The 57671-nt window shown below is 43.8% G+C and carries 36 protein-coding genes and 3 pseudogenes (2 of these 39 cut by a window edge); 24 read left to right on the top strand and 15 right to left on the bottom strand.

Features of this window, described 5'->3' with window-relative positions:
• Window positions 1–1146, top strand: partial view of a transcription termination/antitermination protein NusA gene (nusA, locus tag IPJ86_02845; GenBank protein ID MBK7886261.1) — the 3' portion only. Its footprint begins 90 nt before the window's first position; the window shows 1146 of its 1236 coding nt (coding positions 91–1236); its start codon lies off the left edge, out of view; it ends in the stop codon at window positions 1144–1146.
• Between the two features lie 192 nt (window positions 1147–1338).
• On the top strand, window positions 1339–4500 hold the full coding sequence (gene infB / locus IPJ86_02840; protein ID MBK7886260.1) for a translation initiation factor IF-2: 3162 nt from the start codon (window positions 1339–1341) through the stop codon (window positions 4498–4500).
• Between the two features lie 180 nt (window positions 4501–4680).
• Here the strand turns inward: infB and IPJ86_02835 are convergent.
• The 3 genes and pseudogenes from IPJ86_02835 to IPJ86_02825 all read right to left on the bottom strand — a co-directional run bounded on the left by IPJ86_02835 (window position 4681) and on the right by IPJ86_02825 (window position 6921).
• Window positions 4681–5094, bottom strand: a pseudogene (locus IPJ86_02835) (transcriptional regulator).
• 343 nt (window positions 5095–5437) lie between these two features.
• The gene (locus IPJ86_02830) at window positions 5438–5701 is read right to left on the bottom strand and encodes a hypothetical protein (GenBank protein MBK7886259.1); all 264 of its coding nucleotides are present in this window, start codon (window positions 5699–5701) and stop codon (window positions 5438–5440) included.
• A gap of 776 nt (window positions 5702–6477) precedes the next feature.
• Window positions 6478–6921, bottom strand: a complete 444-nt coding sequence (locus IPJ86_02825) for a four helix bundle protein (GenBank protein ID MBK7886258.1) — start codon at window positions 6919–6921, stop codon at window positions 6478–6480.
• A 391-nt stretch (window positions 6922–7312) separates the two neighbouring features.
• On the opposite strand from IPJ86_02825, the gene IPJ86_02820 reads away from it, so the two are divergent.
• The 3 genes from IPJ86_02820 (at window position 7313) to IPJ86_02810 (ending at window position 11961) form a co-directional block, all read left to right on the top strand.
• Window positions 7313–8575 (top strand): NupC/NupG family nucleoside CNT transporter, encoded by a 1263-nt coding sequence (locus IPJ86_02820; protein MBK7886257.1) that lies wholly within the window; start codon window positions 7313–7315, stop codon window positions 8573–8575.
• Window positions 8576–8951: 376 nt separating this feature from the next.
• On the top strand, window positions 8952–11126 hold the full coding sequence (locus tag IPJ86_02815; GenBank protein MBK7886256.1) for a S46 family peptidase: 2175 nt from the start codon (window positions 8952–8954) through the stop codon (window positions 11124–11126).
• Window positions 11127–11319: 193 nt separating this feature from the next.
• Complete coding sequence (locus tag IPJ86_02810; GenBank protein MBK7886255.1) at window positions 11320–11961, top strand: carbonic anhydrase; 642 nt, start codon at window positions 11320–11322, stop codon at window positions 11959–11961.
• Window positions 11962–12150: 189 nt separating this feature from the next.
• Here IPJ86_02810 and IPJ86_02805 read toward each other — a convergent pair whose 3' ends face one another.
• The 4 genes from IPJ86_02805 to IPJ86_02790 form a co-directional block, all read right to left on the bottom strand.
• A complete protein-coding gene (locus IPJ86_02805; GenBank protein MBK7886254.1) occupies window positions 12151–15225 on the bottom strand; it encodes a DUF4397 domain-containing protein in 3075 nt (1024 codons plus the stop codon).
• A gap of 354 nt (window positions 15226–15579) precedes the next feature.
• Window positions 15580–17064, bottom strand: a complete 1485-nt coding sequence (locus IPJ86_02800; protein ID MBK7886253.1) for a cryptochrome/photolyase family protein — start codon at window positions 17062–17064, stop codon at window positions 15580–15582.
• Between the two features lie 134 nt (window positions 17065–17198).
• A complete protein-coding gene (locus IPJ86_02795) occupies window positions 17199–18857 on the bottom strand; it encodes a T9SS type A sorting domain-containing protein (protein ID MBK7886252.1) in 1659 nt (552 codons plus the stop codon).
• Window positions 18858–19054: 197 nt separating this feature from the next.
• The gene (locus IPJ86_02790; protein MBK7886251.1) at window positions 19055–19450 is read right to left on the bottom strand and encodes an SPOR domain-containing protein; all 396 of its coding nucleotides are present in this window, start codon (window positions 19448–19450) and stop codon (window positions 19055–19057) included.
• A 417-nt stretch (window positions 19451–19867) separates the two neighbouring features.
• On the opposite strand from IPJ86_02790, the gene IPJ86_02785 reads away from it, so the two are divergent.
• From IPJ86_02785 to IPJ86_02730, 12 genes and pseudogenes are all read left to right on the top strand, one after another.
• Window positions 19868–21112, top strand: a complete 1245-nt coding sequence (locus tag IPJ86_02785) for a c-type cytochrome (GenBank protein ID MBK7886250.1) — start codon at window positions 19868–19870, stop codon at window positions 21110–21112.
• A 72-nt stretch (window positions 21113–21184) separates the two neighbouring features.
• Window positions 21185–24292: a TAT-variant-translocated molybdopterin oxidoreductase gene (locus tag IPJ86_02780; protein ID MBK7886249.1), complete on the top strand. Its 3108-nt coding sequence runs from the start codon at window positions 21185–21187 to the stop codon at window positions 24290–24292.
• Between the two features lie 36 nt (window positions 24293–24328).
• Complete coding sequence (nrfD, locus tag IPJ86_02775) at window positions 24329–25663, top strand: polysulfide reductase NrfD (protein MBK7886248.1); 1335 nt, start codon at window positions 24329–24331, stop codon at window positions 25661–25663.
• On the top strand, window positions 25660–26187 hold the full coding sequence (locus IPJ86_02770) for a DUF3341 domain-containing protein (protein ID MBK7886247.1): 528 nt from the start codon (window positions 25660–25662) through the stop codon (window positions 26185–26187). The genes nrfD and IPJ86_02770 overlap by 4 nt, the downstream gene beginning before the upstream one ends.
• A 21-nt stretch (window positions 26188–26208) precedes the next feature.
• Window positions 26209–26853 (top strand): cytochrome c, encoded by a 645-nt coding sequence (locus IPJ86_02765; protein ID MBK7886246.1) that lies wholly within the window; start codon window positions 26209–26211, stop codon window positions 26851–26853.
• Between the two features lie 20 nt (window positions 26854–26873).
• Entirely contained in the window at window positions 26874–28142 is a 1269-nt protein-coding gene (locus IPJ86_02760) for a quinol:cytochrome C oxidoreductase (protein MBK7886245.1), read from the top strand.
• A 40-nt stretch (window positions 28143–28182) separates the two neighbouring features.
• The gene (locus IPJ86_02755; protein MBK7886244.1) at window positions 28183–29205 is read left to right on the top strand and encodes a cytochrome c oxidase subunit II; all 1023 of its coding nucleotides are present in this window, start codon (window positions 28183–28185) and stop codon (window positions 29203–29205) included.
• Between the two features lie 54 nt (window positions 29206–29259).
• A pseudogene (locus tag IPJ86_02750) lies at window positions 29260–31100 on the top strand (cbb3-type cytochrome c oxidase subunit I).
• 111 nt (window positions 31101–31211) lie between these two features.
• Entirely contained in the window at window positions 31212–32510 is a 1299-nt protein-coding gene (kynU, locus tag IPJ86_02745) for a kynureninase (GenBank protein MBK7886243.1), read from the top strand.
• 228 nt (window positions 32511–32738) lie between these two features.
• Window positions 32739–34088 (top strand): FAD-dependent monooxygenase, encoded by a 1350-nt coding sequence (locus tag IPJ86_02740; GenBank protein MBK7886242.1) that lies wholly within the window; start codon window positions 32739–32741, stop codon window positions 34086–34088.
• 64 nt (window positions 34089–34152) lie between these two features.
• A complete protein-coding gene (locus tag IPJ86_02735) occupies window positions 34153–34455 on the top strand; it encodes a hypothetical protein (GenBank protein MBK7886241.1) in 303 nt (100 codons plus the stop codon).
• Window positions 34456–34457: 2 nt separating this feature from the next.
• Window positions 34458–34946 (top strand): hypothetical protein, encoded by a 489-nt coding sequence (locus tag IPJ86_02730; protein ID MBK7886240.1) that lies wholly within the window; start codon window positions 34458–34460, stop codon window positions 34944–34946.
• 188 nt (window positions 34947–35134) lie between these two features.
• Here IPJ86_02730 and IPJ86_02725 read toward each other — a convergent pair whose 3' ends face one another.
• The gene (locus IPJ86_02725) at window positions 35135–36367 is read right to left on the bottom strand and encodes a hypothetical protein (GenBank protein ID MBK7886239.1); all 1233 of its coding nucleotides are present in this window, start codon (window positions 36365–36367) and stop codon (window positions 35135–35137) included.
• A 220-nt stretch (window positions 36368–36587) separates the two neighbouring features.
• Here IPJ86_02725 and IPJ86_02720 point away from each other — a divergent pair.
• Both IPJ86_02720 and IPJ86_02715 read left to right on the top strand, forming a co-directional pair.
• Window positions 36588–37830, top strand: a pseudogene (locus tag IPJ86_02720) (aminotransferase class I/II-fold pyridoxal phosphate-dependent enzyme).
• Window positions 37831–37975: 145 nt separating this feature from the next.
• Complete coding sequence (locus tag IPJ86_02715; protein ID MBK7886238.1) at window positions 37976–39061, top strand: mannose-1-phosphate guanylyltransferase; 1086 nt, start codon at window positions 37976–37978, stop codon at window positions 39059–39061.
• Window positions 39062–39437: 376 nt separating this feature from the next.
• Here the strand turns inward: IPJ86_02715 and IPJ86_02710 are convergent, their stop codons facing one another.
• From IPJ86_02710 to IPJ86_02685, 6 genes are all read right to left on the bottom strand, one after another.
• The gene (locus IPJ86_02710; protein MBK7886237.1) at window positions 39438–40175 is read right to left on the bottom strand and encodes a polyprenol monophosphomannose synthase; all 738 of its coding nucleotides are present in this window, start codon (window positions 40173–40175) and stop codon (window positions 39438–39440) included.
• A 107-nt stretch (window positions 40176–40282) separates the two neighbouring features.
• Window positions 40283–40804, bottom strand: a complete 522-nt coding sequence (locus IPJ86_02705) for a four helix bundle protein (GenBank protein MBK7886236.1) — start codon at window positions 40802–40804, stop codon at window positions 40283–40285.
• 157 nt (window positions 40805–40961) lie between these two features.
• Window positions 40962–41936, bottom strand: coding sequence for a deoxyhypusine synthase family protein (locus IPJ86_02700; GenBank protein MBK7886235.1), 975 nt, complete (start codon window positions 41934–41936; stop codon window positions 40962–40964).
• Between the two features lie 62 nt (window positions 41937–41998).
• Complete coding sequence (locus tag IPJ86_02695) at window positions 41999–42481, bottom strand: hypothetical protein (GenBank protein ID MBK7886234.1); 483 nt, start codon at window positions 42479–42481, stop codon at window positions 41999–42001.
• Window positions 42456–43823, bottom strand: coding sequence for a tRNA lysidine(34) synthetase TilS (tilS, locus tag IPJ86_02690; protein ID MBK7886233.1), 1368 nt, complete (start codon window positions 43821–43823; stop codon window positions 42456–42458). Before tilS ends, IPJ86_02695 begins: the two co-directional genes overlap by 26 nt.
• Window positions 43824–43929: 106 nt before the next feature.
• Window positions 43930–45258 (bottom strand): anthranilate synthase component I family protein, encoded by a 1329-nt coding sequence (locus IPJ86_02685; GenBank protein MBK7886232.1) that lies wholly within the window; start codon window positions 45256–45258, stop codon window positions 43930–43932.
• A 383-nt stretch (window positions 45259–45641) separates the two neighbouring features.
• Here IPJ86_02685 and IPJ86_02680 point away from each other — a divergent pair, with 383 nt between their 5' ends.
• The 4 genes from IPJ86_02680 to IPJ86_02665 all read left to right on the top strand — a co-directional run bounded on the left by IPJ86_02680 (window position 45642) and on the right by IPJ86_02665 (window position 53126).
• On the top strand, window positions 45642–49901 hold the full coding sequence (locus tag IPJ86_02680) for a hypothetical protein (GenBank protein MBK7886231.1): 4260 nt from the start codon (window positions 45642–45644) through the stop codon (window positions 49899–49901).
• Window positions 49902–50745: 844 nt separating this feature from the next.
• Complete coding sequence (locus tag IPJ86_02675; protein MBK7886230.1) at window positions 50746–52335, top strand: YifB family Mg chelatase-like AAA ATPase; 1590 nt, start codon at window positions 50746–50748, stop codon at window positions 52333–52335.
• A gap of 127 nt (window positions 52336–52462) precedes the next feature.
• On the top strand, window positions 52463–52747 hold the full coding sequence (locus tag IPJ86_02670; GenBank protein ID MBK7886229.1) for an ORF6N domain-containing protein: 285 nt from the start codon (window positions 52463–52465) through the stop codon (window positions 52745–52747).
• A 7-nt stretch (window positions 52748–52754) separates the two neighbouring features.
• The gene (locus tag IPJ86_02665) at window positions 52755–53126 is read left to right on the top strand and encodes an ORF6N domain-containing protein (protein MBK7886228.1); all 372 of its coding nucleotides are present in this window, start codon (window positions 52755–52757) and stop codon (window positions 53124–53126) included.
• Between the two features lie 114 nt (window positions 53127–53240).
• Here IPJ86_02665 and IPJ86_02660 read toward each other — a convergent pair whose 3' ends face one another.
• Entirely contained in the window at window positions 53241–56447 is a 3207-nt protein-coding gene (locus tag IPJ86_02660; GenBank protein ID MBK7886227.1) for a T9SS type A sorting domain-containing protein, read from the bottom strand.
• A 400-nt stretch (window positions 56448–56847) separates the two neighbouring features.
• On the opposite strand from IPJ86_02660, the gene IPJ86_02655 reads away from it, so the two are divergent.
• A protein-coding gene (locus tag IPJ86_02655; GenBank protein MBK7886226.1) for a hypothetical protein crosses the window boundary here: on the top strand, window positions 56848–57671 show its 5' portion. Its footprint extends 124 nt past the window's final position; the window shows 824 of its 948 coding nt (coding positions 1–824); the start codon lies at window positions 56848–56850; its stop codon lies beyond the right edge, outside the window.

Here is a 57671-nt window from a genome sequence, read left to right as displayed (position 1 = left end):
GTGATTAAAGCCACATTGCGCAAGAAATTCGGCACTTCTGATAATTTCGATGTGATCATTAACATCGACAAGGGTGACCTTGAAATTTACCGGAACCGTATGATTGTTGACGATGGTATGGTGGAAGATGACGCGACGCAAATCGCCTATTCAGAAGCCATCAAGATCGAACCGGATTTTGAAGTGGGTGAGGAGTTGACGGAATCTGTGCGTCTCGGGGATTTCGGTCGTCGTGCCGTATTGGCGCTGCGTCAGAATCTGGTGTCGCGTATTACCGAGCTGGAGAAAGATGGTATTTACAGGAAATATAAGGACAGAGTAGGGGAGATCATTACCGGTGAGGTGTATCAGATCTGGAAGAAGGAAATTTTGGTCCTTGATGATGAAGGGAATGAACTGGTATTGCCGAAAGGTGAAACGATTCCTGCCGATTTCTTCAAGAAGGGAGATGCCGTTCGTGCAGTGGTGCTTCGTGTGGAGATGTTGAACGCGAGTCCCAAAATTATTTTATCACGGACTTCTCCTGTCTTCCTCGAGCGTTTGTTTGAACAGGAAGTACCGGAAGTGTTCGATGGTCTTATCACGATTAAAAATATTGTGCGTGAACCGGGAGAGCGTGCGAAAGTGGCGGTGGAAAGTTATGATGACCGTATTGATCCTGTTGGTGCCTGTGTGGGAATGAAAGGTTCTCGTATACACGGTATCGTTAGAGAGTTGAGAAATGAAAATATTGATGTGATCAATTATACATCGAATCTGCAGTTGTACATCACCCGTGCCTTGAGTCCGGCGAAAATTACCTCGCTGAAGCTGGATGATGAAACACATCGCGCCGCCGTATTCATGAAACCCGATCAGGTATCATTGGCAATTGGTAAAGGCGGACATAATATTAAACTCGCCGGTCGCCTGACAGGATATGAAATTGATGTGTACCGCGATACGGAAGATGAAGATGAGGACGTGGATCTGGAAGAATTCTCCGATGAAATCGACGAGTGGATAATAGAAGAATTGAAATCCATTGGTTGCGATACCGCGAAATCTGTGCTGGCCATCACCGTGGATGATCTCGTAAAGAGAACAGATCTGGAAGAAGAAACGATCCGCGAAGTAGTGCGGATTTTACGATCCGAGTTCGAGTGATTACCCTGAAGCGTTCAAGGTTGTAGCCCGGTGAATAATGGCAAACGGAGCAGGCAGATAACCTTGAGGAAAGTATAACGGAAGCGCCGTTCCGAAAAATGAAACGACAAGGGAATTGTCTTGTCATCCGCCCGATTGCCATTCGATAAATAGTACAGTACACCTCAAGGGGAAAAAAGATAAAAACAGTAGATGTCCGAAGAAAAATCATTACGTCTCATTAAAGTTGCCAAAGAGTTTAACGTTGGTCTGCAACATGTGGTCGAATACCTCGAGTCAAAGGGGATGAAGATCGACAGCAGTCCGAACGCTAAAATCTCTATGGAAGTATATACCATTTTGCAGGAGAAGTATCAGCCGGACAAGATGGCGAAGCTGGATGCGCAGGAGGTGACACGCGAGAAATTGAAGCGTGATACGATCACCATCGAGACAAAATCCGGTGGAGCCGATGTGCGTGAAACGGAGGTGGAAGCCGATAATGATGATAATCTGAAGAAAAGTCTGGATGAAATAAAGCTTTCTGCAACGGCAACAGCGAAGAAGGCTGCAGCGAAACCAAAGAAAGCAGAGGAACCAGCACCTCAACCCGAAGTGATTAAGGCCCGTGCGGAGATGGAGTCTCCAAAGATTTTGGGTAAGATAGATCTCGACGCCGGAGCTAAAAAGAAAACAGCGAAGAAGAAGGAAGAGGAAGAAGAGAAAGCGAAGGCAGTAGCGAAGGAGAAAGTGAAGGCGAAGGAAGCTTCCGATAAACTCGAATCTGAAAATGTAGAGAAGAAGAAGAAGGCGACGAAGAAGAAGGAAGAGGACGATGCCGCATTGGTGAAGGCCGAAGAGGAAAAGAAAGAGAAGGAAAAGAAGAGTACGAAGAAGACGGTTAAAGAAGAACCGGCTCCCGTTGCTAAAGCTGAAGTTGTTGAAGAGAAGAAACCGGCTAAAAAATCAGAGCCGGAAGTAGTAGCGAAGAAGGATGAACCGGAAGCACCTGCTCCCACACCTCCGCCTGCTGAACCTACTGCACCCGTTCCTCCAACCGGACCCGAGCATATCGGTGTTCGCTTTGATAAACTGACGGGACCAAATATTTTAGGAAAAATTCAATTGCCCGTGGAGCCGACCAAGAAGAAACCGGTCGCTTCCTCCTCCGATTTTGAAGGAGATAAACGCAAACGTAAACGTAAGGATAAAGGTGGTGCTGCACCTACCGGACAAGGTCCAAGAACAGGACAAGGTCAGGGTGGTCAGCGTACCGGTGGTGGTGCAGGAACAGCAGGTGGTCAGCGTCCTCCGGGACAAGGCGGCCCTCGTCCTCCGGGTCAGGGTGGACAGCGTCCGGGTGGACCGGGTGGTCAGCGTCCTGCAGGTCAGGGTGGCGGTCCGCGTCGTGATAACCGTCCGGGTGGTCAAAACCGTCGTGGTGGACCTCCGGCACCGGCAGGACCAAAAGTTGAACCAACAGATAAGGAAATACAAGATCAGATTAAGGCAACTCTGGCTCGCCTCAGCGGTACTGGGAAGTCGAAGTCTTCCAAATTGCGTCGTGAGAAACGTGACCTGCATGCACAGCGTCAGGAAGCACTCGCGGAACAACAAGCCGATAAATCGATTAAGGTAACAGAGTTCGTATCTGCGAATGAGTTAGCCAAGTTAATGAACGTTCCGGTGAATCAGGTCATCAGTACCTGTATGAGCCTTGGATTGTTTGTGTCGATCAATCAGCGTCTTGACGCCGAAACGATTACGGTGGTGGCAGAAGAATTTGGTTTTAAAGTGGAATTTGTTTCTGTAGATGTGCAGGATGCCATTGTGGATGAAGTAGACGAAGAGGATGAAATGCAGCCACGTGCTCCGATCGTAACTGTGATGGGTCACGTCGATCACGGTAAAACATCCTTGCTGGATTATGTACGTAAGGCGAATGTTATTGCCGGTGAAGCCGGAGGAATTACACAGCATATCGGTGCCTATGAAGTAACGTTAGAGGATGGCCGAAAAATTACCTTCCTCGATACTCCCGGTCACGAAGCTTTTACTGCGATGCGTGCCCGTGGTGCCAAGGTGACGGATGTGGCGATTATTGTGATCTCTGCAGATGACAGTGTGATGCCACAGACGAAGGAAGCCATCAACCATGCGCAGGCAGCCGGTGTACCTATCGTTTTTGCGATAAACAAAGTGGATAAGCCCGATGCGAATCCGGAGAAAATTAAAGAACAACTCGCAGCCATGAACTTCCTGGTGGAAGACTGGGGCGGTAAATACCAGAGTCAGGATATCTCTGCCAAGAAAGGGCTGAATATTGAAAAGCTGCTGGATAAAGTATTGCTCGAAGCAGAAATGCTCAGCCTCAAAGCCAATCCCGACCGTCTTGCAAAGGGTACTGTTATTGAATCTTCGCTCGATAAAGGACGTGGTTATGTAACAACTATTCTCGTACAGACCGGTACACTCAAAATGGGTGATGTCGTTTTAGCGGGTTGCCATAGTGGTAGAGTGAAAGCGATGTTCAATGAACGCGGACAACGCATCAACGAAGCCGGACCCTCTACACCAACCATGATTCTCGGTATGACCGGTGCAGTACAGGCCGGTGACCAGTTCAATGTGATGGAAGATGAGCGCGAGGCACGGGAAATTGCGAACAAGGGTTTACAATTGCAGCGTGAGCAAGGTATTCGTACCCATAAACATATTACCCTGGATGAGATCGGACGACGATTGGCCATTGGTAACTTTAAAGAGTTGAACGTAATCGTGAAAGGAGATGTGGATGGTTCGGTAGAAGCATTGGCGGATTCCTTGTTGAAACTTTCTACGCAGGAAATTCAGGTGAATGTTATTTTGAAAGGTGTTGGACAAATTTCTGAGTCGGATGTCATGTTAGCGAGTGCTTCCAATGCCATCATCATCGGCTTCCAGGTACGTCCGAGCGGTAGTGCCCGTAAGATAGCGGAGCAGGAAGAGATTGATGTACGTTTATATTCGATCATCTACGATGCCATTAACGAAGTGAAGGCCGCCATGGAAGGCATGCTTGCACCTGAATTTGAAGAGAAAATTGTGTGCAACGTTGAAGTGCGTGAAGTATTCAAGATCCCTAAAGTGGGCACTGTTGCAGGTTGTATGGTTACAGAAGGTAAGATCAACCGAAATACAAAAATCCGTATCATCCGCGATGGTATCGTAGTACATACCGGAGAGCTTTCATCGCTCAAGCGTTTTAAAGATGATGCCAAGGATGTACAAGCCGGAATGGAATGCGGATTAAGCATTAATAATTTTAATGATGTCAAAGTCGGCGATAACATCGAAGGCTATGAGAATGTAGCGATAAAGAGAACGTTAGCTTAATTGGGCTGCCGGATGCCGGCTGCCAGCTACGGGCTACCGGCTTCCGGCTGAGGAGTTAGCGGGGGATGATCGCTGTTGTAAACGTATAAGTTTTGTTATTTCTTCATTATGGCGTTATTGGCGTTATTATGGCGTTATTGTGGCGTTATTGGCGTTATTGGCGTTATTATGGCGGTATTTTTAACTCAGTGTGTAAATAGCTCCTGCACCCTTAATACCCGAACTCTTAATTATCTGTTTCTCGACCAAGTCTGATAAGTCTCTTGAAGCGGTTCGTTCGGTTGTGGCGTTTAATTCCCGATATTCTTTATTCGTAATCTTCCCTTTCTCTTTCACGAAATTTACCGCTTTCAATTGTCGGTCATTTAATCCAAGTTTTACCAATTGGTCTTCCGTTAAATTGTCTTGGAAAAGCGTTACCATAAAACCGCCTTGAAATTCCTTTATTTCGGGTTCGGGTAATTCCGCTTCTTTGCAGGCATCAAAAATTTTTAACGTTCCTCTTCCCCACGAATCAATAAATCCTCCTTTAAAACAAACGTCTGCAATCAATACATTTCTTGGTCGAGATGTATGGAATCCTTTTAATGCTTCAAGACTTACAACGGGTAGTCGGAAGCCAGTCGGCTATGGGCTCACTAGCTACCGGCTTCCGGCTGCGGGCTTCCGGCTACCGGCTTCCAGCCATGGGCTGTGGGCTCTCGGTGGGCTTCCGGCTTTGGACTATAGCTGTGGAGTTGCCATTCTTCATCGTGCGTTATCTTTCAGGGGAAATAGAGTTTCGCGACCAACGGCAATGGGCTTTTAGCATTTTGCTATTTGCGATTGAGGGGATAATGGACCTTAGTCTAAAATTGAATAAACTATTATTCTACAAACACACTCTTTATTCAATTTGCGGATGTAGTAACCAGCTGCACAAAGATCATCCAAACATTTAATTGTCCTGAAAAATTATATAAATGATTCCTTCGTCAATTTTGTATTGAATAGAATTTTGGTCAAAGTAATTTTTTATAACATCAGTATGGTCGACATATTTATCAGGAACTCGAATGCCCAAATGCACCCTTTCAAGTGGATTAATTTGAATCCATTCAACTTCGGAAATGCTCACAGGGACGGTGCCAAATTCGAGATAACCTTTTACTGGTTGAATTAACCATAAGTCCCAATTTTTAGTCAGAGGCTTATTTTTCAATTTTACTTTATAGGTGCAATTTATACCAGAGAAGAATTCCAAAACTATTTGAATAATGTCTTAGTTTGGCATTTTTAGGGAGTTCAATCAATTTTAAGTCCTATGATATAGTTGTCCCCGCTGGTTTAATTAACGTTTTCGCAGTTGGCGAAGGACCAATTGCATGTTAGCCACTGTTTATTTTCGGATCAATTCATTAAGTTTTTAAGGTCAGTAGCAATGGAGATAATTAGTAGTACGATAATTAATGAGAAGAAAAGATTGCCAAATAAAGCAAAGTATCTTTTTTGGAAATTATGTTTTCCATATTGGGATCCTTTGATTGCAAGGTAAAATCCTCTAATACTTATAATTCCGGATATTAATATTGGAATCGCAATAACATAATCGACGAGCGATTGAATAAATTCGCCAAAGACCGACTTAAATAAAACTGCAACCAATGCAATAGCAAATAACCTGCATGATTGTTTAAAAATTTTATATGATAAATCTATATTGTCTGGTTGCATAGAATTCTTCGTTCAATGATGATACTACGAGCGTAGAGCTATTACTTTCATGCTTGATGTTTTAATAAAAGTAAATTATTTTTTGATTGAATCAAACCAGCTGCCAGCTACCAGCTACCGGCTACTAGCTACTAGATACCAGCCTCCAACTACCAGCCTCCAGCCTCCAGCTACCAGCCTTCTGTTACCTCTTCTGGCTTATAGCCCGCAGCCGGTAGCGGATAGTCGGAAGCCCACATCCCCACAGCCCACAGCCGATAGCCCTCAGCTGGCAGCCGGTAGCCGGTAGCCGGAGGCCAAAACAATAGTTGCCAATATGCAAAGTCCTATTAAAACTCTGGTTTTAATTTTACCAGAGTCAATGAGTGTCGAGTGAAACTTAAACATGGATCCTTGTAAAGTATCGAGTTTATCAAGAATGATATTGCATTCTGATTCATTTATAAAGTTCAATCTTTTTGCAATCAATAGTTGAGTTTCTGTTTCGTAAGCAGATCCTATTGCTATTTCAATGAATCTCGCTTTGTCTTTATCTGATTTTCGTGAACATCCTTCAGAAATATTTGATGGAATAGACACCGCCGATCTTCTGATTTGTGATGTTAAACCAAATTTTTCTTCCAAAGGAAATTGACCGGAAGTTCTGTAAACAATCTCAACCACCTCCATCCCGTTTTCCCAAATTTTTAATTTCTTAAAATTCTTCATTCTAGATATATTTTAAATTTGCTACACTGTGAAAATTATTTTTTGTTGATATACAGGATTTTTTAAAATGGTATTTAAGCGCAAAAGTACATGGTGGTTTATTTTTAATCATATTATAAGTACTTGTATTCGAATATAAACGTTTAGGTTTTCTTTAAATGGTAAATTTCAATTAAGACTTCCTCTACACATGCACCCATGATATACTGGATCTTTAACCTTTCGTCCTAAAGTCTACTGCTGGAAACAGAAGGCCAACAACCCCAGCCGGTAGCTGGTAGCCGGAAGCCGGTAGCCCCCAGCCGGAAGCCGGAAGCCGGAAGCTGGCAGCTGGCAGCCCCCGGCCGGAAGCCATTTTTTATCTACTTTCATCCTCCCGAACTAACGGATTATGGAAAGACTCACCGGATTAATTGGCATTGTGTTAATTCTTGGACTGGCTATTCTCGCCAGTAATAACAGAAAAGCAATAAATAAGCGACTCGTAATAAGCGGACTTTTGTTACAGCTTTGTATTGCGGTATTGGTGCTTAAGATTCCTCCTGTTACTGCATTTTTTCAGTATATCGGTCACGGCATGGAGAAAATAGAGATGTTCGCCCGGCAGGGTGCTTCCTTTGTGTATGGTGGACTCGGTGCGGTGCAGTTTGATGGTACTGTGGCCAATTATGCTGCCGGCGGATTTGTATTTGCATTTAATGTGACCGCAACGATTATTCTGGTTTGTGTTTTAGTGGCGATCCTGTATCATTTCAGCATCATGCAAAAGGTGGTATCGGTGATTGCGAAGGCGATGAATTTTGTGATGCGCGTGAGTGGGGCAGAGGCCTTGAGTAATGTAGCCAGTGCCTTCGTCGGACAAGTAGAAGCGCAGGTGATGATTCGTCCGTATCTTGCCGGAATGACCAATAGCGAATTGCTCGCGAGTATGAGTGGTAGCTTAGCTTGTATCGCCGGAGGAATTTTAGTGGTGTATGTGAATATGGGAGCTGCAGCAGGATTTGATCTGGCACCGAAACTGATTGCAGCAAGTCTGATGGCCGCCCCGGGAGCATTGGTGATAGCAAAAATTGTTTTTCCTGAAACGAAGGAAAGCGAGACGATGGGCAATGTGAAACTCGAAGTAAAGAGTCCGTATATCAATGTGGTGGATGCCATTTCACACGGAGCGGGAGATGGATTTAAGATCGCCATGAATGTGATCGCGATGCTGATCGGTTTTATTGCATTGATTGCATTGGTCGATTGGTCCTTGGTACGAATAGCCCATATTTTTAATCCGGATTTTGACCTCACCCTCAACTGGATCTTCGGGAAATTGTTTTACCCGATGGCCTGGGCGATGGGAGTTCCTGCTACCGATGTCAACAATGTAGCCACTCTTCTCGGACAAAAGCTCACCATCAATGAATTCGTCGCTTTCCAGAATCTGGCCAATAAATCTGTACCAATACTCACCGAAAAAGGTTTGCTCATTGTCTCCATTGCCATTTGCGGCTTTGCCAATTTTTCCAGCGTAGGTATGCAAATCGGTGGCATCGGTGAATTAGCACCCGGCCGACGTGGTGACCTCGCCCGCCTCGGACTGAAAGCCCTCTTCTGCGGCACCCTCGCCTCCTATCTCAGCGCTACTATTGCAGGTATTATTATCTGATTCTATATCGCGTTCGATCGAAATCAGGTGATCGGTAGCCGCACTGTACTCCACACAGTTCCAAGCTTTATAGATCAATCTTTATCTCATAAACCCATAGGAAATTTCGAGATCACTTCCTTCGATAGGCATTGCTTACGCATAGGATCCAATACTCGTAACCAAACATCATTTTAACATCTAAACATCACATCTTCAAATCATAAAATTTTCAAATCTTCAAATTAATGTTATTTGAGAAGAAAAGTCCTATTCCCCCAATATTCACCATTAAACCAACCATTTTTAGACAAACACCTTTTTTTCCTCGACCAACAGCAATGCCGGCAATGCGGTAATTTCATTACTTTGCAGTTACTTAAGAAAATTATAGATTATGAAGAAAAAAATAATTGGTTTACTGCTGATTCTCGGAATCGGTTTCGGGCAGCAAGTACGTGCGGATGAAGGGATGTGGCCGCTCTTCCTGATTAAGCAATTGCAGGATTCAATGCAAGCCCGTGGATTACAATTGACAGCTGAAGATATTTACAGTATCAATAAAGCTTGTGTGAAGGATGGCGTTGTTCGTTTGATGAGCAAACAGAACAGAATGTTTTGCACCGGTGAAATCATCTCTCAGCAAGGTCTCTTTTTAACCAACCATCACTGTGGATATGGTGCTATTCAGGAGCTGAGTACCAATGAAGATAATATTTTGAAAAATGGTTTCTGGGCGAAGACGCAGAGTGAAGAGCGTCCGGCCAATTTTAACATTGGTTTGCTTTCAAAGGTGGAGGATGTTACGTCCATGATTTTGGATAGTCTTCCTGCCGGAGACGATGAAGCAGCCAGGACAAAAGCCGTTGGTGCCGTAATGAAAGCAGCTACTGCGAAGTTAAAGGATGCGCTCGGCGAGAGTAAAGATATGTATGTGATTGAGGTCATTCCTTTCTGGGCAGGGAACCGTTATCTGGCGATGTACTACGAGGTGTTTACGGATATTCGTCTGGTAGGTACACCTCCCGAGAATATCGGAAAATTTGGCGGTGAAACCGATAACTGGGAATGGCCGCGTCATACCTGTGATATCAGTCTTTTCCGGATTTATACCGATGCCAACAATAAGCCTGCAAAATTCAGTAAGGAAAATAAACCTTATGCACCTAAGTTTTTCTTCCCGATCAATATTCAGGGTCCACAGGAGAACAGCTATGCGATGATTCTGGGTTATCCCGGACGTACACAGCGCTATACCTACAGTGATGGCATTAAATTTTATGCAGAGAAAGAACGTCCGTTGCGTGTAAAAGTACGTCGCGACATTCTGGACATCTATGAAGAGTCGATGCATAAGGATCCGAAAATTAAATTGATGTACTCCGATAAATATGCCGGACTCAGCAATTACTGGAAGAAATTTATGGGAGAAGCCGATGCGTTGAAGAAGTTAAATATTTATGAGCGCAGGAAAGAAGAAGAAAATAAGTTTTCTGCCTGGGTAAAAAATGGCAATCATTCTAAATACAATGATGTGATCAGCCTTTATACGCAAGCGTATGGTCAAATTGATAAGTACGGTATGTTTGGAGTCTACCTTCAGGATGGTATTTCAAATTCTCAGCCCATGACATTTGCAATGGGAATGGGTCCCCTGGAAGGTTTGCTCGCTGATAAATCCAAGAAGGAAGAGGCGAAGAAGATGGCGGCTGAAATGGCGGCGGATCTGGATAAGGATTTTAAAGAGTTTCATGAGCCTATTGAAAAGAAAGTACTGGCCTCCGTGTTAATGCACTTGGTAGAGGATCTGGATAATGCACAATTACCCGCAGCACTCGTGAATATGGCCAATAAGCACAAGAAGGATTATACAGCAATGGCAGAAGAAATGTGGAAGAAATCTTTCTTCGTGAACAAAGATAAATTTGCAAAATTTTTGAAATCTCCATCTCTGAAAACATTGCAAAAAGATCCTATCTATAGCGTGACCAATGGTTATTTGACAGAATTGACGACGAAGATGCAGCCGGAAATCACTAAGATCAATACGCAGTTGAGTAAAGCGAATCGTTTGTTCCAGGCCGGTGTGATGGAAATGAGTCCTGATCGTTTGTTTACTCCCGATGCCAATGGTAGTATGCGTCTTACTTACGGTCGCGTATTACCGTACAAAGGAAAGGATGCTGTTTCATTTAAAGAGTATACCACTTCGAAAGGCGTTATTGAAAAGTACTCTCCGGGCGATATCGAATTTGACGCGCCAACGAAGCTTATTGATATGATGAAGAAGAAGGATTTCGGGCAGTACGCCGATAAGGATGGTGAATTGCATATCTGTTTCCTCACCGACAATGATATCACCGGCGGTAACTCCGGAAGCCCTGTCATCAATGGTAAAGGTGAACTCATCGGAACTGCGTTCGACGGTAACTGGGAAGCCATCTCCAGCGATTTCGCATTCGAGCCACAGTTCCAGCGCACCATATGTGTGGATATCCGTTATACGCTCTTTATTCTTGATAAATTTGGCGGTGCCGGACATCTCCTGAATGAAATGAAGATTATTCGGTAAGGCAAAGTAAAGTCTAATGAAAGCAGCCATCACTCCTATTGATGGCTGCTTTTTTTATTAGAGTAGGGGTGACCGATAAACAAGTGAAGTACATTTCTTACTTAGTTTCCCTTCTTTTGAAGCATAAACAGGAATAGTATTACCTTTGGATACTTATTTTTTTAAATTGTATTGAATCATTTAATGTATCCGAATGAACGCACTGGAAGAATTATTATCGGCGAATAAAAAATGGGCCGGAAAAATGGTGGAAAGCGATCCGCTCTTTTTTGAGAATCTTGTGAATGTGCAAAGTCCTGATTTTTTATGGATAGGTTGCTCTGATAGCCGGGTACCCCCCAACCAAATTACTCAAACTACACCCGGACAAATATTTATCCATCGCAATATCGCCAATATGGTAGTGCATACGGATTTGAATTTGCTGAGTGTGCTGCAATATGCCGTGGAAATATTAAAGGTGAAGCATATTATCGTGTGCGGACATTACGGTTGTGGAGGAGTGAAAGCGGCCATGACCAATCATAGTTATGGAATCATCAATAAGTGGCTCAGAAATATTAAGGATGTATATCGCTATCATCAGGATGAAATTGAAATGTTGGAAACGGAGGATGAAAAATTAAACCGGTTGATTGAATTGAATGTCTCCGAGCAAGTCTTGAATCTCGCGAAAACTTCCATCGTCCAGAAATCCTGGGTCCAAAACAATGGCCCTCATTTGCATGGATGGGTGTATGACCTGCACGACGGTGTCATCCGACCCTTATTACACTTGCCTCCCGGATCAAAATTGGATCATCCGATCTTTGAATACGATAATTTGGAAGATTAAATTAGGGACGAGGGCCGTTCACAAGTTGAGAAAAAGTGAAGTACTTTATTTGAATAGCACTCATTGCTGACACTGTATTTTTTAAAAATGAGGCATTGTTGGATAACTTGATGAGTTCGTAGTTGCAGAGCATAAAAAATAAAAAACCCGGTACTTCGCAGCACCGGGTTTTTGTTTTGGCTTTTTGTGTTATTTCACCACGTTGAAACGCTGAACTGCCATCTGTCCGTTCGTTACAATATTCAATAAGTAAGTACCTGCACTCAAACTTTTCACATCAACAGTTAATGTGTTGCTATTATTCAACACCGGTTGAGTCAGTACAATTTTACCGGTGATATCGGTAATGTTGATTGCTTCTGCTACTACGTCTGCTTGTAATACGATATTCAACATATCAGTAGCAGGATTAGGATAGGCTGATTTCAGCAAATCGTTGTTAATTTCATTTACTCCAGTTACTACAGGGAAGGCAATGACTGTTCCATCCACCAATGCAGCATACAATCCGAATGCTTCACCATTCTGGTTGGTAGCAGGGTCAAGAAATCCGGAAGCAAATACTACCGCTGTTCCACCACCTAAGGTACTTAAGTTAGCAGCATACGCGGCAACGATGATGCTGTTGTTATTTCCTGGTGTTACCTCTAAGGTGTAAGTAGAAGCAGGGACACTGATATAAGGTGTAATGTCAGTATATGCTGCATCGTTTACAATCACTCCGGCACCTACTGCAACTACATCTACTGTTGGTGCATCCGTTGAACCATGTACCGCGCGGAAATCCACATCAGTACTATTCAGTGCGGTTTCTCTCATCTGATTTTGCAGGAGCAATGTAAATCCTGTAGGACGTCCGTCAGGATTAACAGCAAATGATCCCGGAGTAAGTACTCCGCTTGCAATAGCTACATAAGTTTCGCCATTAACAAAAGTTACGGTATAATTAACAATTGTATCATTAGCTGACGCAGATGTTTTTGGAGCAATTCCAATTTCTACAGGAGTATCTCCGGCAATATCGATAAAGGGAGTTGCGGTACGGAAGGCAAAGTTGTCAAGCAATAAGGTGCCGTTTACATAAACATCCACACTGTCAGCAACAGGATCTGCACAATTGTGAATGACCTGTAAGCGGGCTGCACTTGTTGCAGGGAAAGTCACTACTGAACCGTCTGCTAATGCTGCAAACAAACCGAAGGCTTCACCATTCTGATTGGTGGCAGGATTTAAAAATCCGGAAGCGAAGACTACTGCCGATTGATCAGGAATAAGACTTAAAGGAGCAGTGAAGCTGGCCACTATGGTATTTGTACCTGCTGCTTTTACATCCAGAAGGTAGGTGTTAGCAGGAACATTTATATAACCTGTGAAATCAGTATAGGAAGCACCGTTTACCAATGTAGCTACATTTCTGGCAGCGACATCCACTCCCGGAGCATCCGTTGCACCATGCAATACACGAAAATCAACCTCACCTGCATTGTTCGCTGATTCACGCATACCATCAGATAAAATAAGTTGGAATCCTGTTGGCACAGCATCCGGATTTACTGCGAAGGAAGCAGGATTCAAGACGCCGCTTGCTATTGCTACATAGGTAGCGCCGTTCATAAGTGTAACAGGTATGTTTACAAGTGTATCGTTTACAGAGCTGCTGGTACCGGGTGCGACACCAATGTTGATGACAACACCGGAGGGCACATCAATGTATGGGGTCGCTGCACGGAATGCAAAATCATTAAGTAATAATCCGCCGTTAACATATATATCAACGGTACTTGCTGCAGGGTCAGCGCTATTGTGAATAACCTGCAGACGTGAGTTTGAAGTATCGTTCAATGCAATTACAGTTCCGTTTGGAAGGGCTGCGAACAATCCGAAGGCTTCACCATTTTGATTGTTGGCAGGGTCTAAGAATCCTGAAGCAAATACTACAGCTGCACCGCCTGTTAATCCGCTAAGTGGTGCAAAGTAAGTAGCAATAATCGGACTTCCTGCAGCAGGAGTAATATCCAATAAATAATCAGCAGCAGGTACGTTGATGTATCCCTGAAGGCTGGTGTAAGTGATACTGTCGATAAGCTGTGCAACATTGCGGGCATATACATCCACTGCAGGTGCGTCGGTGGCTCCGTGCAAGACAGCAAGGTCTACATTAGCACCGTTCAATCCTGTTTCCTGCATTCCGCTGAACAATAACAATTGAAAGCCGGTTGAAATGCCTTCCGGATTTGCAGAGAAGTTGGCAGGATTTAATACCCCGTTAGCAACAGCAACATAAGTTCCGCCATCGTTCAAAACAACAGGAATGTTTACTAAAGTATCGTTGGCACTTGTGCTGTTACCACCAGCTATTCCTATGTTTAATGTTTGTCCGCTGTTCACATCAATGAAGGGTGTTGCTTCACGGAAATTAAAGTTGTCCAATAATAGTGCTCCGTTTACATAAACATCTACGGATGCCGCTGCAGGATCTGCCGCATTATGAATAACCTGTAAACGTGCATTACCTACTTTATTCAAGGTAACTACTGCGCCACTTGGCAATGCTGCGAACAATCCGAAGTCAGCACCATTTTGATTTTGAGATGGGTCCAGGAAGCCTGAAGCGAAAACCACTGCAGCTCCACCTGCAAGTCCATTTAACTCGGCAGAGAAGGTAGCCACTACCACTGAATTGTTATTGCCCGGCGTGATGTCCAGCAAGTAGTCTCCCGCTGGAACACTGATATAAGGAGCAAAATCTGTATATGCGGCATCGTCAATCAGAACGCCGGCACCTTGCGCCAGGACGTCCACCGTGGGGGCATCCGTTGCACCGTGAAATACTTTTAAGTCAACCTCTCCTGCATTCTGTGCAGCGTTACGAATGTTAGCAGAGAATCGTAATCTAAAATTAGTGTTAACAGCATCCGGGTTGGTAGCGAAAGATGAGGGTGTAAGCACTCCGCTGGCTATTGCAACATAGCGTTCGTTTTGTACAAATGTTCGCGGAATGTTAACGATAGTGTCATTGGCGCTGGTACTATTACCGGGGGCAATACCTATGTCGATGTTCACTCCCGAAGGAACTGTTAAAAATGAAGTTGCTGTTCTGAAAGCAAAATCATTTAATGTAAGCGTGCCGTTGATATAAACATCAACAGTAGCTGCTGCAGGATCTGCACAATTGTGAATCACCTGGAGTTCTGCCTGAGCCATACTCTCAGCCGAGAAAGCGGTTGCAAGCAGTAAAGCAAGTAAAGATTTTTTGAGTGTCATTGTTTAATGATAGTTTTATGTTTAGTTCCATTCAATAACAAGCGTTGTTTAACTTTGTTTATGGGGAGCTGTTAAAAGGTTAAACATGTTTTTAATGACATGTTAACTAAACCATTAGGCCCATTCTTAGTGCAGGTGCCCTTGTACTTTTTTCCGGAGAGATTGTATTTTTTGAAGCAGTAAAAACTTATTGAAAATTATATTGTTTATGATGGTTTGTGATTTTTCGAAAAGTCTGTCATATTATTGTATTGAAAGGCGAGAAGTATAGGATGAACCGCGTCATCGATTTTTAATGGCTCGTGATTTAGAGGGACTGCTCTTGCAAAAGTCAGATTAATTATCCGATATTTTTTATTGTAAGCTATTCAGGTATTTTTCTGCAGTTTGCAGGAGGGTATCGTACCTGTTTTTATCCATTTTTTCCAACTGGCGGACCATCATGCTCATGCGGGGGTTTTTCAGGAAAAATGCTTTGTGTTTGTCAATGAATCGCCAGTAGAGTGCATCCCAGAGCGCGGCTTCGCTATCTGACCAGCTTCCTTTTTTATAATTGCTCATTTTGAGAATGTAATTCGAGCCGGAGATATAGGGCTTGGTACTCATCATCCCTCCATCGGCAAACTGACTCATTCCATAAACGTTGGGCACCATGACCCAATCGTAGGAATCGATAAACAATTCCATGAACCAACGGTAAACCTCATCGGGATCGAATTCACAGAGTAACATAAAATTCCCCAGTACCATCAGGCGTTCAATATGGTGAGTGTAACCGGATTTTAAAACTCTCTTTATTGCACTGTCAACAGGTTTAATTCCTGTGCTCCCTGTATAAAAGCTTTCCGGAATTTTTCGGTTATGTTGAAAATAATTGGTGGTGCGTTGCTGTACACCCTTTAGTTCATAGATATGCCGGATGTATTCACGCCATCCCACAATTTGCCGGATAAATCCTTCTAAAGAGTTCATCGGAATTAGATATCGGGTACCGGCTTCCAGTGCTTTTTGAACGATGGTTTGAGGATCAAGTAAACCGATGTTGAGCATCGGAGTGATGATGCTGTGAAATAAAAATCCATCTTCCTCTACTATGGCATCCTGGTAAATCCCATAATTCATAAATCTGTTTTGCAGGAACTCATCTAACCAGATTTTGGCCTGATGGTGTGTAATGGGATAGCGTATCTCATTCAGCTCGCCGATATTGTTTTTAAAATGCTTGTTCACATAAACTGTGGCCTCATTATAATGCACATCCTCTTTTCCCCATTTATACCGGGGTAGTGGAACATTGGCAGGAATTTTTTTTCGGTTTTCAACATCAAATGTCCATTTGCCTCCTGTTGCCTTTTCCTCTTCTACCAGAATTTGATACCGCTTGCGTTGTGCAATATAGTATTCGGTGAGATGGAATTTTTTTTTGCCTCCAAAGTATTCTTTACCATAACTGCTGCTATCAAAAAAGTTGGGAGAAGGGTAGATATTTAATTTTATTTTATTGTTATTGGCATAGCGGTGCAGTCGCCTGTTTGCCAAATAATCCACCGGATCACAAAGATGGATTTCCTTGACCCCTTTCTTGCCTAAATCTCCGAACAACTTTTCCAGCTTCGATTTTGTATGGATGGCTTCGAGGTAGGTGACTTTATACTTTTCAGTTTTTAATTTTGCTTCATATGCTTTCATGGAGGCACGATGAAAAGCAAGTTTTTGTTTGTGAAAATTAAAGTGGCTGAAGAAAAGCTCATCTTCAAGTAGCAGGACATCCCTATCCAAATGCAAGGCCGGATGATCGGCGAACAATTGATGGGGGAAGATGAGGGTTATTTTAGACACAGCAGAATAACAATCCGTAGGATGAATTGTTCGTCCGCCATACAAGAAAATTCAGGATCCGGATTTTGAGCAAGAAAAAACCGGTAAACTACCCCATCAATCATGGTAATCAAACCGGGCTGGTTTAACCAATATTATTCTTTGATAAATTTTGCGGATTGCCAACCTTTATCGGTCATGACCTTTAATACATACATCCCCGGAGTTAAGAGGGAAATATCACAGCGATAGGTGTTCCCTTCTTGCTGGACATCTTCACTATCCGTAAGACTACCGGAAATACTAACGATATGCATATCGGTGAGTTGATGCGATGAGTAAAATGTAATTTCTTTCCCGGCCGGATTAGGATGAACGATGAGTTCCTCTGCAGATTTATTTTCCGGTCCGGTGCGGAGTGATCCGTTTGAAAATTGTTGCAGTAATATACTATCGGCAAACTGTATCCCGCTGCCATTCTCATAGCTGATCCTTTCATAACCTGCAGCATAGTAAAAGGTGCTTCTTCCTTTGCTAAGATCTGTAAAGCCGGCATTCAGCGATGCGGGATTGAAAGGAAGATTCCATACATGGTTATAATCATATAATTTTTTTCCGCGCTTGCTATAGCGAAGCATCATGTAGGATCTCGTTTTTAAAGTTCCACCACCTGAAAGCGGATACAGAAATTGTTTGTCGCCGCATATCAGCAAGGAACCGTCTTTTTCCACCTCGAGGGAAACAGGTTTTGATTTATTTCCGTAGTAGCGATGCCAGTCAACAACACCATCTTTTAAAAAGAGCCGCGAAATTTTGGTGTCAAAGCCGCCCGGATTATTATTACTGCTTCCTACTGCATGCACATAGGAATTACGACTGACCACCATCCTATAATCACGAACTTCATAGTTTTGAAAGCTCCACTTTAAAACACCCGAGAATGTATAACATCTGAGGATACCATGACAGCGTGTTATAGTGTCGCCGGGAGCAAGCCCGTATATGGTACCCCCTACTACTACCTGACTGTTCGTGTTGTTGGTATAGACGTGTAGAGCAGTAACGCGGTTGGTATCGGTAGAGTTGGGGATGAGTTGGTCTTTGACTTCATAGACCAGAGCCATCGATGCATTCAGTTTTTCCAAATAGAAGAAATTACCAAACAGACTTTCTTTTCTGGTACCTCCGATGTAAATATCTCCCGTGGGCATGATTGCATAATCATGAATATAATATCCATCATTAGAAGCCTGACCGACTTTTACGGTATTGTTTTTATAAGTCCCGGCCGCATTTTTCCTGCAAACACCTCTTCCCCAAATTTGATCTGCAATGTCACGGTAACGGTAGACGAAGAATTTATTGGCAATATTGTCAATTCCTCCACCGATCAAATCACAACTATCAACTGAACTTTTAAGCAAAGCGAAAGTGGCAGAATCCGTTGGGGTGAGATTATAATCAATGACTTTCAGGTGCATTTGAAATTGCGAAGGATCAGATGATTGTTCAGCTATGACCAAACGTTCCTGGACCGTATCAATACGGAAACTTCTGATCGAGGGGCTTCCACCGGCAACCGAAAAGGAATTCTGAAGGAGAACTGTTCCTGTGGAATCCAATAATCGTATCTGATAAGTGAACGGCGATTGCGTGTAGTCGTAAGTGAGTTGGAATAATTTTCCGTCCGGTCTGCTTTCCGTTCGGTTAATTTTGGTGGAAAGAACATCTCCTTCAATTGTTCTCCATCCGGTTTGTGCTGACACGGAAATGGTTAGAAGGATCATTATGACTAAAGTGGATATCTTTTTCATGAGCAAATGGTTGAATCTGTAAAATTAGACAGCTCCATTGCCCGTAATGTTGACTTTTTAAAAGTCTATTCACTATTTGACTGTGTATAACTGCATCCCATCGTTTTAAAGAAGAAGTTGAAAGGAGGCGTTATTGAAACGCGATGGGAAAAACATACATCTGAAATTGAACTTTTATTTCATGTAAAAGACTGACTTTATAAGTCAGGTAATTTCACTTCATCCGGAACAATAAAAGCGGATTTGAAACGAACGTCCAGTTTGTTGAGAAATCCTGAAGCCTCTAACCTGGTCCGAAAATCTCCGGCCCGTACCTTAAAATTGGGTTGCTGATAAATAAGGTAGGCGGGCATATCAGGATAATTTATTAAAAAGTCGGCCCGAATTTCCTGCGCCTTCGTCCGGTCACTCCCAAAATAAATCTGAATCCGATAACCCGGCATCGACATCTTTGCAGCGTTCACCCGTTTATGCCTGTCCACAAGTTCATCCGCCTGCTTTTCAATTGTGCCCGGTTGAGCAAATAATTGACAGGGAACGAATAAAATTATTAACAATAGAAGTCGCATGGGCCAAAGATAAGATTTAGTCATTTATCCGCGAATTGAATTTTAAACAACTATTAATCAGCATTTTTAGCTAAGAGGCTGTGTTTTATTCGCCGGAATGAAAAGATGTCGATGTTTTTTGGCAAGATCATATTTAGTTATTTCGAAAAAGAGTCCCTTCATCATAAAATATTGATTATTAAATATAAGTGTTCTTTAGAAATTTATATGGTGGGGGATAAAAAACCAAAACTTCGCAAGTTGGCTTGTGGAAGAAAATCCGTTAGACCGCCGGTTTTTCTTTATCAATTTAGAATTGATCAAAATTTTTGAAATTTTAATGAAGTTAGCCGGTTTGGAATATAGTTTATGCTAAATTTGGCGCTCAGAAAAACAGACTTTATTGTCAACTCACAGTAAAAATAAAGTCCAACCTTACTTATCATTAATACTATCGAACTTATGCCGCGTTACGGATACAGGTGTTTGAAAATCACGATTCTAGCCTTGTCCCTGATCGTTATCTTTCAACGTTCTTCTCAGGCCCAACCGGATGGTGAGGCGCTGTTCAAAGCCAATTGTACAGCCTGCCATTTGGTTTCTGAAGATGTTGTTGTTGGTCCGGGATTGAAAAATGTACACACCAAGTACAAGGAAGATTGGCTGATCAAGTGGATTAAAAATTCTTCCGCATTAATTAAGGCAGGGGATCCTGCTGCGGTGAAAATATACGAACAGTTCAATAAAGTGGCTATGCCTGCTTTCAATCTCAGTGATGATGAGGTGAAAGCTATGATAGCCTATATCAAGACGGAAAGTGAAAAAGCTCCTGCCGCACCTGCTCCCGGTACACCCGGTGCCACAGCAGACGCGGGTGCACCAGCAAGTGATAATTTTCCGACCGTTCTTTTATTAGTAACAGTTTTATTGATTGCACTTTATGTAATTCTTAATAAGGTTCAAAAAGGCCTTAAACGGATTGTTGACCAGCGTGAAGGTCGTCCGGAACCTGTTGTTCTTCATGGTAAAGCCGGTGTTAAACACTGGATTCGTGAACATAAAAAATTAATTGCTGTCCTCTTTATTATCGGCTCTGTATGGGGTAGTGTTAAGGGATGGAATGCCTTAGCTACGATTGGAATTCAGCAAGGCTATACTCCCGATCAACCGATTAAATTCTCTCATAAATTACACGTTGGCCAAAATAAAATCGATTGCCGCTATTGTCACTCGGGTGCTGAAAAATCAAAAAATGCCGGCATTCCTTCTCCAAACCTTTGTATGAATTGTCATAAGTATGTGAAGAAGGGTCCTGTTTACGGGACGGAGGAGATTGCAAAAATATATGCAGCTATTGGCTGGGATGTCGACAAACAACAGTACACCGGTAAAACAAAACCTATCGAATGGGTGCGTATCCATAACCTTCCTGATCTGGCTTATTTCAATCACTCCCAGCACGTAAAAGTAGGAGGAGTAGCCTGCGAAACCTGTCATGGACCTGTAGGGGAGATGGAAGTAGTACAACAGTTTTCACCTCTTACTATGGGATGGTGTATTCAATGTCACCGTGATACGCAGGTAAAAACGGAAGGCAATGCGTACTACACCGAAGTGCATGAAAAAATGAAAAAGCAATATGGTAATGATGTGAAGCTGACAGTTGAGAAACTGGGTGGAACAGAGTGTGCCCGTTGTCATTATTAATACTCAAATTAACAAAGGCTGCTTAGTAGAAGCAGTTCAAGAATAAAACCTGGTATAACCACCAAGACAGTTATGGAAAAGCGATATTGGAAAGGTGTTGAAGAACTCAATAATGATCCTGAGTTTGTACGCCTTCGCGACAATGAGTTCTTCGAGCACTTGCCTTTGGATGAAGCCCTGCAGAAAAAAGCAGATTCAGCCTCTTCTACAAGTCGCCGGGATTTCTTAAAATTTCTTGGATTCAGTGTGGCTGCTGCATCTCTCGCAGCCTGTGAAGCCCCTGTAAAAAAGGCGATTCCTTATGTAATAAAGCCGGAAGAAGTCACCCTCGGTATTCCTAACTATTACGCATCTACGTATGCTGATGGTTCTGATTACTGTAGTATCCTCGTAAAAACGCGTGAAGGTCGTCCGATTAAAATTGAAGGAAATGAACTTTCTCCGGTGAATGGAGCCGCAGCAAGTGCCCGCGTACAGGCTTCTGTTTTGAGTTTGTACGATATCGCCCGTTTACCACAACCAATGGCGAATAAAAAGCGCAGCGACTGGGCTACTATTGATGCAGAAGTTACTTCTAAACTGGCTCAGCAATCTGCAGCCGGAAAGAAGATCGCTATCGTTAGTTCTTCGTTGGTGAGCCCTTCTGCCAAAAATGCAGTGAGTGATTTTATCGCAAAATATCCGGGTGCAAAGCATGTCGTTTATGATGCGGTTTCTTCATATGGTATTGTGAAAGGAAATGAGCTTTCTTTCGGAAAGGCAGTAGTTCCGTCCTATAGTTTTGATAAAGCGGAAGTGATCGTTAGTTTCAATGCTGATTTCCTGACCTCCTGGCTCTCTCCAATAGAATTTGCCCGTCAATATGGTATTACGCGTAAACTGCGCGATGGGAAGAAGACCTTGTCAAAGCATTATCAGTTTGAAGCGATGCTTTCTCTGAGCGGTGCAAATGCCGATCATCGTTATAAAATTAAACCCAGTCAGCAATCATCCGTAGTGGCTTCGCTCTACAATAAAGTAGCAGCAATGGCCGGTGGAACTTCTGTTTCTGCAGCAGCGACTCCTTATGATAAGCAGTTGGACACTATCGCTAAGGAACTGTTGAATGCAAAAGGCAAGAGCGTTGTGGTAAGTGGATCTAATGATCCCAATGAGCAGGTGGTGGTGAATGCTATCAACCATCTCTTGGGGAATTATGGAGCAACGCTGAACCTGGATCGTGCCTGTAATTTGAAAAACAGTAACGATGCCGGAGTGGCGGAGTTATTGAATGATATGAATGCCGGTCAACTCGGTGCTGTCATTTTCTGGAACAGCAATCCGGCGTATTCATTGCCCGATGCCAAATCTTTTGTTACCGCGCTTTCTAAGGTGCCGGTGAAGATTTCTTTCGCGGATCGTGAAGATGAAACGGCCCAACATTGTGATTATATCTGTCCTGATCATCATTACCTCGAATCATGGGGTGATGCTGAACCGTATAAAGGTTCTTTCAGTTTGATGCAGCCTACCATTCGTCCTTTGTTTAAGACACGTCAGGCCGCTGAGAGTATAATGAAATGGGCTGGTGCAACGCAAGAAGATTATTATACATATATCCGCGATTTCTGGGCTGCGAAAATCTATCCGATGCAAAGCGGTATCAGTTCTTTTGAAGCCTTCTGGACGCAGTCATTGCGGGATGGTGTTTTTGAATCAGGCTTTGTTGTTGGAGGGGTAAGTTCGTTTACCGGAGATGTGGCTGCCGCCGCTAATCAACTGTCAAAACCTGCCAGCGGAATTGAATTAGTGACCTATGAAAAAACCGGACTCGGAAATGGAACCCACGGGAATAATCCCTGGTTGCATGAACTTCCGGATCCTATAACAAAAATTTGTTGGGATAATTATTTTGCCGTACTCCCCGCTTTCGCTACAAAAATGGGATGGCGTCAGGGTACTGTGATAGAGGTGAAGTCTGGCAATACTACCGTTAAAGGTCCTGTATTGCTGCAACCTGCTATGGCCGATGAAACCATTGCCGTGGCTATCGGTTACGGACGTACGAAAACCGGTAAAGCCGGTGATAATGTAGGCGTAAATGCCTATCCTTTTGTGAGTATGTCGGGTGGTGCTTTAAAATATTTTGCTACCGGCGTTAACGTTAACAAGACTGTAGACGATGATTATCAGTTAGCGACGACTCAGTCACATCATACGATGATGGGTCGTGATATCGTGAAAGAAACGAGTCTTACAGCCTGGCTGAAAGATCCATCTGCAGGAAATCATGTTCATCTTATTGAATCCCCCTACGGTCCGAAAACACCGGAACAGTTGGATTTATGGGCTACACCCGAACAACCCGGTCACGAGCGCCCGAACCATGCATGGGGTATGGGTATCGACCTCAATAGTTGTATCGGTTGCGGTGCTTGTGTGATTGCCTGTAATGCAGAGAATAATGTTCCTGTTGTTGGAAAAGATGAAGTTGGACGTTCACGTGAAATGCACTGGATTCGTATCGACAGATATTATACCAGTGATACCAATAAGCAGAATGCCGAAGAGAAAGGTCTGGGCAAACTGGATATGTACGGAGAGATGGAAATCCCGGCGGCCGATAATCCGCAGGTGATGTTCCAGCCTGTAATGTGTCAGCATTGTAATCATGCTCCATGTGAAACGGTATGTCCGGTGGCAGCAACAACACATAGTTCCGACGGTTTGAACATGATGGCGTATAACCGTTGTGTAGGTACGAGATATTGTGCGAATAACTGTCCGTATAAAGTACGTCGTTACAACTGGTTTAAGTATAGCGATAACGAACAGTTCCCTTATAATATGAACGACAATCTGGGTAAGATGGTATTGAATCCGGATGTTACGGTGCGTTCACGCGGGGTAATGGAAAAATGCTCCATGTGCGTTCAGCGTATTCAGTATGGTCGCCTCGAGGCAAAGAAAGAAAATCGCAAAATTAAAGACGGAGAAATTAAAACGGCCTGTGCGCAATCTTGTCCTACCAATGCTATCGTATTTGGAGACTTCAATGATGCGAACAGTCAGTTGAGTCAACTCTTCAAAGATGAGCGGAGTTATCACCTGCTTGCTGAGGTGAAGACAAAGCCATCTGTATTCTATCAAACTAAAGTATGGAACCGTCCTGCTGAGGAAGGCGCCAAACATCATTCTTAATCGAAACAATAACTACCAGTATAGTATCCTTCACCTATGCATAAAGAATCGGAACTTCGCCCGCCATTGATCCTTGGTGACAAGACATGGCACGACATCTCAAATGATGTTTGCCGCCCGGTGGAATCAAAAGCCAACAAGTGGTGGTGGCTGGCTTTCTCCTTATCCCTCGCCGCATTTTTGTGGTGGGTGATCGCTGTATCTTACACCGTTGGAACAGGTCTCGGAGTATGGGGATTAAATAAAACAGTAGGATGGGCATGGGACATTACTAACTTCGTATGGTGGGTCGGTATTGGTCACGCCGGGACATTGATCTCCGCGATCCTTTTGCTGTTCCGTCAGAAATGGCGTCTATCGATTAACCGCTCCGCGGAAGCCATGACCATCTTCGCGGTAATTTGTGCGGCGAGTTTCATCGTCTCTCACATGGGTCGTCCATGGGTGGCTTACTGGCCATTACCTTTACCGAATCAGTTTGGTTCGCTTTGGGTGAATTTTAACTCTCCTCTCGTTTGGGACGTATTTGCGATCTCCACTTACTTCAGCGTATCCTTAGCCTTCTGGTATACCGGACTTATTCCTGACTTTGCTGTTGTACGTGACCGTGCGAATACCAAATGGAGAAAAAGAATTTACACGATCCTTAGTTTCGGTTGGGTAGGTTCAGCGAAAAACTGGCAGCGCTTTGAAGAAGTATCCTTAGTACTGGCAGGACTTTCTACACCACTTGTACTTTCAGTACACTCGGTGGTATCTATGGACTTTGCCACGTCGGTGGTTCCGGGATGGCATACTACCATCTTCCCTCCTTACTTCGTGGCCGGTGCGATCTTTTCCGGTTTCGCCATGGTACAGACTTTATTGATCATCGTACGAAAAGTATTAACGCTGGAAGATTACATCACCATCTATCATATTGATATGATGAACCGTGTAATATTGATTACAGGATCTATCGTAGGTGTAGCGTATATCACAGAATTCTTCATCGCCTGGTATTCAGGTGTGGAATATGAGCAATATGCATTTATCAATCGTGCAACGGGACCTTACTGGTGGGCCTACTGGAGTATGATGACCTGTAATGTAATCACTCCACAGCTCTTCTGGTCAAAGAAATTACGCGAGAGTGTATTAGCCACATTTATCATTTCCATCTTCGTAAACATGTGGACTATGTATTCACCTACCTGGGTGGAAGCAGGTATCTTCATCGGTTCACTTGGATTATTCTTTACCTGTTTCCTGCTCTTCGCCCGTTTCTTCCCGGTTATTGCGATGAGCGAATTAAAGACGATTATAAAATCTTCTTCAGAAGGTGCTAAGAAAAAGCAATCCACAACTCCTAAATCAGAACAACACGCATGAGCGCTAAACATAAAAAATTCGTTTACGGCATCTTCAAGGATGACGAGGTGGTATTGAATGCCATTCCCGCACTGAAAAGTCAGGGATTACGAGTGAAGGATGTGATTTCTCCCTTCCCGATTCACGGACTGGATCATGCGCTGGGCTTAGAGCGTACGCGCATCTCTATTACCTGCTTCCTGTATGGAATGACCGGATGTAGTCTCGCATTGCTGATGATGTACTACATGAACATCTTCGATTGGCCCATGGACATCGGAGGTAAACCGAGTTATGCATTTTATAAAAATCTTCCTGCATTCATTCCTGTAACTTTCGAAAGTACAGTATTGTGTGCAGCGCATGGAATGGTAATCACCTTTCTCTTACGTAGTAAATTACTTCCCGGCGTAGAGCCACACGTTATTCATCCGCGTATGTCAGATGATCATTTCGTAATGGCCATACAAATTACCGAGGACAGTGAAGCAGCGAATGTTGAAACCAAGCTCCGTGCTGCCGGTGCTGTAGAAACTATTAAGTAAAAACACCGAGAACAAATCTCTATGAATAAGCCCGCTGTGTTCCTTTCTGCTCTTGCAGGCGTTGTTGTTGTACTAATGACATCCTGCAGCAGAGATCCTAAGGACCCCGGAATCCTGTATATGCCGGATATGTATACTTCTCCATCGTACGAAGTCTATTCTGCCAACCCGAATTTCCCGGATAGTATCACGATGCAGACACCTGTGAATGGTACTGTTCCGAGAGGATACACCTTCTTTACTTATCCTTCTACCAATGAAGGGTATGAAGCAGCAGGACGAGATGTAAAAAATCCGCTTGCTCTTACTGAAGAAAATCAGGCAGAAGGACAGCGACTCTATGAAATATATTGCACGCATTGCCATGGTGAAGCCGGTAACGGTGATGGAAACCTGGTAGCGATTGGTAAATTTCCTCCTCCTCCAAGTTATGCAACCGGTAACTCCAGTCGTGGAGGAAGCATGAAAGACCTGAGTGACGGTAAAATCTTTCATACCATTACCTATGGCATCAACCTGATGGGACCACATGCTTCTCAGATTAATCCGGAAGAGCGTTGGAAAATCGTCATGTTTGTTCACAAACTTCAAGGCGGTGCTGCTGCTCCTGTTGCCGCTGACTCAACAGCAAAAGATCCTTCTGGTGCCACTGCAATGGCGAAATAACATAATTGAATAAAGAATTTATGGGACATCACGGACATATCGAAGTAACCAGTACACAGCCCTACGATTTCACATCGCGGAATAAAATGATCGCCATCGTGATGATGGTGATAGGAGTGGTGGCTATTATTGCTCAGTTTGCAACGCATCATGAACAAACATGGGCCAACCTTCTTTGGAGTAACTTTATCTTTATGGGGATGGCGCTTGGTGCCACTTTCTTCCTTGCCATTCAATATGTGGCAGAAGTGGGCTGGAGTGCGGTAATTAAGCGCCCGCTCGAAGCAATGGGACAGAGTTTGCCGGTGGCAGGAATTATTATGATTGTTATTCTTGCTTTTGGCGGACGTAGCCTTTACCATTGGATGGAAGAAGGCATCACAGATCCGAATGCGCCGAATTACGATGCAATACTTGCCGGAAAAAGTGCTTTCCTTAATCCGCTCTTCTTCTGGATTCGCGTGGTATTATACTTTGTGATCTGGAGTTATTTTGCACGACTCTTCCGTTCTAATTCCTTGCAGATGGATGCCAGTCCGAACGTGGCTGCTTACCTCAAGAACAGAAGATTTGCAGCAGCATTTCTTGTATTGTTTGCCGTGACAGAATCATTAATGTCATGGGACTTTATCATGTCATTGGAATCACACTGGTACAGCACCTTGTTCGCATGGTACACTTTTGCCGGATTCTTTGTGACTTCACTCGCAGCACTCGCCTTTATTGTTACCTATTTGCAGCACCGTGGCTATCTGAAAGAGGTTTCTGAACATCACCTGCATGATATCGGTAAGTTCATGTTCGCCTTCAGTATTTTCTGGACCTACCTTTGGTTCTGTCAGTTTATGCTGATATGGTATTCGAATATTTCTGAAGAGATTACTTATTTCATGTTACGTCAGGATCACTATCGTGGTATCTGGCTGGCCGCCTTCTTTATCAATTTCATCGCTCCGTTTTTAATTCTGATGACACGCGATGCAAAACGGAAGAAGTATTTATTGATGTTTATGTCTGCAGTGATATTTATTGGCCACTGGCTCGACTTCTACATCATGGTGGTTCCCGGTTCAATGGTTACTGCCAGTCACCATGCCACTGCTCATGCCGGTGCAGGTGCTCATGGCGTACACGAGCTCATCTATGGAAGTATTGGTCTGATGGAAATTGGAACTACAATTGGTTTCCTTGGACTCTTCGCTTATATCACACAACTCTATCTCAGTAAATCTCCACTGGTAGTGAAACATCATCCAATGATGGAAGAAAGTCTTCACCACGCCATTTGATAACAATCGCACTACTTACATTAATAATTAAAGAAAAGATATGAATCTCTTGCTCACTCTGGCAATCGTGTTTGGTGTTCTGGTGTTGGTACGCATCGCTAACGTTGCACAAATGGCTGCGGAGCTCTCCGGAGAAAATGAGGATGATGAACAGGATAAATCGAACAAATGGAATGGAATGGGATTCCTCTTGTTTATGATTTTCGGTCTGGCCCTTATGACTTACTCCACTATTAAATGGCTACCGCTAACCTTGCCTGTTGCAGCTTCTGAGCATGGAGTAAAAGTAGATCAGTTGATGGACCTGAACTGGGCGGTGCTGATCATCGTGTTTTTTATCACGCAGTTTCTGTTGTTCTGGTTTGCCTATAAATACAGATATAACCGTAATAAAAGATCCTTCTACTTCCATGATAATAATAAGCTGGAAGCCATTTGGACTATTGTGCCAACGATCGTTTTAGCCGGGTTGATCGTAACCGGATTAGTGGAGTGGAATAAAATTACCGATTTGGCGACGAAGGAAGATGGAATTAAGATTCAGGTATACTCTAAACAATTTGATTTCACAACCCGTTACGCCGGTAAGGACAATAAATTGGGTGCTTCCTTTTTCAGAAATATTACTGATGCAAATCCATTGGGAGTAGATCCGGAAGATGTGGCTGCCAAGGACGATAAAATTGCTAAAGAACTGGTAATGCCTGTGGGTCAGGAAATAGAACTGGTGATCAACTCCCGTGATGTCATTCACTCTGTTTATCTGCCGCATTTCCGTGTACAGATGAATGCTGTTCCCGGCATGACTACCCGTTTCCATTTTAAACCAACTGTTACTACAGCAAAAATGAGAGAGATTACAGGCAACGATAAGTTTGATTACATTATGCTATGTAATAAAATATGCGGTGTCGCACACTACAATATGAAGATGCCGGTACGTGTATTGGAAAAGGATGAATATACAAAGTGGTTGAGAGGGGAGAAAAAAGTATTCGAACCGGCTGCTGCTACTCCCGCTGCTCCGGCAGACAGTGTTAAAAGTCCGGTAGCTTCAATTTAATTTTTTTTAAATAAAGTGTTAGTACTAAATTAGAACAAAGAAAAAAATCACACAATGGAAGTGAATCAGCATAGCCCGGTGGGAACGCAGCACGATGATCATTCGCATCATGGGCATGATCATCATCACGATCATGAGGAGAGTAATAACTTCTTCGCGAAGTATATTTTCACTACCGATCATAAAATGATTTCCAAGCAATTCCTCATTACCGCTATAATTATGGCGTTTTTGGCAATGGGAATGTCGCTTATTTTCCGTTTACAATTGGCCTGGCCTGATACGAAGTTCCCCTTCCTCGAAGATATTATTGGTCGTTGGGGAAAGGATGGAAAACTCGATCCCGGCTTCTACCTCGCTTTGGTAACCCTCCATGGAACAATCATGGTGTTCTTCGTGTTGACAGGCGGATTGTCCGGAACTTTCTCTAATCTCCTCATTCCATTTCAGGTAGGGGCGAGGGATATGGCCTCCGGTTTCCTTAACGCCTTGTCATTTTGGTTCTTCTTTGCTTCGACAATAGTGATGTGTGCTTCGATATTTATTGAATCTGGTCCTGCTTCTGCCGGATGGACAGTTTATCCTCCATTAAGTGCACTTCCACAGGCAATACCCGGCTCCGGACTCGGAATGACGCTCTGGCTGATATCAATGGCATTGTTCATCGCTTCTTCGTTATTGGGTGGTATCAATTACGTGACAACCGTTTTAAACCTGCGTACAAAAGGTATGACCATGACCCGTCTTCCATTGACGATATGGGCATTCTTCATTACTGCAATTCTAGGTGTACTCTCCTTCCCGGTATTACTGGCAGCTGCATTGCTGCTGATTTTCGACCGAAGTTTCGGCACCAGCTTCTTCCTGAGTGATATTTTTATTGATGGTGCTCCATTGGATTATTCCGGTGGTTCTCCTGTCCTCTTCCAGCATTTGTTCTGGTTCCTCGGTCACCCCGAAGTATATATTGTATTGTTGCCGGCTCTTGGTCTTGCCTCAGAAGTAATTTCAGTAAATGCCCGTAAGCCGATCTTCGGTTACAAAGCAATGATCGCGTCGATGCTTGTGATCGCATTCTTGTCCTTCATCGTATGGGGTCACCATATGTTTGTGACCGGAATGAATCCTTTCCTTGGATCTGTATTCGTGTTTACGACATTGCTGGTAGCGATACCCTCCGCTGTAAAAGTCTTTAACTACCTGACCACCTTGTGGCGGGGGAATATTCAGTTTACTCCGCAAATGATGTTCGCTATGGGACTTGTTTCCACCTTTATTACCGGTGGATTAACGGGAATCATTCTGGGAGATTCAACCCTTGACATCAATGTCCACGATACGTATTTTGTAGTAGCTCACTTCCATATTGTAATGGGATCATCGGCCATCTTTGGAATGTTTGCAGGAGTGTACCACTGGTTCCCGCGTATGTATGGCAGGATGATGAATAAGAAACTGGGCTATATTCATTTCTGGTTTACAATCATCGGAGTATATGGCGTTTTCTTCCCGATGCATTTCCTGGGTTTAGGTGGTGTCCCACGTCGTTATTATGCCAATACAGCCTATGAGCCTTTCAGTGTTTTCATGGATATCAATGTCCTGATTTCTATCGCAGCAATCATTGGTGGTCTGGCGCAATTGATCTTCGCCTTTAACTTCTTCTACAGTATCTGGAGAGGAAAGAAATCGGTTCAGAACCCATGGAAATCGAATACCATTGAATGGACCGCACCTATAGAGCATCTGCACGGTAACTGGCCCGGTGAAACCCCGTGGTACATCGCTGGCCTTATGATTATGGCAAACCCGGATCACCGGATGACTTCATTCCTCAAACGGTTCCTTACTCAGAAACTCCTGAAAGCAATACCCCCGAGGATCTAAAACATTAAGCGTTGAATAAATGAAGGAGCCCTGCAAAATTTGCAGGGCTTCCTTGTTTAATTCCTCCAATTCACCATTTACACTTTCTTTAAAAACTTATAATATTTACCTTAGCTGTTATGTTTACCTTTGAGAATAAGCCGGAGTGGGCACGGACACGCGACCAGCAGGATGAGTTGGCTTCCTTTCGAAATGAGTTTTTCATTCCTCCCCATCAGGGACAGGATACAGTTTACTTATGTGGCAATTCGCTGGGACTTCAACCACGCAATACGGCAGTATATGTAAATGAAGAACTGAACGACTGGGCAAAGCTGGGGGTAGAAGGACATTTTAAAAAACATACAGGTTGGTTTGCCTATCATGAGTTGTTGCGGGAGAGTATGGCACGTTTGGTAGGAGGAAAACCGCATGAAGTGGTGGTGATGAATCATCTTACTGTCAACCTGCATTTGATGATGGTGTCTTTTTATCGCCCTACTGCCGATCGCTATAAAATCATTTGTGAAGGTGGCGCATTTCCTTCTGACCGTTACGCACTGCAATCTCAGGTGGAATGGCATGGGTTTGATGCTGCTGACGCACTGGTGGAACTACAGCCACGCAAAGGAGAAGACATTCTTCGCCATGAAGATATTATTGAAGCCATTGAAGATTGCGGTGATTCATTAGCGTTAGTCATGCTGGGCGGTGTACATTATTTCACCGGTCAGGTGTTGAACATGAAAGCCATCACTGAAGCGGCCCATGAGGTGGAGGCCTATGCCGGTTTTGATCTGGCGCATGCCACCGGGAATTTAAAGTTAGCCTTACATGACTGGAATGTAGACTTCGCCGCCTGGTGTTCTTATAAATACCTGAACGGTGGCCCGGGAACTGTGGGAGGAGCTTTCATCAATGAACGGCATACCCGTAATCCGCATCTCCCTCGCTTTGCCGGCTGGTGGGGCAACGATCCGGAAACAAGATTTACCATGCCCCATCGTTTTATTCCGGTACCGACCGCCGATAGCTGGCAACTCAGCAATGCACCCATCCTCGAAATGGCAGCGCTCCGGGCTTCACTCGAACTTTTTGACAGAGCAGGAATGGAGAGGCTCACAAGGAAAAGTCTGGAATTGACAGCTTATCTTCAATATGTAGTGCAGGAAGTACTGCGCGTGAAGAATAAATCCGGTGCCATTCGTATAATTACTCCTTTCAATGAACAACAACAGGGATGTCAGCTTTCATTGCAGATGGGGGAAGATGGCAAAAATGTTTTTGATGCACTGACTGCAGGCGGAGTGATTGCCGACTGGCGCGAACCGGATCAGGAAGGAAGAGAAGGAGGAGTCATTCGCGTAGCTCCGGTACCGTTATACAATTCGTTTTATGATGTTTGGCGTTTTGGTGAATTGCTGAAGTCCACCATTTAGATAGGAAGATGGTGAAAGCAGAATGCCGGTTGACGGGATCAGATCGAATGGCATTCCATACCGGGAGTAGTAGGCAAGAAAGAAGTTAAATGTAAAAGCGTAGCGGAGGATTTCAGAAAGAAGTCCCTATGATGAAAATCGTAAAAAATCAGTAGTGAAGAAGACGTCGGCAAATCTTTTTATTGTTAATCTTGTTATCTGTTAAACACATCCGGAAAATCATATCGAATGAAAAAATTTACCCTCATAGGAGCAGGCCTCGTTGGTTCATTGCTCTCCATCTATTTATCGAGACGTGGTCATAAAGTCACGATGTATGAGCGGCGCCCCGATCTTCGTACCAATAGAATCAGCGCAGGACGTTCGATCAATCTCGCACTGAGCGATCGCGGTTGGAGAGGACTCGAAAAAGTAGGCGTGGATAAAGATATCCGCAAGGTGGCATTACCCATGAAAGGGCGAATCATGCACGGACTCGATAGTTCACTCAGCCATCAGCCTTATGGCAAGGAAGGACAGGCGATTTATTCGGTGTCGAGAGGTGGTTTGAATTGTGTGTTGATGGATCTTGCAGAAAAGGAAGGTGTAGAAATTCATTACAATGAAAGGTGTACACAGGTAGATTTGAAGAAGTCTGCTGCACATTTTGAAAACTTCACCACCGGAAAAATGATCGAGGTGACTTCAGATCATATTATCTCTACCGATGGTGCATTCTCTGCCGGGCGCCTGCAGATGCAACTCAATACCGATCGCTTCAATTATTCACAGACCTATTTGGATCATGGCTATAAAGAACTGACGATACCACCCAATGCGAATGGCGACTTTGCCATGGATCCTGATGCCCTGCATATCTGGCCACGCGGCACCTTTATGCTCATCGCATTGCCCAATATGGACAAGTCGTTTACCTGTACACTCTTTTTCCCCTTTGAAGGAGAATATTCTTTCAGCTCCCTGGATACCGAAGAAAAGATGTTGACATTCTTTAATCGCATGTTTCCGGATGCAGTAGCGTTAATGCCTACCCTGAAGGAAGATTACTTTGCGAATCCTGCTTCTTCACTGGCCATCGTGCGATGCTTCCCCTGGAGTTTTGAGGACAAATTGTTATTGATTGGTGACGCAGCTCATGCCATTGTTCCTTTTTATGGACAGGGAATGAATTGCGGATTTGAAGATTGTGTAGTCTTTGATCAGTTGATGGAAGAACACGGTGATGACTGGTCAAAAATTTTTCGTCACTTTGAAAGATTGCGTAAGCCGGATGGAGATGCCATCGCCGACCTCGCCCTTGCCAATTTTATTGAGATGAGAGATAAGGTAGGACATCCTGAGTTTCTGCTTCAAAAGAAAATTGAAGCCCGCTTCAGTGAGAAGTATCCTGAAAGATGGATTCCGCTCTATACTATGGTGACGTTCTCTCCCGATATCAGATACAGCGAAGCATTAAGAGAAGGACAACGACAGGAAAAAATCATGAAGGAAGTGATGAATCTTCCCGGCATAGAGAACAAATGGGACTCGAAAGAAGTGGAGGATATGATGCTGCGTTTATTGGCCGATACCAGATAAATTTAATGAACACTCCTTGCTTCTGATAGAAATAATAAGTTATTTAGTAGAAAATTAAAGCCCTATGAAAAAGTTACGTCTGCTGATTGTATGTTCAACATTGTTCTTCTTTACCTCCTGCTTTGATACCATTGAAGAATTTACCATCAATGAAGATGGAAGCGGAGAGTATTCCATGAAAATGGATATGTTTCGTATGATTGAAATGATGAGTGAAATGGGAGGGAAAGATAATCTTTCAAAGAACAAAGATTACAATGAAGTAAAAGACAGCAGTTTTCTTTTTAAAGATTTTATCAATGAAGCAGACAACCTTACTGCTGAGGAAAAGCTTTGTTTCACGACGGACGTTTCAATATGCACATGAACATGAAGGAGAAAGAAATGTTCGTGAATTATGCCTTTCCGTTTAAAAACAGAGGCGATCTCAGCAAAATTTACAGCAATGGACCCAAGGCGCTCGAAGCCATTGGCAAAAAAATTAAGCCGGAGGGCGAAGGAGATGCAGCTGCCGAGAAAGGAAGTCAAAATACGATGATGCCAAAACCCGGTGCTACCAATGACGCGTTCAAAGGCGGTGAATTTTTTGACCTTACGCACGACAAAGGTGTCTTCAGTAAAAAAGCCAAAGTAGCGGCCATTAAAGAATATGCTGCCAAAGATTCTACCCTCAAACAAATGATGCCGATGTTAGGTAGTGCTTATTCCATAACCATCGTTCATCTGCCTCGTCCTGCAAAAAAAGTTGACCACCCTTACGCCAAGCTTTCTGAAGACAAGAAAACAGTCACCCTAAAATTCCCCATCTCCGATTATTTTGAAAGACCCGAAGTCATGGATTTTAAGATTGAATATTAATCGGTCACGTAACAAAGTCCTATCAGTTCGGCAAATCTGTAACCCCCATATCCCTCCAAAGTACTGTAGGGACGTAATGCAAGTAACACCTGCACTCCTCCCTCCAAAAAGTCCCGTAGGGACGCAATACAGGTAACCCGTAGGGACACAATAGTGGTATCACCTGCAAGGACGAAATCCCGATACCATCAACTCAACTTCTCCAGCAAAGCCTTCGCCTCATCGGCCGCCCGTCGACAATGATTCCTCACCTGAAAAACACGCGACAATAACTTCGACACTTTTTCGGTCTTGGCTTCCTCTTCAATTTCAACGATCAACTTCAACGTGCCTTGCATGCCGAAAGCTTGCAGGTATTGTTTCAAATGCTCCAGCGATAAAAGAATGGGATCTGATTCGTTTTTAGTAATGGCATCATCCAGCGTCTTCATGATGAAAGGCAGTTGCGCCATGTACTCATTTAAAATATTTCGAACCGCTTTCGTTTCACCATTCTGGTATTGAGCCAGCACGTCTGCGCGAATCAGTACCAGCTCTACATCCTGAAGTTTGAATTTGATGTCCTTTGTAGATAATGGCGGAGGAGCAAGTGGACGCAAGGGTTCCGGCGCAGCAACAGGAGCAACAGCAATCTTTTCCTTTTCAACCGGAGTGATGGTCTTCGTTTCTTTCTTCTGTTGTACGGGAGCAGGTGTAGGAGGAGGTGTTACCACGGGTTCCACTCGTGTTCGGGGAGAGGCGGGCGCAGGGGCGGGTGGTGCATTTTTTAACCGTTGCAACGTGCCGTTCATGAGAAAAATAATCACCAGCAACGCGAGACATACGGCCGAAAGAAGATAAAACCATTGCTTCCACGATGCAGCTTCTTCTCTAACGGCATCTCTATCCGAAAGTTTGTCATTGATGATTTCCGACTTTTGTTCGTTCAGCTGATCAATGACATTCTCCAGCGAGTCTATTCGCTCCTGAACGCCCTGGCGGCTCAAGCTGTCTTTTATTTTCCAGGCAGCTTCACGGGCAACAATGGCAGTTTTAGGATTCCCTGACGCTAAATGCCATTCCGCATACGCCTCATAAGTGCGTATTAACTCATCTGACAAGGCATTTTTTTCTGCCCAAATCATGGCACTGTCCAGAAACGCGGCTGCGGGTTTTATCTTCCGCTGTGCCTGCAAATAATTGGCTGTCCAAAGCGAGGCTTTTATTTTTGTTGCTGCATTTTCTGTGGTCATCGGCTGACCGGTGATAGTATCCAGCGACAAATACGCTTCCTTCGCTTTACCTAGTTTCCACCATTGAACAGCACGGGTGAGGGTCTCGCGAAGACTACTATCACTCAAAGCGATGGGCTGAGCAGGCGATGGCAACGAAATGCTGATCAGAAGAAGTGTTAAAACCGTAAATAGGATCTTGTCTTTCATATACGCTGCGAAATTAAGTGCTTTTCAGCAGGCGGGAGGCAATTATTTACTGCGATTTATACACGATGAAACATCTTGCTTATCAATGCGCCATGAATTTAAGAGGGGAAAACTATGAGAATTATCCTCTTTTTTATGCGACCTTTTACGTAGGTTTGTATCCTATTTTATACATATGTCAGCAACTCTTCAGCAATCCACTTCTTATCCGGTTTCTGCAATGGCCGAAACGTTAATCGGATCAGAAATTATTAAACTCGGAAATGAGGTGAATGAGCGCATTAAAGCAGGGGAGAAGATTTCAAATTTCACCATTGGTGATTTCGATCCATCCATCTTCCCGATTCCCTCTCTGCTTCTCCACGAAATTATCAATGCCTACAAGGAAGGGTATACCAATTACCCGATGGCCAATGGAATGCCCGAGCTTCGCGCTGCTGTGGCCGAATGGTCGAAAGATACGTATGGCTTGCAATATACACCCAACGAAGTGTTGGTTGCCGGTGGTTCACGTCCTGTTATCTACGGTATTTATGCGACTTTAATCGATGCCGGCGATAAGGTCATCTTTCCTGTACCCTCCTGGAACAATAATCACTATTGTCACCTTTTCGGAGCAGAGCCATTAGAAGTAGAATGCAGACCGGAGAATAATTTCATGCCCCTTGCGGAAGATATTAAGCCCTTGATGCGCGATGCCCGTTTACTCGCCTTATGCTCTCCGCAAAATCCAACAGGTACTATGTTTGGTAAAGAACAGCTTGAGGCCATTTGCGATCTGGTCCTCGAGGAAAATATGCGAAGAGGAAGTGCACAGAAACCTCTTTATATCATGTATGATCAGGTGTATGGAGCATTGGTTTATGGGGAGAATAATCATTGCGATCCTGTTTCTCTGCGCCCTGAATTGCGTCCCTATACCATCTATGTGGATGGAATTTCGAAATCTTTAGCAGCAACAGGAGTGCGAGTGGGTTGGGCGTTAGGTCCCGCTTATATCATCGATAAAATGAAGGCGATCATTGGTCATATCGGAGCATGGTCACCAAAAGCCGAGCAAATAGCCACCGCACGTTTCCTCTCGAATAAGAAGGAGATGGGTGAATTTTATGTCCACCTTCAAAGCGGAAATAGCGAACCGTTTGCATGCGATCTATGCAGGCTTTGAGGCGTTGCGGAAAGAAGGATTTAAAGTACGATGTATTGAGCCCGCTGCTGCAATTTATCTCACCGTACAGTTTGATCTGAAAGGAAAAGTGACTGCCGGTGGAAAGAAGCTGGAGAATACCTCTGATGTCATCGCGTATATCCTGAATGAAGCCAAACTGGCTATGGTGCCTTTTTCTGCTTTTGGCGCTTCTGCCGACAGCAACTGGTATCGTTTATCGGTGGGTACGTGTAAGATGGAGGAACTGGACGATTTGTTTGTTCGTCTCCGGAATGCATTAAAATCCTTGTCGTAACATTTCCTTCAGTGTGGAGAGATGGGCTGCTCGTACATGAAAATGAACGACTGGTCGATTCTCTCTTTGAATTAGCATTTTTTTTACTTGCTTTGCGGCATTGAAAGATGGAATTTAAAATTTAACAGAAAAGGCGTTGTCAATTATGGAAAACAATTATTGTGTTATTATGGCCGGTGGTGTTGGAAGCCGTTTCTGGCCCATGAGCCGCAATGCCCGTCCGAAACAGTTTCTGGATGTGCTGGGAACAGGTAAAACGCTGATTCAACAAACCTATGAGCGCTTTTTGAAGATTTGTCCCAAAGAAAATATTATCATCGTCACCAACGCTGATTATACAAAGGCTGTCCTTGAACAGCTTCCGGATATCAAACCCGATCAGGTACTTTCCGAGCCGCTGCGTCGTAATACAGCCCCCTGTATGGCCTATGCCGCAAATAAAATTTTGAAGCGGAATCCCAATGCCAATATGGTGGTCGCGCCAAGTGATCATGTTATTCTGAAAGAGGAAGCATTTATTGAGGCGCTGGAAGGTTGTCTGGCCTTTACGGAAAACGAAAATGTATTGCTGACTTTAGGCATCAAACCCAGTCGTCCGGATACCGGCTACGGGTACATTCAGTTTATTGATGACAAACAAGAGCGGCACAATAAAATTGCGAAAGTGAAAACTTTCACCGAGAAACCTAATCTCGAAATGGCGAAGTTTTTTCTCCAGACCGGTGAGTTTCTCTGGAATGCCGGAATTTTTGTCTGGAATGTGAAAGCAATTCTCGCTGCAATTGATGAACACCTCCCTGAAATGGCAGCGATTTTTAAAGAAGGGAATGGAGTGTACGATACTCCTCAGGAAGAAGAATTCATAAAGTCGGCGTATGAGCAATGTACCAATATCTCCATTGATTTCGCGATAATGGAAAAGGCGAAGAATGTACATGTGATGAGTGCGGAATTCGGCTGGAGTGACCTCGGTACCTGGGGCTCTTTGTATGAACATATCGGTCATGATGAAAATGCCAACGCCATCGTAGGTAAAAATGTGATGGTGTATGACTCTTCCAACTGTATTGTCAACGTTCCAAAAGATAAACTCGTAGTACTTCAGGGACTGGATGATTATATCGTAGTTGAAGCAGATAATATTTTACTCGTGTGCAAGAAAAGTGAAGAACAACAAATTCGTCAGTTTGTGAATGATGTGAAACTCAAGAAAGGCGAAAAGTTCGTTTGATTAGCTTCCGGCTACCGGCTACCAGTTGTGAGTGGGGAGGAGCTGTTACCAATCGCAAGCCGTTTTATCCAAGGGTGTGTGGAACCTCGTAAGTGCGCGTTTCCGTCTTTGTGAGAGTAATATAAGACTATGAACGTTCGGCTACTGAGCAAGTGTCAAGCATCAAGCCTGCACCGCTTCTCATCGCGAGTAAAAGTTTTCAATATTGAGCAAGACATTGCACCTCACGACCAGTAGCCGGAAGCTGGAAGCTGGTAGCCGGAAGCCAATAGAATGGTTTATAAAATTGATTTGATATATTTTCTGCGTCTCTGCTCCCGATAGCTATTGGGATTTGCGAGACACCTTTGAGAGGTCTTAACAGCACCTAAAATATTTATTTTTCGATACGATAGTTGTTAATAAAACTTTTTAGTTTCATGGCCAGTACTCCGAAAATGGCTTCACTGAAAATACTGCCACTCATCTTACTTTGTCCTTCGCTGCGGTCCGTGAAAATAATAGGAACTTCCTTCAGTTTAAAACCCAGCTTCCATGCGGCGAATTTCATTTCAATCTGGAAAGCATAACCGGTGAATTTTATTTTATTCAGATCGATGGTCTCAAGTACCTTGCGTTGATAACATTTGAAGCCCGCGGTGGTATCGCGTATAGGCATACCCGTTACTATGCGTACATACATAGAGGCGAAGTACGACATCATCACCCTGCCCATGGGCCAGTTCACCACATTAACGCCGGTAATATACCTCGAACCGATACTCAGATCTGCACCTTCTTCCGCACAGGCGCGGTAAAGCCGAACCAGGTCATCCGGATTATGTGAAAAATCAGCGTCCATTTCGAAAATGAAATTATACTGCTTTTTCAACGCCCACTGAAACCCGTGAATATATGCCGTACCCAAACCTAACTTCCCCGCCCGCTGCTCCATGAAAAGCCTACCACTGAATTCTTCCTGTAAATTTTTTACAATCTCCGCCGTTCCGTCCTTAGAATTATCATCGATAATCAACAAATGAAATGGGTGCGGCAAATGCATCACCGTACGAATCATCTTTCCGATGTTCTCCTTCTCATTGTAAGTAGGTATGATGACTAAGCAGTTGGACACGTTTAATGTTTAATGTTTAATGTTTAATGTTTAATGTTTAAGGTTTTCACTCGCCACGTGACCACGGGTCTCGTGACCACGGGCGATGTGATCCCGTCTCCCGATAGCTATCGGGATTGTGTTGACGGGAAAGGGGCTCCCATGAAGCGTATCGCTTTTCGCGATTCTGCTTCATGGTTGGGTTCCGGGTTTAATAATTGATTGATTGATTCGGGGAGATAAATACCCTCATCTTCTTCTGCTTTGTAACGTATTCCCTTTAATTCTGATTTTTTGAGGTATTCTATTAATCGTTGAAGCATTTGGCTGATGATTTTTACATCATTGCAGGCATTTTCAAATTCATTTTGATCAATGTAGTTTCTATCTACTGCTCTGTATAATTGAGACCTTGTTTCCCCCGCGGATCCTTTTGAAATAATTAGAAAGTTAATGAACTCTTTATTTCCACCTCTTTCAAATCCCTCAGCAATATTATCCATTATTGATCCGCATGATGCATTGATTTGCCTTCTAAGATCATAATCCTTATCAAAAGGTGTCCGATTGATAAATGAATAAATCACTTTATTCAATTCTCTGGCTCTCTGCCACGCAATAATATCCTCAAACCTTTCAATTTTTGACATTACGGTAATGTTTAAAGTTTAAAGTTCAATGTTCAATGTTTAAAGTTTAATGTTCAATGTTTAATGTTTAACTTCAATCTTTAAACCTTAAACTTTAAACCTTGAACTTTAAACCTTAAACCTTCTCGTGGCTACTTAACCATTAATCGCAGCGCGATTAATGGTTAAGTAGCCACGAGAAGACGAGAGGAGCAACGATGCTGGCATCCGATTCAATAATGAATTTAGGTGTATGAATATCTAACTTTCCCCAGGTGATTTTTTCGTTGGGGACAGCTCCTGAGTAGGAGCCATAAGAGGTGGTTGAATCACTGATCTGACAGAAATAACTCCAGAACGGAATTTTATCCATCTCCATATCCTGATACAACATCGGTACTACACATATTGGGAAATCTCCTGCTATTCCTCCGCCAATCTGGAAGAAACCGATGCCTTTTCCTGCTGAATTTTTAATGTAATAATCGGCGAGCCAGGTCATGTATTCAATTCCGCTTTTCATAGTGGAGGGCAGTAGTTCGCCTTTAATGCAGTACGAAGCGAAGATATTTCCCATGGTTGACTCCTCCCAGCCCGGAACGATGATCGGAAGATTTCGCTCGGCAGCAGCCAGCATCCAGCTGTTTTTTGGATCTATTTCATAATACTGCTCCATCTCTTTACTAAGGAGCATCTTGTACATATACTCGTGCGGAAAATAGCGTTCCCCTTTATCATGCGCACCCTTCCATTGCTTGAAAATATGCTTCTGAATTCTGCGGAAGGCTTCTTCTTCAGGAATACACGTATCGGTAACGCGATTATAACCGCCTTCTAAAAGCTCCCATTCATCCTTTGGTCCGAGGTCGCGGTAATGCGGAACTCTTTTATAATGGGAATGTGCCACCAGATTCATGATGTCTTCTTCCAGATTGGCACCGGTACAGGAAATAATATCTACTTTTCCCTGACGAATGATTTCCGCAAGTGATATTCCCAATTCCGCAGTGCTCATTGCACCCGCCAGCGTGATCATCATCTTACCGCCTTCCAGCAGATGTTGTTCATACCCTTTGGCAGCATCTACCAGAGCGGCAGCATTGAAATGGAGATAGTTCTTTTCTATAAACTGTGAAACAGGGCCTCTTTGCATATCGCTATTTGTATATAATGGTTTAGAAGGGTCAAAAATAGTGGAAATAAAGGCTTGGAAGTTTAATTTTTTTCTTTCATTTTTCTGATTGCGCCTAAAAGTCTTTCCGGGTCTTTGACGCCGATACGATAAGTATTCCCGCCTTCCAATTGTAAAAGCAGAGCGGTGGAGCCTTCCGCGTAAAATTTAAGCTCCCCATTGTCCCGTACATTAAAAACCGGATTGTTGAAGTGATAGCGGCTGTATTTTATGGATTCCATCTGGCGGATCATCGTGAGAGGAATGCGTACCATTTTATTGCGCATGGTTTTTAATTGGATTTCTCCTTTTTCTAATGTTATCGTGTAGAGCGGAATAAATAGCAGGACAACACTGATGGCTATGGTCACCCATCCCACCAGCAGAAATAAACCGGTGGATTGATGATTTTCCTCTGAATAGAAATGGGCAATAAAGCAAAACAGGATCATCACCAGGCGTCGTGACAGACCATAACTGTTTCTTCCCAAATAGTGTTTTTCAGTGAAAGGGAGGTTCGTGTTCATCGGGTTGCCAGTTCAGAAGGAGTACGCGTGTGGTGTTTTCGGTAATGCGGTACCGTTGGTCGATGCGGTCGCCGATGATCCAGAGGATATCCCGGCCATGGGTGACCAATAGTTTTTTATGTTTCTCGGGGACCGGAATTTTTTTATCGATAAAGTAATCGCTCAATTTTTTTGGAAGATTCATTCCCAGTGGATAGAAGCTATCGCCCTCCTCCCAACTCCTGACCTTCAGGGGAAATTGAACCAGTCCGGCATCAAGAAAGGCATTGTTATTATTTAAAAGTTGTTCCCTGCTGATCTTGTTTTCGTGGAAAGAAAGATGGAGTACACCATTCGGGAGGAGGATGCGCTCACTGCCTTCCGGGATCAGCACAGCGGGTGCAGTAGCCGTTTTGATGGTTTTTTCAAGAAGGAAACACTCCCTGTCAACAGTAAGCGTGTAGTGGTCAGAGAGAAATTTTTTACCGGACTCCAGGGGTTGGGCGGTCATGTCTTCAATAACGGCACCATCAAATCCGTACGGAGATAATAATTTCCATAACAGCATTTTCTTAGCCGGATGATCCATGATCCGATGAACATGTATGCGAAGGAAGTCTTTTTCTTCTTCTACGATAGCCGCAATTTTACTGCTGATACCCTCTTCCGCCAGCAGGTTCCAGTCTGCCATGCGCTCCGCCAGCCGGCTCAATTGCTCCTCAACAGATGGATTGATTTGCCGCAGCAAGGGCATGATTTCGTTACGAAGAAGATTGCGCTTGTAGTGATTTTCGGCATTGCTGCTGTCTTCTCTCCACCGGATGTTTTTTTCGAGGGCATACTGTCGTAACTCTTCCCTGGTACATTGCAGAAGAGGTCGGATAATGGTATTGTTCCGCACCGGAATTCCCCGAATGCTTTCAATGCTTTTTCCGCTCAGGAGATTCAGCAATACTGTTTCTGCCTGATCATTGCTATGATGTGCGGTAGCTATTGCCCCATACCCATGCGATAGGGCCAGTTGTTTGAACCAGTCGTAGCGCAAGTCCCGGGCTGCCATTTGTAGAGATATTTTCTTCTCCTCGGCAATGGCTTTGGTTTCAAAATGCCGTGATGTAAATGGAATTTGCATCTCCTTACAGATGGCCTCACAGGCGAATTCGTCGGCATCGGAAGCTTCTCCGCGTAACTTGAAATTACAATGTGCCGCAGTGATTTTATAGTGTAAGCGGTGAAGGAGATAGAGCAGAACCATCGAGTCTAACCCTCCGCTCAAAGCCACCAGCACCGTTTCATCTTCCCTCAGCAATTGATGCCGGGAGATGAATTTAGCGACTTTATGTTCAAGCGAAAGGTAGGACATGCGACAAAGGTACTTCGGAATAGAGTGGAATAGTGAAAAGCCGGAAATTTTTTAAGAGAGCAGAGAAGAATAACTTCTAAAAAGCTTCAGTGAATTCAATCCTGAACTACACTCCTCCTTCTAAAATTTTACGCATGCCTTCCGCTTTCAACAGGCATTCCGCGAATTCTTGTCCGGGATCACTCAATGCGGTAATGGCACTTCCGGCGGGGAAATAAATATGTTGATGGCGACTGTTGTAGAGGATACTTCTGATAACCACATTGAAGTCGAAGTCTCCATCGGGTGAAATATATCCCACGGCGCCGGAGTAGAGTCCTCGCCGGAAAATCTCCTGTTCCTCAATGATTTCCATAGCGCTGAATTTGGGTGCGCCGGTCATGGAACCCATCGGAAAAGTAGCGCGGAGGACTTCGGTAAAGGGAAGACCCTCTTTCACCCGGGCTGTAATGGTTGAAATCATCTGGTGGACATGCGCGAAGCTATAGATGCCGAAAAGTTCATCTACCTGCACAGTTCCCCGCTCAGCAATCCGACCCAGATCATTACGGACAAGATCCACGATCATCACATTCTCCGCCCGTTCTTTTGCACTCTCCAGAAGTTGCTTTTTAAGATGTTCGTCAGTGTCAGGATCGGGACTTCGTGCAGCGGTGCCCTTGATGGGTTGAGAGAGGATAAGATCGCCTTCTTTACGCAGAAAGCGCTCCGGACTACAGCAAAGTAACCAGGCATCATTTTCCCGGTAGAGGGCCGCAAAAGGAGATTGTTGTACTTCCTGCATTTTTTTCCAGAGATGTCCCGGAGAAGGAATCTCGCCCCGGAGTTGGAAGGGCAGACAATAATTGATCTCGTAAATGTCGCCCTGGTGGAGATGGTAGAGGAGTTGCTGAACAGCTTGTTGGTAGTTTATTTCAGAGATGATTTCACTTCCCGGCTGCAATTGGAGAGAGGAAGTGTTGTCTAAAGAAGGGTGCTGAAGAATTTCCTGCAGGAGATGTTCCGTTAACCCGGCCTCCTCCGTCTCCTTTTGTGCATGAAGAAATAGCTCCCCCGTAGTCCTGATTCCGCAAACATATTCAGCCACAAAGAAGGAGAGCAATGGAAAGCCGATCTGGTCCTTCCGGTGACTCTGTAATTTTGGCTCGAAAACATTTTTTACATCGTAGCTGATATGACCAAATATCCATTTGCCTTTATGTTGAGAAAGGAAGGTGTCCAGCCCGGAAAGGCCTTCTTTTTCACTGCTAAATACAAACTCTGCCAGCTTACCCCATCCTGCTAAAAGAGAAAAGGAGGAAGGACCGGAGACGCTTCCTTTTCCTGTGTCGAGCACTGAAAAACGCTCGAAGCCGGTGACGTAATCAATGAGTTTATCCCTAAAACTAGCGAGTTCGATCTCGCCTTGCAATAGGGGTTGGGGGTGGACTTTCACGCTGCCAAATTAGAAAATGACCGCTTGCTCACGATTTTTCTTTGGTTTTTACCATGTATTTGATTCCATTGACCTCTGACATTGTACTTTTAGTCGAAAGTGTAGTACTGAACCGCCATAGATGTATTGCAATTTGAATTGTATTTGTTTACATTTACATCGAAATTTAACATTAAACTGAACTTAGACTAAAAGTCCTTACATTAGCACTTCGAAAGAAAACAGCATTGAAATACGGATTACAGAGTGAAAGTACCTCAATAATGTTAAAAATGCCCTACAAACTACGACCTTATACACCAAAACTTACATAAGTAATAACCCCAATCCTGTTTGCTGAAACCTATCTCATCAAACAGAACTAATAAAAAACAGGAAATAGCATGAAAAACAACTACTTACATGCAAATTCGGTAAAGAGTTTCTTCTTAGCACTGATGGTCTTCACGGCTGCTTTGCTGCCGGGTAAATTGAATGCGCAAGCGGTTCTGCAATTGGAATCATTCGAAAGTGCATCTCCCGGTGTGCCACCCATTTTCCCATCTCCCGGATGGAGGCAGCAAAAGTATGCAACAAATATTACAGCTGCATTTTCTGCTCAGGCAGTGGCTACCGCTACCAACCCTGCTCCCGGAGCTTCTCCCGGTGGTGGTACAAATGTGATGATGTTTAATTCCTTTTCCGGATTTAATAATGATACGTCAATAATCATCACCAAACCTTTCGATTTTAGTAATAACGGAGGGGTAAATCCTCAGTTTAGTTTTTATATGTATCGGGATGGCGGATTCCCAGCACAGGATGATCATATTCGTGTGTATGTAAATACCAGTCCGTCCATGACCGGTGCTACCCTTTTAACGAACACCTTAGGTTCGAATCAGATTTTCAGAAGGAATACCGGTACTCCTGCTGCTACAGCAAATACATGGAATCAATACACCTATGATTTACCGGCTTTGACATACAATCAACGCCGCCATTATTTCATTATCATGGGCGTTTGCCGTGATGGTAATAATATTTATCTGGATCAGGTGAGAACAAATACCTATCCTTCCGCAACGAATGCCGCGGACGTCCGTTTTAATATATCTCTTCAAAATGGAGCTTCGGTTGGAACAGGTATTCGTAATCATATGGTGGTTGGAGTTCAGTGTATCATTGCAGGCACAAGTGGATGTGGGGTAGTGAATGGTGCTCTTTCTACTGCAGTAAAATTAGATTCTCTCCTATTTAATACCAACGGTACTACCAACGTACTGGATATAGATGATGCAAAAGTGTACTATACCGGCGGAAGTGTGCAGTTTGATACCAATTATGTATCTCCATTTCCTGCTACAGCCGGTAGCGATGATTATCCCTTCCGAAAATATGGGCAAATTATCGCAGTACCGGGTACCAATCTGGATTTTATAAATGCGGCAACTTCCTGTTTTTATCTGGAATACGATACGACCTATTTCTGGTTAGCCTATGATGTTAAAGCTACGGCTGTCGGTGGTAATTTTGTTGATGCTGACTTTCGCGGTGCATCTGTTGGCGGAACTCCCGGTACTTGTCCTTCACCGGGCGGAACATCAACACCGGTAGTACCTGATCCGACCGGATTCTCTATTGCAGGAGCCAGTCAAATTGACTTACCTTATTGCGTAGGTACTTATACAGTAGGTACCTCCTGGTTGAATGGATCATACACCAATAATGACTATGTACAATCGGTGATTTTAGCCGGAGTGGCTCCAACAGTAATTAATACCAATATTGGTGCCTCCAATAATAACTTCGGACTACCAACAAATCTGGCCTGTTATCCTACCTGTGACTTTACAGCCCATCCACCTGATTATGAATTATGGCCTGCTGTTCCGGGACGTACGGTTGTTCTAACACAAGGTGTTGGATATTCAATTACAGTACAAGCAGGAACATGGTTTTCCAATAACAATATAGCCGCATTTATTGATTATAATCGCGACGGGGATTTTGCAGATTTTGGCGAGAAATTGGGTACTCCTTTTGGAACTCCTAATCAAGTAAATTTATTAGCCAATCAAAGTGCCACAATAGCATTTACAGTTCCGGCCGCCGGATATACCGGTGTAACCCGAATGAGGGTACGTGAAGTTTATGCGAGTTCCAATATTGATCCTTGTGCCCAATATACATTTGGTGAAACAGAAGATTTTACCATTATTATCTCTCCATCATGTCCTGTTGGATATAAGCTTTGGTTAGGAAATACCGACGATTGGAACAACCCTGCCAACTGGTGCGGTGGTGTACCTACCATTACGGATGATGCCGTGATTGATGCCAATCAGGTATTCCCAATAATTCCTGTTGGAACACCAACGCGTCCTTACTTTAAACCTACCATCAAATCCAATATCCTGGCGAATTGTAATAACCTGACCATCTCGGCTAAGGATACCCTGATTGTGAACGCTCCCGCACCTTCTACCAATTCTCTGAAGGTGAGAAAGGATCTGACCAACAACGGTCGAATTACGGTGATCAGCTCCTTTGCCGCCAATGTCACTTATAGTAATGGTACACTGGTAAATAATATCTATACCCCATTCAAAGCGCAAAGTACCGATGCCCGGACACAGATTATTTATACCCAGGCTGAACTTACACTTTCCGGTTTGATCAATGGGGATAAGATTACAGGGTTACGCTACGATGTAGCAACAAAAAACAGCGCTGGAGCTTATTCAGGATTTACAGTAAGTTATGCTTTGGTTCCATTTAATCAACATGCATCTAATGTTCCTTATGCAGGTCCGTTTACCACCGTTTATGGTCCAATTGCCTACTTTACAGTTGCGGGTACAAATACAATTAATCTGACCACACCTATTATTTGGGATGGTTCCAGTAATATTCTGATTCAGTATTGCTTCGATAATGCATCAAACGTTGGACCTGCAGATGATCGAATTAATATCACCCAAACTACAGGTCTGAAGTCAACGTTGATTTTATCTTCAACTACGAATGCTGCTGCGGGATGTGGATTAGTCTTTGGTGCTGGTGTTACTGATAACTTCTTCAGCGGATTGAATTCCTTCCGTCCGAACTTCACCTTCCTGGTAGATCGTCCCTATGGAAAAGCATTGCTGACGATTCAGGAAGACTGGATCAACAATGGTTTCTTCACCCCGGCGTATAGTCGTGTGATCATGGACAGTACGATTGCCCAAACGATTGGCGGTACTCAGTCTACCACCTTTAGCGAACTGCAGTTGAATAAAGGTACGGCTACACAATCCGTTACTTTGCTACGCCCGACTCTCATTGATACTTCCTTGATACTCACACAGGGTTCTATGTTAATGAATACACAAACCCTCACGATGAATAATTCTGCCGTTTCCGGTGGAACAATTCTCGCTCCAACAGGACCTTTTACCCGTACCAATGGATTCCTGATTTCCGAAAGTACAAGTGCGCAAGTAATTTGGAAAAACCTGAACACCCTTGGTTGGAGAAATATTCCATTTGGTAGCTCTGCTACTTCACCGGTATATATTCCGTATTCTGTACAATTAAATTCGTTTACCAATCCAGCAGGATTGGGTGACTTTAGCGTTTCCACATTCTATTCAGCAGGAAATGCCGTGTTACCCCCGGGCGTGACTCACATCAATACAACCGGTGGCTTAAACAATGCGGCTAGTACCGTTGATCGTTTCTGGATAGTTGGAAAAACAGCTCCAAATACACCATCTCCACCTGTTGCTCACTTAACATTCCGGTTTTCAAATGCCGCTCCTACTGAGCGTCCTGGCGGTATGGTGACTGGAGCTAATCCTGGTCGGGCTCAGCCATGGTGGAGTCTTCTTTCTAATCGTGCATGGGTACGTCTGACAACTCCATACACAGCATTTAACTATTACCCTACAATGCAATATGGAGTATTAGGAACGTATGACTCCGTTAGGGTTCAAAACTACAACTGGCCAACATTGCCACCACAAGCTGCTGCTGGCGGAGCTAATCCACTCTACGCTACTACTGGTGGATATATCGGGGATTCAAATCCATGGTCGATATCTTCTAATAATTCCCCTCTCCCTGTTGATCTACTTAACTTCGATGCGGAGAAAGTGGGTAGCAAAGTACGTTTATCCTGGAGCACGGCTTCTGAGGTGAACAATGATTACTTCACCGTGGAGCGTTCCGACAAGACCATGAATGAGTTTAACTTTATTGACAAGGTGAACTCGTACATGAACAACAGCAATATCCTGTTGAACTATGAGTCGTGGGATGAAAGTCCGCTGCAGGGTCTCCAATACTACCGCCTCAAGCAAACAGATCTGGATGGCCAGTATTCCTATTCAGATGTGAAGCCCATTTACTTTGGTGATGGAAAATCATTTGAGATCACTAACGTGTACGGACATACGCAAGCCGATGGACAATTCCAGGTGGAGTTCCTTTATGATAGCGAAATACCACTCACAGCCATCATCACGGATGCCCTGGGTCGTGTTATCTATCAGGAAGAAAACGTTTCCGCAACACCGGGTCTCAACAAGCTCTATGTAAATCAAACCTTACCACGCGGCATGTACTTCATCATCCTGCAAAATCAGGAAAGCAAAGTCAACCGCAAGTTCTTCTACTAAACTACTCTCTTCAATACCAACAGCACGAGCCCCGGATTTCCGGGGCTCGCGTCGTTTAAAGGAATTGATGAGTTGATGAGTTGATGAATTGATGAATGTTTTGAGTTGATGAATGTTTTGAGTTGATGAATTATTGTCCCGAAGCCTCGGGATGATGAATGTTTTGACTCTATGAATATTTTAGGGCGATGGATTATTTGAGTTGATGAATTGTCACAAGCCTTGGCTCGTGAACGCGAGCAAAGTTTGAAACAGCGAGCCTCATTGCCTCGCGAATGAATGTTTTGAGTGGATGAAGGTTATGAATTTGTTTTGATGGAAAACTTCGCTCTCGAACACAGCCACAACGTGGCTGAACATTAACAACATTTGCAACAGCGAGCCTCGTTGCCTCGCGAATGAAAACTTCGCACTCGAGCACAGCCACATCGTGGCTGAACATTAACAACATTTGCAACAGCGAGCCTCGTTGCCTCGCGAATGAAAACTTCGCCCTCGAACACAGCCACAACGTGGCTGAACATTAATACTGGAATGCCGCTCCTCCTGTAAAAGGCCCCACCCGACCGCAGGTCGGGTGGGGCGTGAAAGGGGAACAGGAATTTTTATACAAGGATGCCGCGACTCAATGGGGACAGGATGGTCATCTTTTAAAAAAACATGCTATTCCTTCCGGGAACAGACCATCATTTCGATGATATTTTTAGTCTGAATTAAAGCCTCTTCCCCACAGCAAAAGATAATCGACAATAAATATTTAAAAACGGCTATTCTACTCCGGGTTTCAGAATTTTGTTTGCAAGGTTTTCCGATACCACAAACAAACATATTTTAAAAAGGAACTATGGATGAGATAGAAGATGAAGAATTTATCATAAAAGAGGTCCTTCCCTCTAAATTGGTCAAAACATTTTCCGCGACAATTATCGGTGTGGATGCCACCACCGTGAGTCTGGAAGTGCATGCCGCCCAAGGGCAACCCAAAACATTTTGGTCAGGCCTTCCGGATATTGCAGTGCGCGAAAGTCAATCGCGGATTGAAGCCGCCCTCAAGGTCAACGGTTTTCGTTGGCCCGGCATGCGAATGGTCATCAATCTCGCGCCTGCCGATATCCGAAAAGAAGGTTCGGCCTTTGATCTCCCCATCGCATTGGCCATCCTCGCCGCTTCCGGACAGATTCCCTCGAAACTATTTCCCTCGTTTATGATTATGGGTGAACTCTCGCTCGATGGAAGATTAATGCCTGTACGGGGTGCATTGCCGGTCGCCATTCAAGCACGCAACGAAGGATTTAAAGGCATTATCGTTCCCCATGCCAATGAACTGGAAGCGGCTGTGGTGGATGGCATCGAAGTATACGGAATGGAAAGCCTGAAGGAGGTGATCGGATTCCTTAATGGCTTGTTTCACCATGAGCCCGTGCTCTTCAATCTCAAAGAAACGTTGAAGGCAAAGATGAACCCTGAAATGGATTTTTCAGATGTCAAGGGACAGGAGAATATCAAGCGCGCATTGGAAGTCGCGGCAGCAGGAGGGCATAATGTGATTTTAATTGGTCCGCCGGGAGCGGGTAAAACGATGCTCGCACGTCGCATGCCGGGAATTCTTCCTGAACTCAGCGCGGAAGAAGCATTGGAGACTACAAAGATTCATTCAGTAGCCGGCAAACTCACCCGCGGCCTCGGACTCATTCGCGAGCGACCCTTTCGCGCACCGCATCATACGATCAGCGATGTGGCACTTGTTGGTGGTGGAGGCTATCCGAAGCCGGGAGAGATTTCTCTTGCACATAATGGCGTATTATTCCTGGATGAGCTTCCCGAATTTAAACGCGCTGTGCTGGAGGTGATGCGGCAACCATTGGAGGATAGGAAAGTCACCATTTCCAGAGCGAAGTTTGCCGTAGAATATCCGAGTAGCTTTATGTTGCTCGCCAGTATGAATCCCTGCCCCTGCGGATTCCTCAATCATCCTGAGAAGGATTGTACCTGCGGCTTCGGTGTGGTAGATCGGTATCTGCAGCGGATCTCCGGACCCTTATTGGATCGTATCGACTTGCATATAGAAGTGGTACCTGTTCCTTTCAGAGAACTGCATACCCAGCGCACATCAGAGCCGAGTGCCGTTATTCGGGAAAGAGTAATGCGGGCAAGAGAAATTCAATCTGAACGATTCAAAGAGGCCGATGGAGTTCATTGCAACGCGATGATGAGCAGCCGGCAGATTCGCGAGCATTGCCGCATCGATGAAGCCGGATCGCAACTCATGAAATCCGCCATGGAACGCCTCGACCTCAGCGCCAGAGCCTACGACCGCATCCTGAAAGTAGCCCGTCCCATCGCGGATATGGATGACAGTATTGCCGTTCACAATGAACATCTCTCAGAAGCCATCAATTACCGCAGTATGGATCGCGCAAATTGGGGGAAATAATTGTTGTAGCGACAGGTCGCGACCTGTCACCTATGCAAGATGATAAATAACAGATAAACAATAGATTACAATTTGGAGGACGCAATTTGCGTCCTCCAAATTGTAACAATTTAAAAAACAAAACATTATGAGTAATTTAATACTAATTCCAGATGAAAGCATCATCAGTCAAATTTATTTGATCCGTGAGCAGAAAGTAATGATCGATAGAGATCTTGCCCTTTTGTATGGAGTAGAAACAAAACGACTGAAAGAGGCGGTCCGCAGAAATGCAGCAAGATTTCCGGTGGATTTTATGTTTGAAATGGACAATAGAGAATTTGAGATATGGCGGCGTGAACATGTAAGTGATGATGATGACCGGAAAATAGTAGCGACAGGTCGCGACCTGTCACCAAGCAGTAAAACGTAATTTAGATATTTTTCCCAAACATTTTATGTTTGAAATGTCTGATGATGAATTCAAAAATTGGAGGTCACAATTTGTGACCTCCAATTTCGCGGATAAAATGGGATTGCGCCATAAGCCTTTCTGTTTTACAGAACATGGTGTTTTACAAAGTGCATCTGTGCTTAAAAGTAACAGGGCAAAACAAATGAGTATTCGTATCATAGAAGTTTTCATTAAGATGCGTGAGCTGCTGATGACCCATAAAGATATTTTGTTAAAGATGGAAGCAATGGAAAAGCAAGTAGAGAATAACAGTGTAGATATCCAAAATATTTTTCAGGCATTAAAACAACTGCTCACTCCGCCGACTACACCCGCTCGCAAAATCGGGTATAGGTGAAGTCGAGTTATTTTTTGCAAGACAACACTTCAAACGCCGCGGTCGCTGCGTCGCGAAGTCTCGCGATCGCTGCGTTTACCTGTTCAGCAGAAGTGGTGTAGAGGTTGCTGCATACTATTCCACCATGAGTTTCCCGCGCGTAAATAAACCGGAAGGTGTCATGACTTCATAAAAGTAGATACCACTGTTTAATTTATTACGCTGAATTCGGATAGCCGGACTGTTAGAGGTGCTAACAGAAACGGTTTTTCCTTTTACATCCGTTAGGGTTAAATAGTAATTGCCGGTTTCATTGGTTTTAATCGTCAGGATTGCCTCTGTATCGAAAGGGTTGGGTTGTACGTAGGAGAACAGCGTTTCAGCCGCCGGAGTGTCGGTGATGCCGGTAAACCCGGTGATGGTATTGGAAGTACTGTTCGTAATGACCGGGACGTTGTAATCAAAGTAGATAGCGGCTGCATTTTGAATCACCGTATTCATTGGCAATCCCGCCACCGGTAGAATGCTGAATTGCACCAGGCCGTGACTGTTAGGTTCATCCGTTGTACTGTCGGGTAAAAGAATTTGATCAAAACGGAATTCAAGAACATTACCATTTTTTATAGTCCTGGTCACCGGATGACTAGCACTGATAAATTGAAACGAATTCAGATCAAGGAAGGGACTAATGGTATCCCGTATAATAACTGTAAAGGCTGTATCGTTCCCGGTGTTCTGGAAATTGATTTGATATTTTAGCAGTTCCTGATGTCCAATATTGCCCGTTGGTTCAACGGTTTTATTGTTCGGATCAAAGGAAGCCTGAACGAGAGGATAACAATACGCATAGTTGTTCATCGGAACGGAATCTCCCGCTAAGGGATAGGCCACAGCACTGTTATTTAAAACAGTTCCTGCCGGAGTTGCAGAATTCAATTCGGTATTCATTAAGTACTGAATAGCTTCTCCCGGCTTCAGATTGGTGTAGGAAAATGTCAACGTGTTGCCATTGATGCTTTGTGGAGTCGAACCTGATAAGTAATTGAGGTTGTTGTCTAATGTAACCGTGGCAATATCACTGACTGTATCCGTGCCATTGTTTTTTACGACCAGAAAATAATTTGGCCGCGAGCCCGGGCGGTGCATGGTGGCATTCAATGAGGCGCTGATATCAGTGATGCCGGGCAGCATTTTAACTCCGAAATGGAGAGTGTCAATAGTTTGTCCGAAGGGAGTAACAATTTTTGGTGAAGGCGTCGACGTTATGATCCAATAAGGTTTGGGTTGCAATTGAATGGTGTAGGTAGGCGTATTACCGAAATAACGGAACCGGTAAATGCCTGAGGTATCCGTATCCATGGCAATGGCATTGGGATCTGCTTTAAGTGATTCATCCGGAAGGGTGGGTTCATTGGCTTGTTGTGTACCATTGCTGTTTTTATCCCAAAATACTTTTCCGCTAAGCTGACCTGAAATTAAAACATTGTTCAGGTCCAATCGAAAACAACCAAAAACATAGCCATTCAGATAAAGATAATCTGCATCGTGGGTCATCTCCTTCGGTTGGGTACAATAGGTGGTAGTGTCCATTCTTAAGCCGGCATTAATCGGTATCCATTTGTTATTGCTGTAAGAACTGATATATACTCCTCTGTTAAATGTGGGGTTGGAAAAGAAATACAAGGTGTCAATAATCCGGATTTCACCCGGTAGATTACTCGTAGGATTTACACCGCTGGTCAGTAGATTCCACGTAGCACCGGCATCGTAGGATCTGTAAATTTTACTGTAATTAAAGCAGGTGATAATGGTATCTTGAGTAATGGTAAAATCAACAACACGTTTTTCAATCGCGCTCAGGGCATTGTTGAGTACCGTCCAGCTGATTCCGGAATCTGCCGACATGAATAATCCACCCGGAGTGCCTGCATATAGTTTATGCTGATGCCAGCGTAATTTAGAAACTGTACTCGTTGTAAATCCGTTATTCGCTGCGATCCAGGTGAGCCCACTGTCAAGCGATTTATAGACACCGCTGTTGGTGGTAGCCAGATACAATTCGGTGTTTCCTTTTATCATATCATTGGGGGAATAGGTGGAAGAGGGCAACCCGCTTGTAATTTTACTCCACGTGTTTGCATTATCGGAACTTCGGTATAAGCCGGAGTCCGTTCCTGCGAAATAAGTCGCGCCATTGCTGCTTATAAATCGACTGGTACTTCCCTTTGAAGCGAATCCTGTTCCTATCGCAGTCCAGGTATCTCCCCGGTCAGAGGATCGCAGGAGTGTGGCGTTGTTTACTTCAGAAGTGTAGAGAAAATTATCAGCGGGATTGTAATTGTACCTGCTGAGATTCGATAATGCAGTTAAACCGTTATTTCGAATACTAAACGTTTGACCAAGATCCTGTGTGAGATAAAATTTATAAGAACCCAGCCATAGGTCGCCGTTGTTTTCAAACAGCACTCCATATCCGGAAGTGTTCGGAGTTAAAAAGCCGGGCAGGACCATCAAGGACCAGGTAATTCCATCCGTAGATTCATAAATACCCGAACTGGAACTTATAAAAATTTTATTGCCAGCTGTCACCATGTTATTGATTGTGTATGGATAAGGTCCGGGAATAGTACCATTGGAGAAATTTGCTCCTCCGTTAGTAGAATACCGGAAGGGGTTTGACGTGTTGGGCAATGCCCCCACCCAGGTGTTGTTTAACTTACCGAGTTTGACTGAATTGTTTACACCCGGACTTAACCCCGATACGAGGTTAAATGAAAGACCATTGTCAATGGAGCGTACCGTATTGGTGCTGTTGTTGATGAGAATGGTATCTCCATCCTGAATCATATCATTAATATACTGATTGGAAAGAAGCAATTGCCAGGATTTACCATCATCTGCAGAGCGATAAACTTTGTAGTTAACGCCACCAATACCGCAATAGATATAGTCAGGTGTTGCATACAATTTATAATAGGGTAGAGTAGGGTCGACACCCAATTTACTTCCAACGGGCATTTCAGCCCCTGCTTTTTCCCAGGTATTTCCAAAATCATTGGAGACATACAATCCATAAAACCAACAAGCCGCAAAAACCTTATTGCCTTTTACAGCCAGACCTTTGATCGTAAATTCCGGAAGCCCTTGTACTTCTTCCCAGTTTAAACCATTATCTGCTGTTCGGAAAAGCCCCGTAGAGGTTGCTGCAAATAAATAAGGCGACTGAAATGCCATTGCTACAACGCCACCATAAGCAGGACCCTTGGTTCGTTCCCATTGAGCCTTCGCAGGGGTAGAGAAGATAAAAAGTAATAGTGTTAAGAGATATAGAATCGATTTCATGAAGCAACTGTTTTATAAATTGACAATAGAAATCAAATATAGGAAAATAGGCGATCAAGGAGTGTGGATACGAATTTTTAATCCTACCGGAAAGCATCCGTTTTTACGAACATCCTGCAACAAGTATGATCTCAGAATAGAAATTTTCAATAGACTATGATTTCCTCTTTTAAACCTACCTGCGCCAAGGCTTCAGCAGGCAGGCGCACCGTTCGCAACATCGCGAAGTCTCACTATCACCGCGTTCATTGCGTTTACCTATTCCACAGAAGCGGAGTAGAGTTTTCTGCATTTTATTCCAATTGTTTTTCCCGGATTTTTTATTCTTCATCTACACCAACAGAAAGAAATCCTTTTCACCTTTCATGAAATTCCATAACTTCGCTTATCGTCCAACAGCATGGTGAAGGAAAACTACAATATCGGAAATAGCCGTAGCAAGACCGGCACTCCACCATTCCCTGACCCCCACAAATGGGTTAACCGGGTCAATTCGATCTCGTATATCCAGAAACAGGATGGTAGCCTGACGGAAAACGGATACCGATTCGGATTTAATGGGATGGAGAAAGATGATGAAGTGAAAGGAGTTGGGAATAGTTTAGATTTTGGAGCGAGGATTTATGATTCGAGGATAGGAAGGTTTTTGAGTATAGATCCATTAGCGAGTGAATTTCGCGGATACTCAAATTATAGTTTTTCTATCAATAATCCAATTCAGTATATTGATAAAGATGGTTTGTATCCAATAGTTCCTGAAGTTACTGGAGTTAAGACATTAATTCAAGTTCTCAGTAGTGCAAATGTTAAGGATCTTGCGAGTTTTACTGCATATTACGGAGGATCTAGTAATCTTAGTGTTGATGGAAAAAACACTGGCAACAAGAGATATCTATATTCTAAGTCAAACGGTTGGATAGATTTGCGTCATGTATCAAACGCAGCATTAGCAACCGACAAATGGTATATAACCGGTGCTCAAGTTTTAAGAGAAGGAGAAGATACAGAGCAAGCCCAAGAAAAGTATGACCATTCATATGCTTGGTCATATGAAGATCTTGTCTCTAATAAATTAGGAGTTGAATTTGAATCATATTTAGAAGATAATAAAGGAGAGTTTCTAGTTGTATTGCAAAAATTCTTGTATGATAAAGGATTTGTTGATAATCCTATGGAGGTAGCTCCAAACCATAATGAAATTCCATATAGCTACCCAATGGATTC

This window comes from Bacteroidota bacterium (assembly GCA_016713925.1).
GTDB lineage: Bacteria > Bacteroidota > Bacteroidia > AKYH767-A > OLB10 > JAJTFW01.
This window is presented reverse-complemented; position numbering and strand designations above follow the sequence as displayed.

Bases quoted from the DNA above. Each gene is read 5' to 3' on its own strand.
- infB (MBK7886260.1), top strand. From the start codon at position 1,339: ATGTCCGAAGAAAAATCATTACGTCTCATTAAAGTTGCCAAAGAGTTT.
- IPJ86_02825 (MBK7886258.1), bottom strand. From the start codon at position 6,921: ATGAAGAATTTTAAGAAATTAAAAATTTGGGAAAACGGGATGGAGGTG.
- IPJ86_02820 (MBK7886257.1), top strand. From the start codon at position 7,313: ATGGAAAGACTCACCGGATTAATTGGCATTGTGTTAATTCTTGGACTG.
- IPJ86_02815 (MBK7886256.1), top strand. From the start codon at position 8,952: ATGAAGAAAAAAATAATTGGTTTACTGCTGATTCTCGGAATCGGTTTC.
- IPJ86_02810 (MBK7886255.1), top strand. From the start codon at position 11,320: ATGAACGCACTGGAAGAATTATTATCGGCGAATAAAAAATGGGCCGGA.
- IPJ86_02805 (MBK7886254.1), bottom strand. From the start codon at position 15,225: ATGACACTCAAAAAATCTTTACTTGCTTTACTGCTTGCAACCGCTTTC.
- IPJ86_02795 (MBK7886252.1), bottom strand. From the start codon at position 18,857: ATGAAAAAGATATCCACTTTAGTCATAATGATCCTTCTAACCATTTCC.
- IPJ86_02790 (MBK7886251.1), bottom strand. From the start codon at position 19,450: ATGACTAAATCTTATCTTTGGCCCATGCGACTTCTATTGTTAATAATT.
- IPJ86_02785 (MBK7886250.1), top strand. From the start codon at position 19,868: ATGCCGCGTTACGGATACAGGTGTTTGAAAATCACGATTCTAGCCTTG.
- IPJ86_02780 (MBK7886249.1), top strand. From the start codon at position 21,185: ATGGAAAAGCGATATTGGAAAGGTGTTGAAGAACTCAATAATGATCCT.
- nrfD (MBK7886248.1), top strand. From the start codon at position 24,329: ATGCATAAAGAATCGGAACTTCGCCCGCCATTGATCCTTGGTGACAAG.
- IPJ86_02770 (MBK7886247.1), top strand. From the start codon at position 25,660: ATGAGCGCTAAACATAAAAAATTCGTTTACGGCATCTTCAAGGATGAC.
- IPJ86_02765 (MBK7886246.1), top strand. From the start codon at position 26,209: ATGAATAAGCCCGCTGTGTTCCTTTCTGCTCTTGCAGGCGTTGTTGTT.
- IPJ86_02760 (MBK7886245.1), top strand. From the start codon at position 26,874: ATGGGACATCACGGACATATCGAAGTAACCAGTACACAGCCCTACGAT.
- IPJ86_02755 (MBK7886244.1), top strand. From the start codon at position 28,183: ATGAATCTCTTGCTCACTCTGGCAATCGTGTTTGGTGTTCTGGTGTTG.
- kynU (MBK7886243.1), top strand. From the start codon at position 31,212: ATGTTTACCTTTGAGAATAAGCCGGAGTGGGCACGGACACGCGACCAG.
- IPJ86_02740 (MBK7886242.1), top strand. From the start codon at position 32,739: ATGAAAAAATTTACCCTCATAGGAGCAGGCCTCGTTGGTTCATTGCTC.
- IPJ86_02735 (MBK7886241.1), top strand. From the start codon at position 34,153: ATGAAAAAGTTACGTCTGCTGATTGTATGTTCAACATTGTTCTTCTTT.
- IPJ86_02730 (MBK7886240.1), top strand. From the start codon at position 34,458: ATGAAGGAGAAAGAAATGTTCGTGAATTATGCCTTTCCGTTTAAAAAC.
- IPJ86_02725 (MBK7886239.1), bottom strand. From the start codon at position 36,367: ATGAAAGACAAGATCCTATTTACGGTTTTAACACTTCTTCTGATCAGC.
- IPJ86_02715 (MBK7886238.1), top strand. From the start codon at position 37,976: ATGGAAAACAATTATTGTGTTATTATGGCCGGTGGTGTTGGAAGCCGT.
- IPJ86_02705 (MBK7886236.1), bottom strand. From the start codon at position 40,804: ATGTCAAAAATTGAAAGGTTTGAGGATATTATTGCGTGGCAGAGAGCC.
- IPJ86_02700 (MBK7886235.1), bottom strand. From the start codon at position 41,936: ATGCAAAGAGGCCCTGTTTCACAGTTTATAGAAAAGAACTATCTCCAT.
- IPJ86_02695 (MBK7886234.1), bottom strand. From the start codon at position 42,481: ATGAACACGAACCTCCCTTTCACTGAAAAACACTATTTGGGAAGAAAC.
- tilS (MBK7886233.1), bottom strand. From the start codon at position 43,823: ATGTCCTACCTTTCGCTTGAACATAAAGTCGCTAAATTCATCTCCCGG.
- IPJ86_02680 (MBK7886231.1), top strand. From the start codon at position 45,642: ATGAAAAACAACTACTTACATGCAAATTCGGTAAAGAGTTTCTTCTTA.
- IPJ86_02675 (MBK7886230.1), top strand. From the start codon at position 50,746: ATGGATGAGATAGAAGATGAAGAATTTATCATAAAAGAGGTCCTTCCC.
- IPJ86_02670 (MBK7886229.1), top strand. From the start codon at position 52,463: ATGAGTAATTTAATACTAATTCCAGATGAAAGCATCATCAGTCAAATT.
- IPJ86_02660 (MBK7886227.1), bottom strand. From the start codon at position 56,447: ATGAAATCGATTCTATATCTCTTAACACTATTACTTTTTATCTTCTCT.